This is a genomic window from Clostridium sp. DJ247, from assembly GCF_014231265.1.
The window spans coordinates 1-57,671 of the sequence record NZ_JABAIW010000024.1; the positions used below are offsets into that span (position 1 = coordinate 1).

A 57,671-nucleotide genomic window follows, 5' to 3' on the forward strand; every position below is an offset into this window, starting at 1 on the left:
CTGTAAAGTTTTTTAAAGAATTTTCTAACAAAATAGGTTCAAAACTTCTATATTCATAAGAGAAACTTATAAGCTGATCATTTAAATTTTCTAGTATAACATTATATTTATTAAATGTATTTTTTATATCAGTTTTAAATCTATCTACAAAATCAATATGATATACGTTTCTAGCTACGTCTTTTGTAATTTTTCCTTTTTCCTGTATATAAATTAATGTTGTTTTCAAATTATTATCATTTAATAAGTTAGCAATTTTTTTAGTACAAACGTATTTATCATTTTTGTTATCATTGTAAAATTCTTTGCATTTCTTATATCGATAACTAAAATCATCAATGTAGGTTTGAAAACTTTTCAATCTATCATTATTTATTTTACCATTAATATATGAGTTATAAATTTTTCTACCTTGCTTTAATATATTATTAAAATCATCATCATAAGATTTTGGAAATATAATATTAAATTCGTTGTATTTATTTTTCCAATAATTAAATAGATCTATCGCACTACCGTATAATTCATTAAATTTAACAATTCTTTTAAGTTTTCCTGGGTTAGTTTTATGTAATTTTGCAACTTGCGTTATTGGTACACCATGCAACTTAGTGTCCATTTTAGGGAATTTAAATATACATCTTGAACCTACTGATAATTTATTGCCATTAATCCGATTAGTTATAATGAATTTTTCCTCTGACCTTCTATTTCCACATAATTGACAAGGTTCTTTTACATTTCCTTGATAACTGTGCTGCAACCACTCCAGGGATGCAGTATCTCTCATTTCTTCAACAGCATCTCTAGTTTTAATTAGCTTATATACTTCACTATCCAATTCTAATATTTTATCTAAGTCCTTATTTTCTATACGATCTTTAAACAAACTTAATACTTCTTTTAGTTTTCCATCAATGTCGCAAATACTACTTTTCATTATTAAATTTTTCTCTTCTTTAGTCATTAATGCTTTTACTTTTCTATTTGATAGTCCTATAATATCATCTCCCATAATTTTCTTACAGGAATATGATACCACAACATGCAGTATAAGAACAAGTGTTTCATACTGCATATATGCCTAAATTGCACATTTTTAACTAATCACAATTTTATTATGTAAAATAAGCACCCAATAATTAAATACTATTTCTTTCTTACAATATTTATTATAGGAATAATATTTAATATCCATCCCATCCCTCTATTATTCCTTTTACTAACAATATCTTTTTCTATAACTTCATCCCTAGTAGCTGCAACTTCATCGAATGATGAATTACTTTTTGATTGGTTTTGCTTTTCCATATCATCTAAAACTTCAAGTGATAAAAGTATCATCAATTCTCTCGGATTAACTTTATCTGATTCTCTCATAAACATAAAAACTAGAACAAATATCATAATAATTACACCTATAATGCCAATAAACTTATAATTAGATTTAAAATTTTCTAATGATTCCTGTACTATTAATACAACTAGTGGACATAATATAGCAATATAAAATGCAATATTATAATTTGTTGCTATACCTACCTGTTTACCAAAATTTCTTTCAAGCCTTAATTTCTCAATTTTAATATCAAAATCTTTATCTTCTTTAATTCTGTTATTATAATATTCAGCAATATCTTTATATATTTTTCTAATATTTTCATACTGCACTTTATTATAATTTTTATCTTTTAAGAACTCACTGGCTACTCTCTTATAATATTTATCAGTTACTTTATTCACATCCAATAAAAACACCTCCCATCAAATACCATTAATATTCGATAGAAGGTGTCATATTTCCTGCTAAAAATGTATAATTAAGTAATCTTACCTACGTTTATTGATTATTTTATTATTTGTGATGCCAATCACCTACTTTTAATCAAAATAAGAGAACCTCAAATACATGCAAACATACTTGAATTTCCTTTATTTTATCTATACTATTTAATCAATTTAACATTTGAATATAATTTTATTTATCAAAAGACTGTTCAATCATTATCATATCTTTTAATTTACCATCTTTATTCACTGTTATATTTCTATAAGCATTCCCATAAACAGTATTTTTACTACCACTACTGATTTCTGTTTCTTGTTTATATAACATTGCTTTTATCAATTTATCATTATAAGTTGTTAAATCATTAGTATTATGTTCAGCTCCAATAAGAATATCATTCATCATGAATAACTTATATTTATCTGGAAAAGCATTTAAAGCATCCGATGCTACTTTAGCTCTAACATTTTTATCATACATACTAACATTACCTAATAATAAAGTTAAACTGTTTGTTGCTTTATTATACACAAAACCTATATCTCCATTGGCTTGAATACCAACTGCATTTTTTACAAAGTAAACTTCTGCATCTGTATCATGTACTTGAAAATACACAGAATCAATATTATCTTTTAATTCACTATACATTGTTTTAAGTGTATTTTGTAAGGTATCATTCTGAGTAAATTTATAAAAATTATCAAAATTATCTTCTATGGCTTGTTCATCACTTATTTTTACAAGAGTATCAGTAACTTGTTTATATGAATTACTATCACTCACATTAGAACTTGGTGTAGTTGTTGGTGTTACAGGCATTGTAGGACTTGTATTAGTAACATTAGTGGCAGTACCATTAATAATTCCACTTACTAAATTATCAGGCATAACCCCACTTCCACCTAAAGCTGTAATAATATTTACATTAATAGTTCCATTATTCACAAAATTATTAACCGTTCCTTGATTACTATCACCAACTAAAATTATTGGATTTCCATTTAATCCTGCCAAAGCACTTCCACTTAATGCATCAGCAAATCCTTTATCACTAGCCATATATACATTACTTAAATCTAATTTATCTTTGTAATTATTTATCAATGCTAAATTTCTATCATATTTGGTTGATTGATTGAACACTTTTGTAGGATTTAATTCACTGACTACATTACTATTTATTGTATCTGTTCCACCTACAACATTAACTTCTCCATTGTTAGCTTTTACTTGGTTATTAACAAAATTTATAACTGTATCAGATACTTGATTGGAACCTGTAAGAATAATAGGATAAGACAATTTATCAGCAATTGGTGCAACACTCAATGCATCTTCCCAAGTTTGTCCTGAAACAACAAATACTCCTTTGGAAGTACCTAATTCTTTAGCAACATTAACTGAAGTCTCATACCTATCTTGTCCCCATATACGTTTTGTGCTAATACCCATACCTTCAAGAGTATTTCCAACATCATTAGACACAACTCCTGTTCCACCGATGATAAATACATTTTTAACACCTAATTGTTGTAATTTTTGTTTAGTAGAATCGGTCAAAGCATTAGGATCAGTTAAAAGAATTGGTGCATTATATTTCTTAGCTAAAGGAGAACTAGTTATAGCATCAGGAAAGTTTTGACTATTAACCAAAATAGCATAATCAGATTGAGTCCAACCTTTAGTAACGATAGCACTAGAAGTATCATATCTATTAGACCCTGACAATCTAATTAAATTTATGTTGTTTTTAGCAAATACATTAGTTGAAAATAATAAGCTTGTACCTAAAATAACTGACATAACCAATAGTTTAGTCTTTTTCATTCAAAAACACCCTCTCAATTAAAAATAGTTAATTAAAATAATTTATCCTTATTATGCTTTATTATATATGTAAAACTTCTTATAAATTATCAATTTTTCTACATATGAGAATATATTACCATTACACCTATTTTAAAGCAATAATGTTATTTTTATTAACATTATCGTTAATTTAACTTGTAAATAGTTTTTAATATTTATCATTAGTAATTCTAAAAGCATAATTATTTAATTTAGCATTTAAAAAGAAGGTAAATTTCCTTTTAAGCCATGTAAAAATATAAAAATATTACACAAAATTTTATCTTTTAATTCTAACATAGGGTATTCTTACTCTTGATTTATTTCCTATAGGTCTAATATTTCTATTATTATCTAAATTTATTACTGATCTCATCTAGTAATACAACATGTTTTTAAATAACCTTGCTGCAGTAAATATAACTATATAATTACTCACTATACCCTTATCGCAAACATTATAAATTATCATAAATACTCACAATTTAATAAACAATATTAAATATGCACCAAAGTAATTTAAAGAAAACAGAAGTATACAGGAGTTATTCGAGAAAAATATCGACTTAATCGTCAGTTATTGTTTATTATTTAAAAATTTCACCCAAATTCAACTTTTGTGTCGTATCGTAAATTATAACAGTGGTATGGAACTTGATGTATTACAAACACACCATAAGCTCTGCTACAATACTCTTTTCATAGTTCACCGTAATGGCTAATGTAGGTTTCAACTCTTAACCTCAACTAAATACTGTACTCTATAAATAAGTTATCTCTAATTATTTATCTAAACCAGATTATATTTCTCACTTAACTCATTAAAACTTTTTTCAAGAAGTTTATTTGTTTCCTCTAATTGCTTCTTTTCTTTAATTGCTTGCTGCAATTCCCTAGTAGTCATTTCATTTACTGGATTTTCTTTTATGAAAGTTTCTCTTTCTTCATATGGTAAGTCTAGTAATGCATATACTTTTGTTATACCCAAATCCGAAATCGCTTTCGTATTTGAAAACTCATTTGCTACTCTCATAAAATTTTGTGCAGTTAACGTGTTAATATCACTTGTTTTTATTATTTGTTTCATGAATACCTTATCGCCAGAGTTGGCGATTTCTAAATTCAGTAACTACCTTCTTTTTAATGTGTTCTAGGTCTACCCACGTGAAGCTTACAAGCCTATAGAGGGCATATTAAACATAAAAGTTTACAGTAGGATCATAAGTTAACCGAGTTAAAATTAGCTTGAATGTTCAAGGGGATTGCTATGAACAAACTAAAAAGGGTACACAAAATATGTGTATCCTTTAGATGTATGTATTTATGCTGTTAATTTCCAAGACTCAGAATAGATATATTCATCGTAGAACTCATCATATTCAACCAGCTTCTTAATAGCTATTGCCTTTCCTTCTGCAACTAAAATAGTATCTGTATTAAGTTCCTCACTATTGATCTCGGCTATACTATTCGCATCTTCTAATGTAGCTATACTGTAACTAATACCTGCTGTACCTTGTACTTCTTGCAAAGATGTCGTATATCTTAATAGTCGTTCCATCTTACCGTTTCTTACTCTTTCCTCCAGTAGAATCTTATAAATTGTAACCTCATCTTCTTTTACTCTTAATAAATCTCCATTTTTTATCATCATATATTCCTCCACTACTTAATAAAATTTTAATTTAAAATCCTGCTGCTTCATAAGCCGCTGCTAATTCTTCTGCCCACGATGCATTAGCGTATTTTTCGTCATGTTCTAAAGCTGCCCTGTCCCAAAGCATTATGTACTCATTTGTAATATTGCTGAATTGAGCGACACCATCCTCTATTTCTACGAAGCAATCTCTAAATAGTTCAAACCCAAAACGTATTGAATCTACGAGATCAAGATAACTGGCCAATCTATATTTTACACCTAATCTTTTTGCTTCCTCAAAATTTGTAGTCAATCCCCAGATGTTAACTCCCCATTTGTCAAGAATATTTGTTTCGTAATAATATACTTTCTCCATTTATAAATTCCCCCACTTCCATTGCTAGATTGTTTGTTTAAGTTATCATACATTAATACTCTTACAGCATTGTTTGTATTTTTTTAGATTATAAAAGTTGATGTCTATCCTAAAAACTGTAGCAAACACTATAAATTGTTTTAAAATCTTTATATCCATATCTTAATCACCTACCTTAAATCTTTATTGCTTCCCATACCTGAAAGTGATATACTTTAATTGCGAGTTAGAGTATTCAATCTTTATGGGTTGGGTACTTTTTTTATTCAAGTAATTCTCTTACCGCTAATTTAATTATATTACTCCTACCGTAACAAATCAAGTAATTTTATTACTCTAGAAGTAATTTTTTTACGAAAACTATTGACTTATTACCAATATATAGTATAATATAACTTATAAAATCGTATTATTAATTGTTTATAGGAGATTGTATACTATGATTAAAATTTATATAAGTGATCTATTAGGAAAATATAAGAAAAATCAAGCATGGCTAGCATCTGTATCAGGTATCAGACCCGCTACTATAAGTAGTTTGTATTATGAAAAAGTTAAAAGAATAGAATTAGATCAACTAGAAGCTATATATAAAGCCTTCAAGCAATTAGATAATAGTATTAAATTTAGTGATATTGTTGATATTATTGATTCAGATAATGAAGAAAAGGCAGAGGACTGATATTATAATCCTGCTGCCTTTTATTTTTAGCTATAAATTCATAAAAAACTATACTTAATAATGAACTATTTCTTATAGCTTAGTAATTAGGTGATATCTTCTATCACCGCATTTATTGCTTATATCTTCAATCTTTTTTGTAATAACATCATAACTTTCTAAAGAACTTACACTTTTTAAATAGTTAAATATATCCATAAGTTTATATGGTTTAGTATTCACATATCCTTGAATTGGGTCTAAATCAGTTTTTTTATAATATTTTAATATAGCATAATTTAAACCTAATAATGGTTCCCAGAACCCGCTATGCCTTTTATACATCACATTTATACCAAAATTGTTTTTAAACCTAAATCTAAAAACAACTGTATGTTCATCTCGTATTATGCAACTTTTTGAACATTTTACGTCTATATTACATTGACCTAAGATTAATGCCCCTGTTAACTCAATGGGAAGTCCTTTTATTTTTCTTTTAGTATCATGTAACCGATGCGCTAAACTTCTATCTAGTACAGCATCTTCAATTATCTTTATACGCATGTTCTCTTCGCCTTGTATCACTTCTTTCATTTTCGAACTTATAAACGTTGATACAACTATTCCTATCACTTTTTTGTGACATTTTAGGTTATTTACTGCCATCTTGAACTTTTCAAAATCCCTATAGTTCATATCGTAAGACTTTACCTCAATAATATAAATATATTCACTATCCATACCAACTAAATCTGCCCATAGCTTGTCTGTTTTTTTCGTAGGTTCTAATTCTTTAAGTCTTTTCAAATCTTTATAGTTAACAATTGTAATTGGAACTTCTTGGCCTATTATCTTAAAACCGAAGTGTTCTTCGCCTTTATCTATTAGATAGTTCTGAAATTCGGGTTCATGCTTAAACTTAAAAATTAACATAAAATCAACCTCCATTAAAGATTATTGACTTTATGCAATATCTTAATCATATTTTTATACCGAATTTTCCACATATTTCTTTAAAGTCTTGTTGTAACTCCTCTTTCTCCTGCTTAAGAGTGGTATAAGCCTTATTAATACTTATTCTACCTTCATCAAGTTGCCCGATTAGTTCTTTCGAGGCATTTTCATATATGTACTTTGCCTGACGGTATGTTTCTTTACTTCCAAAACCGGATTTTTTAGCCGTTATAGCCGCTGCTTCTCCTTTTTCTTCTGATACAATATTTTTACTCTGTTTTTGCCTTTCCCTAGCCTTAGCTTTTTCAATCCTCTCAAGCCTCTTAGCCCAATCAATCCTTTCAGAAAAAGTAAACTCCTTCCTATTCTCATTTTCTGAGATTTCCATCTTAAGTTGATGTTCATTATCCTTGACAGACATAACCCTAACTTCAATTTGATTATAACCTGCATATTCACAGGCTCGTACCCTTCTTTCTCCTGCAATAAGCACATTGTCAGGCGTTACTACTGGAGGGTTAATTAAACCATTTTCTTTAATGTCCTCTTGTTGAGAGAAACTTTCGTTGGAAATACCTTGAGTATTTATTTTATCACTATCTTGTTGATTTAGATGATTAACTTTTGTAACCTCTTTCTTTTTGCCAAATAATTCATTATAAGCTGTATTAATTTTAAGCTCCCCATTTATAACCTTCTGTTTAACATCTTCATTGTCACTTTCAAGAATTTTTTTACCTTTACTATATGTATCATTAGAAACACCTGCTATACGAGCTAATTCAGAACGAGTATTGATTGCATCTTCGGGCTTTGTCAATTTTGGCAAAGGCTGAGGATTATCTCCTCCATTTTGAGATTTGTTTTCCTTAGCTTTCTTTACAAATATAGGTCTATATTTTTCAGCTATAGCTATTCTTTGAATAGGTGTTAAATTTCTTCTCCCTAATTGTGTATCAACCATCCATTGAATTATGTCATCTTTATCTTCGTAAGCTAAAGCAATTTCTTTGAATTCTATATTATGTTTAGTACCAGTAATAATAAGGGAGGATTTAATTGAAGAAGAGGAAAAACTAAAGAAACTCTTGGCTACTAACTTTGGCAGACTTAAGAATAATCCAGTTAAGCAGGGTAAAGTCTTTGTGGAGTATGAAAAGTTATGTGGTATTAGACAAGGAAGTGCAGGTACTTCCCAACCGAAAAATTCGGTTCGGATTACACAAGAAGACATAGCTAAAGAATTGGGAGTAGATGTTAGGACTATTCAAAGACTAAAAAAACTTCAAACCTTATCACCAGAACTTCAGGAGCTTATAGAAAATGGTTCAGTTAAATATACCACAGCATTAAATGTGTAGGGAAAATACCGAAAGGAAAAAGTTAATTTTACTGACAGAACAGCAAGGAAATTTATGAGGGCAGCTAACGAATTTTCAAATACGACAGCGATGTCGGATTTGCCACCAACGAAAATATTTGCACTTTTAGATTTATCATCTGAAGAAGGAGAAACTTTCATAAAAGAAAATCCAGTAAGTCTTTATTAGATAAATCTTCACCAATAGATAAATCAATATGTTCAGGCGACTCTCCAATTTTGGTGAATCCTGCTTCCTGAGTTTATCAATTTCTTTTACTGCAGACCTGGCTCTTCTATAAGTTGAACCACTGCTTATGCCTACTTTCTTAGCTACTATATTATATGTTTCGCCTTTTTCTTGCGGCTCCGACCAATTGACAGTAGCCGTATTTTTCCCAAATTGTGTGAGTTCCATTCTCTTTTTAGCCTTAGCCTTTTCAATCTCTTCCCAAATTTCAGCTTCTTTGACTTTTTGATATAGAGTTTTTTCTCTATATTCATTTTCATTGTCAAAATGCACTGAAAAGCAACTATTTTCTAGAATACTATGGTATAATTTATTTTATAGTTAGGTGGAATTTGTAACTTGTTACGACACAACAGTAAAATATTGTTTAGTAAAAATAATTTCTTTTAAGGGGCATTGGTTTAAATACTAATGTCCTTTTTCACATATACTAAAGCATATGTGAGTTGAAAGGAAGCCAGATTATAGTATGAAAAAACTTAAATGCTTTAAAAGTTTATTTTTAATTATTATTTTAGTTCAAGCTACCATGCTAAACAGTTTTGAAAAGGTTTATGCAAATGTTTCTTCTAATACTTTTAAATTAATTGAGACAATAGAAAAAGACACCACAGGAGATGGTGTTAACGATAAAATAAAAATATTGGCAGATGAAAAAAATCAAGGATACATAGTGGATATAACTCAACATAATGGAAAAACATATGCCCTAAAATCAAGTAGAAAGAATTTTAACTACATATCTCCTTATGCTACATTTATGAAGTTAAATATTATTATTGCAGATGTAAATAGCGATAATATACCTGAAATAGTAACTTGGGGAAGTCTAACACATGAAAATGATATACATATTTTTCAATGGGACGGTTTTAAATATAAAACTATATTTTATGGCTTTTACAGTGGATTTTATTTTAAAGATATAACTGGTGATAAAGTGCCTGAATTAGTTATAGATAATAGGTTATATGGTAGCGGCGATGAAAGTATTTATTTTCAATGGCAGAAGGATAAATATAAAAAGATTTATTATGATTTGGTTGCTGGAAGAGGATTTGACAAAATAAAAGATTTGATTGGCTTCATAAGTAACCCAGGAACAAATGATTATGTATTTGAACATCCAGAGTCCTTAAATGATATATTTACTGAAGAATGGATTAACAATAAAAGCAATATTAATTATTTAAAAGAAATTAAATCGAAAGTATTATCTATTCAATTATTAGATTATGTTGATGAAAAAATAAAATGGAGTGCCGGTGAAAATGCTTCTGCAATAGAAGATAATTGGAGGATTAAAGTTCTCATTTTTAAAATTGATGGAGTAAAAGTATATCCTCAAGAAAAGATTATGGAAATCCAAACAAAGCTTACGGATGGTAAGAAAGAAGAATATAAGATAAATAATATTAAAATTAGGTAGATAAAGGATATATATAACTTGATGTCTTTTTAAATTGATAAACAATATTCTTATATTGTTTATCAATTTAAAGGCAGTAATGCTTTTTTTACTTTATATAGATGTTGCTATTACTCTTGGAAGTAAGATATTTAAATCTTTTACCGCTCAAGAAACTAAATATAATATAACCTATTCTATATTTTTATAGCAATAGGAGTCTACTAAAATAAAACTAAAAATTTATTCAAAAATAAAGGTGTCCCGAATCAGGACACCATATAAAAAGATTGTCTAGTTACTATAAGTTTACAAGAGCTAGAACATATTTTTATATTACGCAATAAAAAATATTGCAAATTCACTTCTTCTGAATAGTGCGATATCTAAATCTTTTATTAATTTTTTTAGGCTACTAATAATATAATAGTGGCTTATAACCTCACCATTAAATTGGAATTTGTCTGTTTGTTTCTCATTCTTATGTCTCTTATCATATCTTTATTGGCTATTTATTTCTAAATGATTGTTCATTTTAGTATTTCACTATTAATAACTTACCTTCCTTCTTCGTTTGGTTTCATGGAATTTAAATACAATTCTAAAAACTTTTCTTGGTTTTCTCTTGACATACTAAAAAATTCATCATCTGATATAGTAAAATTATCTTTTATTAGATATTGATTTAATTGCCTGTATTTTTCAGTTGCATATTCAGCCATTTCTTTTTTATCTTTAGCTTGTGCTATCCACAATGGATATAAAATAAGACTATATCTTCTTTCATCAATTTTTTTTAATGGGTTTTCTATCCTAAAGTTATTATTTAATTTATTTTGATTAATGTAAAAATTATAACTAAAAGCATCTACATATTTATATCCTAATGCTGCATATTCCTTTACCTTTTCCATAATTATATCTTTATACATATGTGTATTATCCATCTTAGATTGAATATACTGAAATTCTTGTCCATATATTTTATATCTTATATCTTGTTCATAATTTTCACTTAATCTAACATAATACTGAAATGTATTAAACAGGTCAATATAGCACCAAAGCTCGTTTCCATGTCCAAATAGAATTAGATTATGAAATAAGGTAAATTTTGTATGTAATTCTATAAAATTATCAAATTCATTTCCTGGAACAAATGGTACTACTATTGTATTAAAATGAATACCCAAGAGTTCTTTATCTTTATCATCTAATGTAACATCACATGTGCTAGAAATGTTTTTAGGATTAATCCCTAAATAAATTGCATAATTATATGCGATTTTGGATAGCCCTTGCTTAAAAGCATTACTATTCAAATTAAAATTTTCAAAAACAACCCTCATTTCATTAAGGTAATTTCTTATCCGTCCGTTGAGGCCTTCTGTTCCAACTTCTTTTTCTATTCTAATTAGTTCACTACTCTTCCTTACTTTTGATTTTTTAATTACATCAGCAAATACCATTTTATTTTCATTATCTTTATTATATATTGCATATCCTGAATATTTAGGCTCACTATTGGGATTATTAGTCTTTTTAAAATCCTTTATACCTGATATAAATGGAACAAAAATATCACAAAAGTCTTTATCGATTAATTCTTCTATATGAAAGTTACATCTATCACAACAAATTTTTTCTGACTCTAACTTGCCTCCAATTGCATTCTGAATGATATGTTCACTACTCCTATATACTTTTGAATAATCAGTATCTCCATGTGGTCTTTTGTCATTAATGATTTCTTTATTACAATAAATACAATGCATTCTTTTTTCCTTCTTATTTTAAATTTGTAGAGAGCTTGTTACTTGTTCTTTAAACTACTCACTAAATTACTATTTATATAATACTCGACCTTAAATTGGAATTTGGCTGTTTCTTGCATGCTTTTATTAACTTCATCAAAACATTGAAAAGTTCACTGTCCGCATATGTCAGAAAATTTTAGTATATTTTTGTCTAATGCGTCTGAGTCAATTTTTATCTTTAATGTTTGCTTTTTAATTTCCTCATAATTATTAGCATTTTCTGACATGCATATATTTCCCCAAAATAGTCCATATATATTAATCTCAACATATATTTGGGAATTGCTTGTATATAAAGTTAGTGAAATTTCATTGTTTGGTTGTTTTAAGTAATCTACACAAGCGTTAGTAGGTATTTTAAATGGAATATCCTCATTTTCAATTATCTCCATGAAGGAATTGCTGATGTCAATGGCTATTGGATCATCAAGATATTTTTCGCCAAGTTTAATAAAACTAAATTCGTATGCCATTTTTAGCATAGCTGGAAAAGTAGTTTCAATGTAACTTTTATCAACTTCTTCAGGTAATTCAATGTACTCAATATGAGGTATTTTCGGGTTGCCTAAATCTATTAAATTATTATTAATCTCTTCTTCTGATAGTATTGGATAATGGTTAGCTTTCAACTGGCTTTGTACATACTTAGCAAAATTTTTTTTAGGCCCGCAAATTAGTATACTATTTTTACTTTCAATTCTTTTATGACTCCCACGGAATCCAATAATATCTCCTTGCTTATTTGTTTGCAATTTACCTACAATTGATGTTTCTGCATATTTAACCTCGGAATCAAATGGATTAGGCACACCATTTCGACCTTTAATTTTAAATAGAAACCTCATATATTTCATGATTTCTTTATTGGCTAAAAGTGAATCTACTTTATTTCCCAACATACCATTGCATATAATACATACATTGTAAAATATATTTTCGCTCCCTCTTCCACCAAGGGAATCTAAAATAATATGTTCTTTGTTAAAATCTTCATCATTTTTATCTTTTCTGCAAAAAATACACTTCTTCATTCTTTATTTCTTCTCCTTTGTCAAATTACTATTTATCTTTCAATTAATTGTAACATATTTTGTAAATATCACACTATTCAATTCTCAAAGATTCATGATTTGATTCACAGCCGTCAATGAAAATAGGAAAATAATATGATTTATCACTTGACCGCTGGTAGTTATTCAAATCGCTCTTTTCCAACGTGTTTAGGCCATTTCAAAATCCTTATTGCTAACTCATATACCTCATAAATAAAATTGGAATTTTATCTCACATAAAAAGAAGGCTGTTAACCTTCTTAAACTAATTTTATTAATTCTTTTCACACTATTTTTTGTTTAGTAAATCTTTAAGTTCTTTAAGCCTTTTATTATAATCTGCGCCATAACTTTCACCAATAAGTTTATTATGGGCATCTGAAATATAGCTTATACTTAACTCTAATAGCCCTTTTCTGATAGCTAATTCTTCAGGAGTGCTACTTGCATTGTTTTTTATTAAATCACAAAATTCAAGCATATTCTTATTTTCTTCATCTGTAGGCACTGACCAGTTATCCTTTTTATGTTTTTCAAAGTTATCAATATATAATAAAGTAGCTTTGTAAACTACTTCCTTTACATTCTTAGGCGGTAAACTTGAATAATAATTATAACCACCAATTGATATTAAAATTAAAATTACTATAATACCTGTAATTATTTTAGGTTTCCTTGTTCTTAATGGGCTTATTGTTTTTATTTTTTGTCCACATTTGTTGCAGTACATACTGTTATCTGATATTTCATTTTCACATTTACTACAAATCATTTTTACCCCCCCTAATTATTATGTATTTTACCATGTATTCCAAAATTCTTCAACAAATTACATAGTGGGAATTTCATTTTAGACTAATAGTATACGTTGTTTTATCTTGACTTGGATTTAAATCAATATAGTAGACACAAGTAGTCTACCCTAGACAGATATCTTTTTTCATCACTCTAGCAATCTAACTTACTGTACACATTCTTAGTATAAATTAAAAAATTAGCCTAAATTAATAGGCTAATACAATATAATCAAATCCACTTGTTGCACAACCAGAATTATATACAGTAAACCCATTAGTGTTCTTAATATACCAGTATTCCCCTATGTATCCACCTGAATTACTGTTTGGCGTAATACTTACTACATAGTTAGTATTACCTAAGTCTTTTCCTAAATTTATAACCTCTCCTAACATCCCACTAAAACTTGCATTTCCGTATGCTGCAATACAAGGAATATTAAAATCAATTGCATTTTGAATCGTTCCATTGTCACCTACCACGCCCTGAGTTATTTTAAATTTACTCCTATTATCTAGTAAAAAGTGTGCACCTCCATTAGACAAGCTTATATTACTCTTATTTCTATGATTTATAATAACCGCGTCTATATGATTATTTATTTCAAAAGCAGAATCCCTATCATCGTACATTCCAAAGTTATTCTCATTATTTATTGTTATAAAACCATTAGTTGAGTTATCATAACTCGCAAGTTGAATAAAACCACCTGTTTTTCTATCGCCTGACACAAGTTCTGACATATTATCATTATCACTTTTAGCTTTTAAAGTTAATTTAATATTGTTGTCTTCACCATATAATTGAATAATTCCTTGATTAACACCCGTATCATCCATCGATGAAATATGTATTTGAGTTTTTTGATTGGCATTTTTTAGATTAATTGTTCCACCATTGTTATTACCATTAATCTCAACAATAGGCTTACTGTTATTATTTTTTATATTGATAACTCCCATATCGTTTGAAGCATATGTACCAATTTCTACTCTTTCTTTTGATGTAGAACCATTATATAACTTTAAAAATCCACCTGTATAGCTTGTGTCTGGGGCTGAACCTAGAAAAGCATTTATATTACCATTCCAGTCATTTAGCATTATTTTTCCACCCTTGGAATCATCCTTATACATATCCGCTAGTGTAACTTTACTTGTTCCACTGTATCTGAATACTCTAAACCTACCAAAAGCATCTGATTCTCCGTTGTTGTTTACATTAAACACTATATCACTATTAGCGTCTGCACCGTTATATACAGTAATATTACCATTAAATATCTTTAAGCCTGTATCATCTAAGATAGAATTTGTATTTATAACATGAAATGCTTTAGCCCATATTTCTCCTGAATTATCAAGATAAAGTGCATCCTTCCACTCATCTCCAATAGTAGGTCGTTTCTGTATTTTTATTCCTACGTCTGGATTTAGATATAATCTATTTAAATGAGTCTTATTCTCTAGCGATAAATCCATATTTATAGCCTTCATATGTTCACCATCTACAAGAAATGAGGATTCCCCTTGATCATTCATATTGGTGATAACAAGCTTATTAGAACCAATGATTTTACCGTAAATTTCCTGACCTACAATACCTTTTGGAGTAATAGCAAGACTACAGCTCTGCCAACCATCTTGAGTGAAAGCTATTACATTATTAAGCATACGCAACTGTTCTTGGTCACTATCCATATCCTTGAGGATAATTCCTCTTTCATCAATAGAAGTATTTTGTTTTCTTCCACCTAATACCCTATTTTTAGCAGAATCCAAAGCATTATTCATTATATTAGATATTAAATCTTGATTACTACTACTTAAATCCCACTCATGCTTAAATATATCTAATGTAGCTGCTGTTTGTTGCGTCATACTCATAATATCAGACAAATATTTCTGAGTGTTGTCTGTTTCATCCTTATTGCTAACAGTAATACTTAATGTATTATCATCTATTTTATGTTCAATTTTCATTATTCTAAGTTCAATTGAAACATTAAATTTAGAGTAGTCTACATTTATTATATCTCCTATGTTTAATTTATCCCAATCGTGCTGACACTCAACAATATTAAGCAAATCTACTAACTCAATATCAAATTCAATAATTGGTTGTGATATTTTATCTAAAGCACTCTCTCCTGCTGCCATTAAATCTCTTGGATCGGTATAATTTTCATTCGACCAAGTTTTTTCTTTAACAAACTCATCTAATAATTCTAATTGCTGATGTGTAAAATTATTTTCTTTAGCTAAAATATTAGCTAAATCTTGAATTTCTTGATTTTTAGAATTTAAAGCATTGGTGTTATTAGTTATTTCTTGATTCTTAGTATCTATTTGTGCTTGTATTTGTGCTTTAGCATCATTTAAACTAGTTAAATCTGTAGGTTGTATATCATCAAAATTTACTGTCAACTCTGCTGTAACATCAAACCCCTGTTGTCCAGTACCAGTTACTACAGTTGGAGTGGTTTCATTTCCTTGGGGAGAAGCTTGTATTGCTGCATCTATAGCATCTTGAGCTCTTGTTAATTGAAATTGTAAATCTACTAATTGGTTATTTAATTGAATACTCATGTTAAATAAATTATTTTGTTGTTGAAGTAAATTGTAGAATATAGGTGTATTATTTGCTATTAAAGTATCATAATTATCCAAAGCATCTAATAAATCCTGTGGCATATAATCAAGAGTCCTATAGCGAATAAAATTTTCTACATACACCTTACCCGTAGGGTTAACGCTTGCTATTGTTAGATTATCTTTTCCATATATACTTAATCTAGTTACAATTTCATCATCTTTAGTATGTTTTTTTATAGATTTTAAATAATTTTCTTCAGATATGTACAATCCTTTGTTTGATGTTAAGGTATCTATACTATAGAAATTGATCAGTTTATTTACAGTATCAAATGTTACAACACAATTAAAACTTTGCTGAATATCCTCTTTAATAAATGCCAGCCATGATTTTTCAGATACACTAAATGTTCTATAGACCCTATGATCTTGTCCAGTTGAACTATCTTCTCTTATAGCATTATCAATGAAACCAACTTTCCAACTTGTTTGCTGTTCGAGAAGATTCATTATACCTTCCCCAGTTTCAGCAATAATCTTCATAGTTACTTGTATTTTTTTATTTACTACATCAGTTGCCTCATATGTTATAAGTACATCTGGTACTTGTAATAATTTATTATTATTCCATACACAAAAACTTATTAAGGTATTTGTACTGTCATATATTTTTACTCCTATGTCTTTATTATCTTCTGTTTCAAATGGGTCAGTATAATCAACATAGTTAACTCCATCTAAAGAATAAGATATTCTGGCAATTGTTCCATCACCAGCACTTTTATATAACTGTCTTGTTCCCTGAAAGTTTCTTAACATTCTTTTTCCAAGTAACCACTCTCTACTACTACAGGTTACAGTTTTAATATCTTTATCATCGCCGTATTCTTCTACTTCAGTAATTATAAACATTTTTTGATTATTTACTTTTACCAAGTATCCATCTTTAATTAAATCCCAATTAGGATTCTTAATTTGTTGATACTGTTGCGATAAATAATATGGTATATTAAATACTATACTATCCATATCTTTAAAAACCATTGAAGTACTAATATTAAATGCTTCATATAATACTACTAACTCAGTACCATCAGGTTTACACAATATTAATTCTAACTTTTCTTGTGCAGTTTTTTTATTTTTATCTATATACCCTAGAGTAAATAAACTTTGATTTATTGAATCATCAGATTGTTTTATACCGTTTAAGTATGTAATTCCTCCAGTCAATTCATATTCACTACCTTTCTCTTTATATTATTCCCTAAAACCACTATACTTTTTGACTAGTGGATGAAGGCTCTTGACTAACTAAGTAAAGTCTGTAATTATAAACATCTACAAACTCACCTTTCTTCTTAAATGGAAACAAAGAAAAGAAGGCTGTAAAATTTAATTACAACCTTCTAAAATATCCTGCCCTATTAAATATTTTTTGGATATCTCCTAATATCTTTTTACTGATACTTTCCAATGACGGTAATACATCTTTATCTACATTACCGTCCACTCTGATTAAATTATCAAATTTAAATATACCTGGTTGTCCAGTTCCTACTAATTGTAAATTATTTGTGTTTGGTAGACTCAAATTAGGAAGAACACTAATATCACTAGAAGATAAATTCTTAATAAAATTATACAATTTACTTGCCTGACTTGAATTAAATACAACTTCAGATTTACTTGGCGAACCATGTACATTTGCCAATCCAGTATAATCTATTACTCCACCATTGTCATAAGAACCTTTTATCTGATTTGCCACAACTTCCATTTGAGATTTTGTTTGTTCTCTAGTACTTTGTGCATTAATTACTGTTACTCCTTTGTCTTTAAATGCTTGTATTTCTGCACCAGTGAATGACATCAACTCAGGACTAACTAAAATATCTCCAGCTTGTAGACTCGAATATACATAATCATGATTTTTACCACGAACATCAACTGCATTGTATCCAACTTGTGAGAATATGCTTGAAGCACTAGTATAATCACTAGGTCTATCTGGTGTTTCACCATCTATAGACAATGCTAAAACTTTATGTGCTTGTTTAACCCCATTACTTGTAGAATTTCCACTAGCATCTGTAAGTTGGTTGCCATCTCCTACGGCAGAATTAGGAACATTATAACTGGTATTATCAATCCTACTTATCTCAGAAGTTATAGAACTAAGATTTTTAGCAGCATCAATAGCTTTATTTATTGAAGCTATAAGATTGTTTTCAACATAGTCTTTCATTATACCAGCAGCGTCACCAAACTCTTCTGCATTCTTAATTAATGCATCCTTTAATGATAAAGAAGTGGTTTGTATTTCTGTGGATATAATACCATTAATATTAGTTGTAATTTCTTTTACATAATCTAATTGGTTATTTTGTATGGCTTTTGATGCTTCAGCATAAAGATTTTCAGATTTTAATAACTCATCGTACTTAGTATTAACTGCATCAACGGTTTTCTTATTAAAATCATCTTCGGCTTGTTGTTTTTCATCCATTCCTTTATTATAATTATCAAGTATGTCACTCCAATTTTGCTTATCTAACTCCTGACCTCTTTGGTATTGAGTCTCCTGAATATCCTCTTGTGCTTTTGCAATCTGTTTAGCTAAATCGGCTTTCCTTGCAACCGCTTCTTGAGAATTATCCATAGCCAATTCATTATACTGTTGCTGCAAATTTGCTAAGTTATCTTGTTTTTCTTTTAAGTCTTTATTAAAATTATGTTCATCTGTTTCTCTGTCAATTGCTGTTTGCTTTTCTTTAACAAAATCCTCAAAAGCTTTTCTCTCTTTTTCCATGTTCTTCATTGCAGCTTCATGGCGTTCAGTTTCCTGATCAAGTTCATATTTTTTGCGTAGTTCATAATTATTTTTTATAATATCTACTACTTTGCTTTGAATATCATTTAAATTATTAATTTTATCTTCATCAATTTTCTTAAGTTCATCATTTTGTGACTTAATGGCTTCAGTAGCACTATTAATCTTATCTTCATACTCAGCTATCTTGTCATTTATTTCATTCCATAAATAAGGAGTATCTTTTACAGCATCTCTATTTTTAATTAACTCATCTCTTTGTTGAATTAGTAAATCAATAATATCTTGATTCTTAGATATCTCTTCATTTACTAAATTAGCTTTGTCAGTAAAATAGCTACCACTATTTTCACTAAGAAGATTTATTTTTGTTTGAATTTGAGATAGCTCCCTATTAGTTTTTTCAAGTGCCTGGTCATTAACTTTAAACTTAATTTCCCACTCTTGCTGTGTTACTTTTACTAACTCCTGCCTAGTTTTCTCCATATCTTGTTTAACCTTGTCTATCTCATTTCCAATGATAAGTCTAGTACTTTCATACTTTTCATTAGCCAATTGATTTACAAGATAACTCATATAGCTTTGCTGTACCGACAATTGATTGGCAGTTTTCTTAACGATCTTATCAGCTACTTGATATTGAATGTCAGAAGTTGCTTTATCTCCCTGAGCTTGCATAAAACTAAAAGTATTTTGTAATTCTTGCAAATCATCCTTAATAGGTTTCATTGTTTGATCATATCTTTGACTATAATAATCTGCAAAGAATTTCTTCATATCTACACTTGTACTTGCTAAAGCTTGTTGTACACTTGTAAGGTCTTTTTGCATTTCTTGTAGCTGTGCATCATTATATTTCCCACTTTGAAGTTCACCAAGTATAAATTGTTGTTTTTGATATAAAACTCCATACTTTTCATTTATAGCCGTACCTTCTTGTGCTAAAGCATCTATATGTTGTTGACTACCAACTACCCACTCTTCAGTTTGACTTTTAATAGTACTCATATGATTTTCAGCAATAGTTACCTTATCATCAAACTCTCCTAAAGAATCTTTGAAAATATCAAGGTTTAATTTATCAAGTTCACTTTGTAATGCTACTGCTTTCTTCTTAGCTTCCTCTGCCTTAGATATAAACTCTTCTGCTGCAGTTGTACCAGAAGTAGTTCCTTCAACACCATCATCATTTATCTTACCATTACTATATTGACTCCAATAACCTTTTACTTTATTTAAATACTCGTCAGTTCCCTCTCCATAGCCTTTTATACCACCGTCTATACTACCAGCTTGATCAATTCTCTGTCTTAAATATTTTGCCAATCCTGGAATCGCTTGAGTAGGATCATATGGATTGAAAATTCCTTGTTCTGCTGCAGTAGACGGTAAAAATTGTGCTATTCCTTTTGCACCAGCAGATGAATCAGGTACGTTAGGATTAAAACTAGATTCTGTTTGAATTATGGCCGCAATTAAATTAGGGTCAAGATTATATTTAGCTCCTGAAGAATTTATTAAATCAGCATAAGCACCTTTCCATGCACCTGAATTACCACTACTAGTAACTGCAGCACCATTTATAGCACCTAAACTTTGAGCTTTCGCATAATCTACATCTATAGATTTTTTAGTCAACTCTATTTCCTGTTTAATGAGTTCCTGCTTCTGTTTTAGACCTTCTCTATAGTCGTTAGTATGTTGTGCTATTGTTTGCTGCCTTGCATCTAAATCAGCTACAGCACTCTCTAATGCCTTAATAGCATTTTCAAAGTCCTTAACCTCATTCTTTGCATCTCTAATAGCTTGTACCATTTTCTTTTGGGCGTCTGTACTATTATTTAATGCGGGGGTATAATTACCATCAATAGTATCAGCAGATGAACCATATATACTGTCAAGATTTTTTAAAGCATCTGTTAATTCAGGCATTTGTGCATATATTGCAGCAGTACTGGTACCCATACCATTCATAAATTCAGGGTTAACACCTAATTCTTTTGCTGCCTTTTGAGTCGCTATTTTTGCTGCAGTAATTTCAGCATTATACATTTCAATTCTTTTCTTTATCTCTTGATAAGTTAGTTTGGTGTTTCCGATTTGCCACTCAGCATGATTTTTCTTTTCATCTAGTTTTACTTTAGCATTGGTTTTAATGGTTTCATTCTCAGTATTAAGCATACCAATTTGATCATTTAACAAATCTGTATTCTTTACTGTAATATTCCCATCTTTATCCTTTTCTATGATTAATCCCTTAATATTTTCCGTTAGCTGATTAGATAGTTGCGACATTCTTTGTTTTTGAGTTGAACTTTTTTCTTCTGCACTACTTAACTTTTGATATTCTTGAATCTGAGACACTATTTGATTATTATGTTTAACTTGTGTATCTGTCTGTTTTTTAATATCATCTACAATTTTATTGTTTTCTAATTGTTTTTGAGCTGCAGATAAAGAATATACCTCTCCTGTGGTTTCATTAAACGCTACACCATTATCTTTTAGTATTTTGGTTTGTTCTTCGATAGTTTTATTTGCATTTCTTAAGTTAACAGTGTCAACTTTAACATCCCAACTCATCGGGTTTTCCATTTTTTCTTCTAGTTCTTTTTTCTTATTAATGGCATCTTGTAGCATCTTTTGTGTTTTTTCCAAGTTTACTGAATTACTCTTTATAGCTTCAACATTATTAGCCTTCATTGCTTCTGTAAGACCTTCATACGAAGTTTTTAACTCATCTGTTTGCTTCTTTAATTCTGCCTGATGTTTTGTATTTTCAGTTACAGCGTAAGTTATTCCTGCAATTACAGCAACTATCCCTAAAGTTGTAATGCCGGCAGTCGTTGTAAATAATGCTACCATAGTATCTTTTAAACCGATCAGTGCGACTTTTAAGGCTTCAACCACTCCTCCTGCCGTTACACTGGTTCCTAAAAACAATTTAAATATAGCATCCAATGCGGTCAACTCTTTTGATGTTTTAGTTATATCCATAGCAACACTAACAAAGTTTTTTCCAATTAATAGAATAGATGCTGCTAATGCGGCCATTCCTATTTTTCCTGCAGTAGAGTAACTTGAAATAGCTTGTAATGTATTTACAAACTTGGTCATCATGACTATAGCTCCATTAATAGTATCACTCTTAACTAATCCCATCCACATTTGTTCAGTTGCATTTTTAAGATCGTTTATTTTAGCTTCTGTACTTTCCGCATATGCCTGGTAACGCTCCATTGCACTTCCTGAAGAATTTAATTGTTTCTCTTGTAGGTCTAAAGCTTCATTATAATGACTCATCAAAACTACAAAATTTTCCCTTTGCCTTACACCTGCAATTGATTTAGAAACATCTGACTGTTGAAGTTCATTCAATGTGCCCCATTTCTTAGCAACGTCATTCATAACATCATTCATACTTCTAAATGAGTTTTGACTATCTCTAAGGCTTATTCCAACTTTTCTTAGACTAGCTTCTACATTAGAAATATCTTGATTTTCTGCATCAAACTTTTTGCCTTGCTTAACATCTTCCAACCTTGCAAATATAGTTTTATAAGATTCTCCAATACTTTGTGCAGATTTTCTAGTAACTGAGCTTACAACACCAATCCAAGATGCTAATTGAGGTAAGTTTACTCCTGCTAACTGTGCACTGGCAGCAGTTCTACTCATAGCCTCAGCAAGTTCTTTTGTACTTGTTGCTGCATTGTTATCTATAGTTGTTAACTTGTCTACTACATCCATAGTTTTTTCTGCACTAATTCCAAATCCATTTGTTATAGCAATAAGTTGTTCAGAAGCATCCTTTTGATCTTCACCAGCTATTTTACTCATTACAGTAGAAGATTTAAGTAATTGTCCTGTTTCTTGTGCATTGTGTCCTGCACGCAAGAACTCCTCTGAACCAGCCATAATTGAACTTGTAGTTTCATGAAGCTGTTCAGCAAGCTTACTATAATCTTGGGTCATGCCTTGAATCTGTTCTCTTGATTGTCCTGTTATCATAGCTATGTTAGTTTCTGCTTTATTTAAGTCATTTATAAAGACTATACCCTCTTCTACCTGGTGCATAGTTCCATAAACTGCATTAGTAGCTACTCCCCATATTCCTATTCCAGCGAAAGCAGTTTTAAGCTTGTCTCCAAAACTCATTTGTCTATTGATAGCATCTTTTAAACCGTTATCAAGTTGACGAATACTTTTTTCACCTGTACCCCCTGCTTCAACTAAAGCAAGTTGATACATATGCCATTGATCAGTACCCTCTTTAACTCTAGCTGTTACAGTTCTTATTTCATCACCATTTTTTAATCTTGGTAAAGAGCTAACTTTCATAATTTCTGCTTCAGTACCAAGAATTGTTTTAGCTAAATCTTCAAAGTCTTTTTGAGTACCTTTAACATTTGTGTTATCTAATTTTATCTTTACTTCTGAACTTAAAGACCCTGTAATATCGCTGCCATATTTATTTAAATTTTGTTCCCTTTTCATCTCATTAGTATAGTTATTAATCTTTGTTTTAATTTGAGATAATTGTTGATCTAATTTTTCTGTATTTAAATCAAGATTTTTTATTTCATTTTCAAATGCTTGAATTACATCTGGATTATAAGTGTCCTTATACTTAACCTTTAACTCTTCAAGAATTGCTAATTGTTTATTTTGGAATGTTTCAATTTCCTTTACAGTTCCATCATTTACTTTAGCTTGAGTAAAATCTAATTTAGTGTCAAGTTTTTCCTGAGTATTTCCTAACTTAATATTGTTATTTAAACTCAATTTAAGCTTTAGTGCTTCTAATTGTGATTCTTGAATTTTAAGTTCTTCTTGTAGTTTTTGTATATAGGTATCATCATCTTGATTTTTAACAATCTTAGTTTTTAAATCATAAATATCCTTAAGTAAGGTTTCTGCTTTTTTGTATTCAGCATTTTCTTGTTGAATAGCTAATGTGTTTACATTGTCTTTTTCTTTATTTTTAATTAAACTATCTTGTTCTACGTCATGAAGATTATATGTATCTAATTTAGATTTATTATTTGTATATTGGCTTGTTATTCTAGTCAGATTTTCATTAAGAAGTTTTGCTTCTTCTACATCTGCTGTAATTAACTGCTTCTTCAATTTTAATTCTGCGTCCAACAAAACATTTAACTGTTTATAAACCATCATTTGTGCATGACTACGATCTTCTGCTTCAATGCTTCTGGTTACTTCCTCTTCTCCATCTTTAATTTTTTTCATTATGGTTAGAGTTTCAGTTAAATTTTTCTTATACATCTCCATCTTACTTGTGGCTTCCATTTCACCAGTTTTGGTATTTGGAGTATAAGTAGTTTCTGAATGAATTAAACCTCCACCATTTTCTAGGGTGTTTTTAATTTTAACTTCTGCTTCTTCCCTATTTAATTCTATCTGTTTTTCTTTTTCAGCAGTTTCTTGTTTTAAAACCACTAAGTTTTCCTTATTGGCAGCTATTTCTTTTTCAATCTGTTCAGAAGAAGGTTCATATCCATTTAAGTTTGTTAAACTTTGCTTAATATTTCTAACCTCTTCAAGCTTTGAAATTAACTCAGTTAACTTCTCAACATTCCATGCCATCTGCTTTGCTTCTTCTTCAGAAGTTAAATTACTACTTACGGTTTTAAGGTCTTTAAGTCTTTTATATTCTTGCACCATGTCTGCTAAATATAAAGCCATTTGGCGAGTATCTGCTAAATCTTTTTCTGGAATTGCTAAAACATTGTTATTTAATAAACTATCACGTAATTCATCTAAATGTTGTGATGTTCCATTACGATCTTTATCAATTTTAATAGTTCCTTTAAATGCCTGTGCAATTCTTTCAAAATCATTCTTTGTGAAGTCAGAAGGGTCTAAATAAAGCGATTTGGCATTTTCTTTTAAATAATCTCTTACCTCTTTAAAAGGTCTTAGCATTTCTTCCTTAGCTTTACTATCAAGCTTAACAGTTTGCATACCTTTTCTCATTTGATTATTTATATTTCCCCAAACTTCTCCTAAGTCACCTATCCCCTTAACTCCATCAACTAAACTCTTACGAAGTTCTTCAGAATAACTAATACCTACACTTTTTGCAAAATCTTCTATTAGTTTCTTTTCACTATTTAAGGATGCCTTAATTCCAGATAAATCAGCACCGTCTTTATTAATAAAGTTAATTTTTATACCTTTTTGCAAATCTTGCATTGATTTAATTAATTCTAGTGCACCCCTTAATTCTCCAAGGTTTATACCACTGAAGCTGCCCTTAATGTTATTACTGATTGTTCCAATTTTCTTATCTATATTATCTAATTGTTTGACCGTACCATCTGCATCGAAATCTATACCTACAGGAACTTTAAAATCATTATGTCCCTTTATATTTCTTTTTAATTCATTTATTGCTGATTTTAACAAATCTTCATTTTGATCCACATTTCCAAAATTTAAATCAACCTTAATCGAAAGATCTCCCATGTTTTATCACTCTCCATTTATTTCTCAAAAAATAAATAGAGAGTATGAGCTTTTCTGCATCATACTCTCTATCTTTTTCACCTTTTATACCTTTTTAGTTTTATCTATTTCTTACCCTTAACCAAATTTACAAGATCTGCTTCAGTTAAATTAGCATATTGTAATAAATCTAAGTTGCCTTTTAAAGTATGTATTGTTGTTTTTGCAATTTCTGCCACAATATCCCTTAACTCTAAGCCTATTTCAGTTAAGATAAAATTAGGGTCTATTAAAACTTCCTCAAGCTCTTCTTTAGTTGTAGGCATTTCTAGATTTGTTAACAACGGAAATAGAAATCCTAAAACTTCTATATCAGCAATTTCAACCGATTTATCTTCTGGATTTGTGTGTCTAGCTATAAAATCCCTAATTAATTCTTGTTTTGTGTCATTAGGGTTATAAACAATTATTTCTTCACCCTCATATTTAAATACTCTTCTTATATCCTGTCTTTTTAAACTTGTTAATTTCATGTTTTAAATCCTCCTAAGATATCATTAATTTACTTATATTTTCAGTATTCTATGCCGCAAGTTCTTTTTTACATAATTTATTTTCAGCAAGAGAATACACTGCAAAATTTTTATTTGTTATAACAAAGTTAAAAAACCTATATCCTTCTGGACATAGGTCTTCTTTATTTCTTATTGGTCTGTAACGTAAGTTTCTAGTATATTTATCATATTTTTCAAACTTTTCAAATACCAAGTCTTTTGGTAATCTCATATCAATACCAAACACTTCTGAAAGCTCATCAAGTCTTATATCTGTTTGTAGCTTTCCCTCTTTTCCTATTCTTATTTTAGCATCTAACTTATACTTATCCTTTACAGCGTTAAACTCATCAAATCCATTTCTGTTAACTGTATATTCCATAAATTCAGCTAACTCATCATAATCCAATAAATGAAGCCATTTACGAGCTACAGGACGAAAATCTATTTTTTGAACTTGAAATGGTATCATAGTGCCATCTAAGTATCCTAAAATTAGCCTTTGTTCGTCAGTCCAGTTATTAATTTTTATACCATAGTAACTCATCATTTGAATAAGAGTACTAAGACATGCTTTATTACTATAAGAATCTCTTGTAATATTATCTATAGAATTTATATTGGCACTTAACTTATTTTTATTTTCTATATCATTATTACTTAGTAAAACAACATGGTTATCCCACGTTCTAAAATCTCCTCCATCTACTGCAAAATCACAGCATACCAATGTCTTATCACTTTGCTGAACTCTATAAGCTTCCTGGTAGTTAGCTTTATTTCCATTTGTATCCACAAAATAGTTAATTTCTCTTCCGAATAATTGTCGCTGCAAGCAAATACTTGCCCAAGAGTCTAAATCATCTGTCCCCAGTAAATCAAATTCTCTTCCTATTTCCTCCGCGCACCATACCGGAAACCTATCTTTTAATTCTTTTAACATAAAAAACGATGTAGTTACTACTACACCTATCTCATTTTGCCATGCCTCTTAAGTTTTACCTATATAATTAAGCATTTTTATCTCCTTCTTTTACTTATTTTGTATGTGTTTGTCATAAGTCTTATGTATGAAGTTCTAGCGATATGTAACTTGTATTTTATACATAATTTTTAGACCAAAATATAATTAAAAACCTTTCCACCAAAAGATGGAAAATTAGTTTTTAAGGCTATTAATCCATTCTTTAGTTTCTTTCATCCTATAAGAATTTCCATTCATATTAACAACATAAGATTTATGAGTTAACCTATCAGTCATTGCTGCTGTCATTACAGGATCACCAAATATTTCACCCCATCTATCAAAAGAAAGATTGGTTGTAATTATTGTTGATTTCTGACCGGCTCTTAATGAGATGTGGGTAAAGAGGAGCTCCGCCCCCTCTTTATCGGCAGAAATGTATCCGAATTCGTCTAATATAACTAGATCATACTTAGAAAGCTTATTCTGATAGCTCCTTAAATTTTTTGTTGACTTTAATTCTTTTAATTGTGTAATAAAAAGGGGCACAGTTGTAAATAATACTTTATATCCATCTAAGCATGCTTTTATCCCTAATGCGATAGCAATATGAGTTTTACCAGTCCCGCAGTTTCCAGAAAGAATTACATTTTGACCATCTTTTATGAACTTTAAACTGCTAAGATGCTTTAATTTTAATTGAGCATCAGCTGGTAAGTCTTCAATGGATAAGTCTTCCAAATACTTTTTATATGGGAAACTAGCAGTTCTAATCCTGCTTTGAGTTAGGTTATAATTTCTTATATCACATTCTTTTTGAAGTAGTCCACATAAGAACTCTTCATAACTAAGGTTATTAGCGTTAGCATCTTCAATTGCTACGTCAATGTCACTCTTTATAACTCCTAGCTTTATAACTTCAGCATATGTTTTTATATCACTAATAAATGAATTCTTAAAATTCATAGTCATTCACTTCCTGTTTCTGTAACAATTTTTTAAGATTTTCTACTTCATCTTCAAGGCTTCGCACCTTATACATTGCATTAATGTATTCATCCTTCAGTGCTTCATATCGCTGCTTTAATCGTAGCTCAGGCCCCTTTAGCGCTACGCTAAGTAGACCTTTATGGTAGTTTATCGCCATCTTCCGAATCTGTTCATACAAATCCTGCTCAGTATATTCATACGGAAAAGGTTCATCACCATATTCCTCCAAAAGAAAAACTTCTAGTTCCTCTGGTATGTTCATATGATATCTTTCACGTAAATATTTAATAAATAGCTTATCTGCTATCATTAATCATTCCTCCTTGCCTCATATAGGCAATTTGATTTTATAGATTTAAAAGCTCATTAAAATCGTTTAGAATATTCAGTGAATTCTTCTTGATTTCATCATTATGATCTTCTAGGTATATAATTTTAGGCTCATGTTTTCTGGCACAAATAAACTCAATTTTATCAATGCTGATATTAGTTGGACATACTTCGTTTAGATTATCTATAGCATTATTAACAGGTACAAGCCCATAATTGCCAACTAATTCAATTAGCTTTACAAAATCTCGCTCATTGTTGTTAAAATATTTAGAGTAGATATCTTTTAGCATAATGTCCATTTGCTTAAAAGCTGTACTGTTGACTAGCGCCTTCGGCTTTCTAAAAAGCGTTTTAGCGTAATGATTAATATCTATATGCCATAGATTCATGCCATAAATCTTATCATGTCTAGCTATTTCTTCCTGATTATAAAATACTAAAATTTTAGTGGTATATATCTTGCATCGTACCATTGTGCCAACGAAATCATCTGGTACAGAGTAATAACAGGAATCTACCATAATGGTGGAATATTTGTTTACTCTTAGGTCTGCGATAGCAGCTGTTTCATATAAAGGCATATCTGGTAATAAGTACTCTCGTTCATTACTCAATAATTGAACCGGTGACTTATTAGAATTGGATAAAGTTCTTGAATTTAATTTATTTAACATTTCATCAAGATAGGTGTTAGCCTCATTTAATGAGGTAAAAGTACGTTCTCCTGAAAATGCTTTCCTTCTTATAAATTCAACACTTCTCTCAACATGACCTTTTTCATTGCCACTATAAGCATTACAAAATCTAAATGCAAATTTGTAGTATATGGAGAGCTTTAAAAGAGCCTCTGTTGCTTCTTTCTCTATATGTCCCACGAATTTTGCTACCGCAACTTTGGTATTATCATAAACAACAGTTCTATGATTACCTTTGATTTGCTTAAAGAACAAAGCGTGAGCTTCTAGGAAGCAGCCTGTATTCTGTTTTGGAAATAATCTAGCCCATCTATAATTACTATAAGCCGCTGTAAATACTGCCAATTGAAATTCTTTTATACTACCATCATTCATCCTTAGTTTTACTACTCCAAAATCAAATTCTACTACATCTCCTGGAGCATATTCTTGGCGTATATACGCTTCGCGTTTTTTCCTTTCAATAGCATTTACAGCATTTACCACAGAGGGATAACTTATATCGTATCCTTCTTCAATTAAAGCTTCATACATATCTATTTTTTTCTTTTGCTGCTTAGATAATCCGCTTAGACGCTTTCGCTCATTCTCCTTTAAAAATTCATTAATTCTTTCAATAACTGCATCAGTTAAAACATTCTTAGTTCTTGGTGACGAGGTATATTTAGGCTTAGATGTTATATCATCAATAATGTTAATTTTTCCAATTTCACCTAAGTCATCTGTTACTTCAATCAGCTTATTTTCATAGCTTTTAACATATTTTCGTATGGTTTCTCTAGAAATACCAGTTTCTTTGCTTATTTGTCGCTGTGATTTTCCCTCCCTAATATGTTTTAATATAACCTCTTGTTTTTCATTCAAACTTATCACCCTCTACACGTCCTTCTATACTCAATATTATTACCAAAATATTGTTTGTATAAAAGGTCTGGAAAATACTAGTGGGCAGGTTTTTAATTATTATTTGGCATAGTTATAGTTTATACAATACATAACTCACTCAAAGCTTTATTTGCGAGTTACTTTAACATAAAGAGTGGTGTCGTTCTATATAACCAACATCTCTTCACTTCCTTTCTTTTTTGTTTTATTTGTATTTTTATTTAATACATAATCTAAATGAATTAGAGGGGTAGTTATTCCCCTCTAAGCTCTTAATTAATCTTAGTATTCAATTCCATATTGATTAATACTACAACAGTCAAAACCATGTTCATCTGCTTTTAAAAACTGTATATTTACTACATTATCTTTTAGGTTCAATATATCAATATTACTAATATCAACTATCTTGCCTGAATTGTTAGATTCGTTGTCCAATAGTACTATTGAGTCATCCTTTAATCCTAAAGAACACCAGTAATTTAGTTTATTCCATATGTCAACTACTCTGTTAATAGAATCCATTGCTATTGATTCCACATTGTTTTCTTCTCTATATGTAATAGTTTCATTTACTAGATCAATTTTAAATTTCTCTTCAATTACTGTTATTTCTATCATCCTTTCAGCTTTATTATATTTTATAGAATCGATATAATCTAAACCTATATCATCGCACTCATTTTTTGTACTGCACAAGCAGCCATCTGAAATGTATAAGTTAGTTACACCTGTAGATTCTAGTACTTCCTGTATGTATTTTTCCTCTGCAGAAGCAGTATGCACATAAAATTCTCCTTGTATTAAAGCATATTTTACTGCCGTAAAATATTCATTAGTTGAAGATATACCTTCTAAATAGTTTAAATAAACCTTTTTGTAATCATATTTATTAGAATAGATATATACTATAAATTCTTTATCACCTTCGTAATCTTCATTGCAATAAGATATTTCTATCCTAGTATTCAAGTCATTTTCTAATTCCCTCCCTAGATCTTGTCCTATTGTTCTCATCTTTAAATTTGTCATAATGTAAATTCCTCCGAATTATTTTTATTTTCACAACGAAGGGGGTGTGGTACACTTTCACTTGCTGAAAACGAGCCTTTAGGCGAAGTTTGAAGCTTAGTGAAAGCTTGCCCCCTATTTACAATTGATTTACATATGTACTTAAAACTTTATATTATATATGTATACTAGGGGAAGGGAAGCAACTTCTTTCGCTTCACTACAGAAGTTTGCTTTTCGCCCTCCCTTCCCCCAGACCCCCAACGGGGCGAATAATATACCTGTACATAAAATAAAAATTGACATTATAAAAAATCCCTACCACTTCTAATATATATATTAAGAGTAGTAGGGAAAATTTTTATATGTAAATCCATTTGCCTTTACCAAAGTCTCTATTAGCCTTTTTTTGTATATTTTTACTTTTCCAAACGTTTTGAAACTGCATTATAGATTTATCAGTAGCAGAGTTGCTAAAAATCTTTTCAAAATATTTTTGGCTGATTCCAAACATCTTTTTAAATTCGCTCACTAATATTGGAGTTCCTTCATATTCCTTAACCCATCTTATCAAATTTCCTATAATACTATCACCATTCCCATAATTAAGCACCTTATCTAGTTCAGGCGGCACTTCTTCTACTTCTATAATATTAGCACCTTTAACTCTAGAGCTTATTTTACCTAATAAACTACTCCAATAATTTTTACCTATTTCTGGTTGATAAACATTTGTTCCAATTTTATTTAGTCCAAATGTATATATATTTATCGGTTCACTACTATTATAATTTCTTATAGCACATCTATAAATATCTTGTTCTAAATCGACTAATATTTTAGTTAATCTAAATAGGTTTAACCTACTTGTACTATATCCTTTTGATGTATAGTTTAGCACTTCTGTGAGAGTTTCAGCATTAGCTTCTTTAAAAATTTCTAAAAAGTAATAACTAACTGCCATAGATGTGTAGATATCTTCAGTTTGAGAATATATACCTAACAATATTGCAGTATTACATTTCCCCCATAAGTTTTGGCCTTTTGTTCCTCCATAATGCGGTATCTTCCCATTCTCATCTAGAACAATATGCTTCATTAAATCTGTTTTCTCTAAAGTATTTTTTAGGACTTTAACAGATTCATTAAAAGTAGTTAAGTATATTTTTCCATTTATGTCCTTAAACTTATTGGTTATGAATTTAGAAAAACTCTCAATTTTTTTATTATTTCCAAAGCCTGTAATAAGGCTTGACTTACTAAAATGAATGTTATCATAGTTATATATGTTAACATGATTATATTTCTTATCATCATCAATTTTCAGAAATATATATTTACTTGAATCATGGTATTCTAAATCTATTTCTGCTGTAGCATCAAAAATAATAGTTTTAAAATTATAACTATAATTCATTATTCCTAAAGTTCTAAAAAACTGATGATTATTTCCTAAATGTATTTTATTATACCATAACCCACCTAGGGTAATTACTAATCTTTTAACATGTTCTATCTTAAATACTGTATCATAATCTAGGTACTTATCACTTAAACTAAACAGCAAATCGTCATTACTAGTTAAGCATCTCCCATCTGCTTTATGCACATAGAACTCCTTATCAGCATATTCTTTCGTTAGTTTTATAAACGTTGCATCTAATTCCTGCAATAATCCCTTTAATAATTCTTTATTCGGTAAATCTATATTTTTATCCTTTATTTTAATATTTTCAATGGAGTTTCTAATATCAGATATGAATTTTTGATCTATTCTTTGACTATCTAATAGCTCAGGCTTTTCATCTATTATTAACATTGTTCTATTACAATATTCATCTCTTTCATTTTTATATTCCGAAAAGACCTTAATGTTATCTCCCATCATTTTTAGTCTCTGAGTAGATATTAATAAAATAGGTTTTCTATACTGTTCTGCAAACTGCATTTTAACTGGCAATTCACCTTGACTATCGATTAAGTAACAATATTTCTCACCTATACTTTCCATATAAGTTTTAAGGTTTTTTATTTTATCCGAGGCTATAATTAACCCTTGCTGACTTCCAAATCCTTGGCTTTTATTTATAATATTAAAAGCTGCTATCTTTATAACTGTAGACTTTCCAAATCCAGCCTTAGCCGGTACTATAACAGTTTTACCAGCATCTATTAAATCATTAACTAATATTGCGGCTACATCTTTTGCAAATTTTAATTGTTGTTTAGATGTAATTGCACTATTATAACCTCTCATCTTTTCATCAAATTCATTAGTGATTTTTTCAATAAGTTTATTTGAATCCTCATCAATATTTGCAATTTCTGCAACCTTAACGTTATCTCTACGCATATCACAATATATTTTATCTATTAATTGTCCTTTGTCATTCATATAACGCTTAACCTCTCATATAAATTAATTTAGTTAACTTTTCTGTTTCTCCATGCTTCTTCAGCTTGTCTTAATCTTTCATTCTTGACAAACATATAATACCTATTACCAGTAACTTCATGCTTGTCTGTTAGAACCAGATTACATTGCTGACTAAGATAGAAAGATGCTTGTTTGTAATTATATATATACCTAAACTTACTGTGTTTTTCCATACTAAAATCCTCCTTTCATTTTTTATATTTTCACAACAGAGGGGGCTTTGTAAGCCCCCGAATACTACCCAATGTAATTTAAAACTGCTTGTAGCCTAGTATGATTTCTATCCTTTAAACTAAAGTTTATTTCCTTATCTTCATAGTCAAATAGAGTGATAAAGTCATCTATTTTACAATAATCAGGGAACACATATCCTACTTCTTTATCTCCTGCAAATAGTTTAATTGTCTTTCTTTCCTGATGTGTTTTTACATCTACATAACTATTTACTTTAATAGCTACTTTATTAAAATCAAGTTTATCTAATTTACATCCACCGATGCCAACTTCTTTGGTAAATCCATTCTTGCTTTGATTGCTTAATTTTTTAAATAATTGTTCTCTACTGTCTTCATGTAACTTATCTATAGTTTGTTGGCTACTTCTTTTAACTAATATCCTTTTATACTTTTTATATAAGTATTCAATGGAGCCATTTTCATCAAGTATATGAGTGTAATTTTCTACATCCATAGAATTTTTTTCTATAACTGCCGCTACTGCCTTAAAGAAAAAGTTAAATATAAAGTTTTCCGAACACTTAAGCATTACTAGAGAATGAGATATAAGTTCTCTCTTATAATTTTCTAGTATCCTATCTGCAGCGAATGTACAATCTGCTTCTGCTAATAACTTTATATTAAGATATTTTTCTTTAATGCCTTCCTTATTCTCATCAAAATTATCCTTTAACTCAGAACTTTTTCTTTTGTATGCAGATATAGTTACATACCGTTTTTTATACCTTTCTTTCAGGTCATCAAGTTCTTTATAATACTCAGCTTTAGCTTTTTTCATCTGCAGATTGTATTCTGATTGATGAACCTCTTTTTTATATTTATCATAAAGATTCTGAATTTCAGTCTTACACTTCTCATAATCTTCTTTATAAAAACCTGCAAACTCTGTACAACTCATGTACTTTTCTAAGATATCTAGCCTATCCCTATACTTCTGTTGTTGTATATCTTCCTTTATAAGCTCTCTTGCAACTCTAGTAGCATGTAAATTAAGTGCTGTATGTAGGTTTTCAGTATCTCCCTTTTTTATATAATCTTTGGCATAATAAAGAAATCGTGGCTTTTTCAATCCTTTATAGTATTCTGGAACTTTAGGTGGATTTAAAGTTTTTGGGGTATCTATTGCTAACATTTGTAAGTTCCTTAACTCGTAGGAGTAATTTCTGCAGTAATAAAATCCCTGTTTTATCTGTTCTTTTAGTTGTTCTTCAGTATAATAATCCGGTATATATTCATAGCTTTCCTCTAACATCTTTTCAAATTTAGAATATGTATTTTCCTTATATTCATCTTTAAACTTTTCCTTATATCCTTCCCATAGTGTTCTATAATCATAAATTTCACCGTAATATTTATAATTATCTTTATCTATGTACTTATAGTTTCTATACATGGCTTGTTGCGAATGATTACATACACTCATACCATACATTGCTAAACTACCTATAAGGTTTCCACTTGCTAGTAATGTAGCTTCAATTCTATTTTCTTTACTATATACCATTGGTACTTTATCACCCTCCATTGGGTTAACTAATGGTAAGTCTATAACCACACTATTTTTAATTATCTCCTCATCAACTACAAAGGCTATATCTAGATCAAAATCACATCCACTTAATATTTGTGGTGTAAGATCAAAACAATTAAACACTAAGATTTCCTTACTAAAGTGACCCGTATACTTATTCATTATTTCATTTTTAGTAAACGTAACATTTTGAATCTCACTGAAACTATTTAAAGGGCAGCGACTTATAGTTCTAACTTCATCAGCATTTATATTAGTACAATAGAAATTGTGTGCTTCTAGCCCATTTATAGGCCTATTCATCAATTCATTATTACCTCTGTACATTATCCAATCTAAAAAACTTATAGGGTCTTGTGTTAATGTCTTATAATCTCCCTTGATATAAAATTTTCCTGAAGCTAGTAAATTAATTTTTTTATTAATCATTCTAGCTATAGTCCTTCTAACGTAAGAGCTATCTATAAACGCATTATTCAATTTTAATAACTTTTCTGCCTTAGTAGTTATAGAATCATCACTTTCTAGGATTATATTTCCTTCTATATCGGTTTCTACGTTAGTTATAATATCTCCTAAGAATAGTCTTGTAACATCCTCGTTTCCTTTTAAAATCTCCTTAAATATTCTTTCAGTCTCCTGCGATAGAGTATTTATTTCCCTTTCCGTAATGGCTAGATTACTAAGTAATTGGTAATTTGTAAGGGTATAGTCTTTTAGTTTATCCGGTTCTTTATTTGTCTTAGTTATGTACAAGTGACTTAATAGATCTCCATATTCATCAAATTCATTAGAGTTTAATAATTTATAGACTTCTTCCATACTCTCAAAATTTTTAGCCCATTTGCATTGGGTCTCGTTTAAGATCATATCTGCATCATCAAGGCATTGTTCTTGTCCAAAATAATCTATACAGTAAAACTTACCATCTTCTTTTTTATAAAATAAATCTGTATCGTTTCTATAAAACTCTTCAAAATACCCTATAAAATCTACACTTGTTACAAGTCCCTTAACTGCTAAACCATTATACATTCTAATACCTGCAAAGCTTACCTGATGCTTTAAACCCATTTCATCCCTTATCTTATCTGCAAATTCTAAACTCATAATTCCGCAGCCATCAAAACAGGTAGTGTTAACTTGTCTATACTTTTTAAGTTCATCACTACTATCTTCCGTTATTTCCGTGGCAACTCCATCTATCAAAGCTATTACATCAGAAATAACTTTATTGCTACATTCAGGAAGTATTATTATATTAGGTATTAAATTTGTTTCAAAACTCGATGAGGTTGCTAAAGCTATTCTTGCTATTATATCTTTATTAATGTAAGCCTCTTGTCCATAATAATCTTCTATCTTTCCTAGGCTAATAATATATTCAAACCAATCAGCAAAAGGCTCTAGTTCCTTTTTTATAAAGTACCATTCACATTTACTATGTGTATCTTTATCTTCTACTTTCATCTGCGAAGGGGTAGAAAACCAAGCAACATACTCTATGTCATTGAATATAATCCCCTTTACTTGCCTTCTAGCTGTATCATCCCAATCTGAAAGTATAACTTTTATAATATCTGTAGTTAACATACCGTCATTAAAGTCTTGTTTAGTATATCTGCAGTACGCTTTAATCAATATATTTTCTGTTAGCCTTGCTTCTTTGATCTTCAATTCCCTTTCATTTTTGGTGATACTATATTTGTACGTTTTTTCTTTACCACTACAAGTTATCTCCTCTACGATATCAGCATTATTAAAGCTGTACATTTTAAAATCTTTCTTTTTCATATAGTTCCCCTGTTCACATAAACATATTTTTTAACTGTAGTAAGAGTTAAAAAATACTCTTACTACAACTTGTTTTGTGAGATACACTCGCTTGAGTTTTTCTCGATAAATTTATCGATTTGTAATTTCTACACTTCGCTTAAACCCATCATAGTTTGGTTCTAAACCTTTCAAATAACAATTAATAGCTAATTATTTTGCTTTTCCTCTCATACCTGGTCTTACTATAATTTCAACAGCATCATTAACGTCATTGATACTGAAATGCTTAATTAAATACTGATTTCTAGTAATTATCTCTTTCCCAGTCATTATGTAACTTTTCTCCCTATATTCATAAAATTTATCATTCATATATAAGATTGTGGACAGGATAACTCATCTCCTTGTCCAAATATGTTTAATTTAAAATGGAAGTTCTGTACCAGCTTTCTGATTCTCTGTCTTACCGTTGGACAACGATATTGGGCATATAGCATAATCAATATTTTCTTTATATAGTTGTTTCGTAATAGAAAGTACATCGCATTGTTCCCCCCAAAACATCCAATCATCAATTTTTATAAACCCTGCTTTTAGAAATAATTTTTCCAGCTTCTTTCTAGCTATTTCTCCATCAGGAGTGTAAGCCGAAAATCTCTTTTTCATAATAAAAATCCTCCTTAAGGTCTTTTTTAATATTTTTCTTAATAAAATTTCAGTTTACAAACTATTTATTTTTGTATATGTTAATAACAAAGATTTTTTAGCTGCAGTGAGAGTTAAAAAATACTCTCACTACAGCTTGTTATTTAAAATTCATTATGACTTGTAAGATATTTTTAGAATAAATTATGCAACTTTCTCCTTTAATCTTTCTAAACTTCTTTTCAATATTCCTATAACCATCTTATTAACCCTGTTTCTATCTTTTAGCTCCCATATGTTATCTTGTATTTTTCTTATGTTTCTAACTAATTCTTCCACTATGTATAGGTTTAAATAATCCTTTGTTTCTTCTTTAATTTCATTTTTTAATTTCTTAACCTTGTCTTCTTCAAGCCTTATATTCTCTTCCACTTTTGCAATATTCTTTTCTTCATCACATATTATTAAGCTTAAAACATTATCTATTTTTGTAGTTTTAGCTAATGAGTCTGTAATGTAATCAAAAACAACATCATCTTTATCAAAGATGAATATGCTTAACTTTCTGTTTTTATCTTTATCAAATCCAACGCAGGATTCAAGTTCCAAATCTTTTAACACCACATCATTATTAATTAATCCTTCTAAATTAAATATTTGTTCATTTGTTATCATAAAAATTCCTCCTTAAAATTGATCAATAATATATTTGTTTATAGTCATTACTTCTACTGTCATAAAATAGCTTAAATCCATCTCCTTTCATTAGATTTTATTAATTCAAACAATTTTCATCTGTTGATTTTAAGACTACATAATGTTATAATAAATGTGCGAAATTTCTTATAATACTATGTATAAAATAGCTTGAAATAGGTATATTTTAGTAAAATTATATTGTAAAGGGTTTAATCCCTAATACACGTTTTAAATGTTTTGTACAATTTAAGGTATGGCTATACTGAGCCTGTTATAAAACAGACAAATATATAGTCTGTTTTTATTTTTTGTAAAATTTAAAATATTTAATGTTTAACAATGATCATTTTAACTTTTGCTAATATTTGATTCTTCAATGTAATTCTTTCTTGCTTCCTCAAATTCATCAATGAGTTTATCAAACTTTTTAAGAATTGAATCTCGTTTTTCTATATACCTTGATGCTTCTGGGCGATTATCCAAACTTTGAACTTCGCTTTTTACAAAAGCCGACTCCCCTTCGTAATGCATTATTACACAACTTAACAAATCATTAATAAATCCAGTTGGCATTTCTTTATTTTGTGCAATTCTTATTACTCTATCTATAATATCAGCTATACTTTTTTTCTCTAAAGTAGTCTTATCTTCAGTTTTAAATAGATTATTTAAACTTTCAATTGTATCTGCTATTTCAATATTAAGTTCTAATCTAACTAGTTCCATACAGATATCATTTTGTCGCTGTATATCGGCTGTATAATATTCTTTATCAAGTTTATTCCAAAGTATTCTAAGTTTGTCTGATTCGGTTAATTCTTTTTGAAAATAGTTTTGCGGTATATTAAAAATATTTTCTAATGCCTGAAGATACTTTTCAGGTATCTTCCTTTCACCCGAAAACCATCTACTAATATTTGAGGTTTTAATCCCAAATTTTTCAGCAAGTTTAATATTACTCATATCATGTAGTTCTAGTATGTATTCTAGTCCAGTCATTATCATCACCTCCTGGTTAATATTTAACTTACAATCAAATAATATCACATACATTTCGTTAAGTCAATAGTATATTGGTTATTTTTTAACCAATTTTATTTTAAGGAAGTCCTTATATTAAATAAACTCAAAAGGACTTCCTACTGACTTTATTCAGTTTGTATTTCTATTTACTTAAAATACTCATCTAAAAAATTTGCTTCACTATGCTTTTTCACCAAATCATTCGTATCTATCTGAACATACTGTCTAGTAGTGGTAATCAAGGAGTGCCCTAATAACTTTTGGAGATAGAATACATCTACATTTTTTTTAACCGCATTAACGGCAAAGGTATGTCTATACAGATACATACTTTCACCTCATTTCTAAATTTCCATTTGCTTAAATCTTTTATAACAATATCCAGATTTATTTCACATATTCTCCTATTTTACTTTTTACTCCTTCTCTTAATTTATGTAAAATATTTTATTCACTGTTTTATAATCTATTTGAACTAATTTTGTTAAATAATGTAACTATACGAAGAAAATCTAATATTTACACAGAACATAAATTCGTATATAATGTATATGAATGGTAATAAATAATATAGGGTGATATTTATTATGGATAACAAAAGGCTTATATTTCACATAGATATTAATAGTGCATATCTCTCTTGGGAAGCAACTTATAGACTGCAACATTTAAAGACGTAGTTACTGCTATAAAGGCTAAAAATTTAAAAATAACTACGCCTCATTCAGGTGATGCTTTTAAATTTGGTGATGCTAATTGCGAAATACTAGCCCCTAACGGTTCTAAATATCAAGGTATGAATGATTATAGTATAGTAATTAAATTAACATATGGTAGCAATAAGTTCTTGTTTACTGGTGATGCAGAAACTTTATCTGAAAAAGAAATATTGGCAAAAGGTTTTGATGTGTCTGCTGATGTTTTAAAGTTAGGTCATCATGGATCACGTTCTTCTACAAGCACTGAATTTCTAGATAAAGTTAATCCTAAGTACGCTATAGTTTCATGTGGCAAAGATAATGATTACGGTCACCCGCATGATGTTACAATGAAAAAACTAGAAAAGAAGCATATTCCGCTATATAGAACTGATGAATCTGGAACTATAATATGTACTAGTGATGAAAAAAACATTAGCTTCAATGTTCACCAAGGAGACTATAAGCCAGTAAAGGCTGCTAAAGTAGAAACGACTGATAACTAAAAATTCTTTATATAAATGTAGCCCAAGTAGTTTAACTACTGGGCTATGCTTATATTATAACAGATAACTTTTATGAATTTGGCAGACAATATCTATATGTGTATACAGAATAAATATTAAAAATTTGCAGATAAAATTCTCATTTTATAGTGAATATATAACTATTCTTTGCCTTTTTCTTCTTCGCATTTAGGACAATATTTAATTAATTTTTCCTTAAGTGCGTAATAATATGGAACCCAATAGTTTACTCCATCTATTATAATATCTTCAAACAGTAACCCCTGGTATAAACCTTCTTCATCAATTAGTATTTGTGACAATTCTAGTTTTTCTGGATTATATATTTTTACGTTGCGTGGCTGTTTTGCATATCGTTCTTCATCTAAAGCATCACCATAAGCAATATCTATTGCTTTAAGCCAATTGATGCTTTTTTCATTTTTACATTCAGATACAATTTTCTGTATACTTGAATTACTTATTTTTTTCAAATAGCTACCATGTTTTTTACATTTACCCAATTCACCCAATTCACCATAAGTAAAGTAGTAAGATTTATCTTCAACAGGGTTATTTATAAAAACATAATCCCTAACATTCATAACAGGTAAATTAGCATTATTCAACAAATCCATTAGTATAAGATATAAATTTAACAGATTTCCACTTGTGCTAGGCATTCCCATCAAATTATTATTTCTACTCTCTTCTATTTCATTTGAAGAAAAAACTGCTTTGTCATCATCAGTTTGTAGTATTATCCCTTGATTTAATATACAAATCATATTTGTCCATTCGGTTTTATCATTTTCTTTCTGATATTGCTTCATATAACCAAATATAGTTTTCCATTTTAATGTTGCATCATACGCAAAAATAATACCAAAGCCCCTAGTTGCTGATGATTGTGCTTTAAATCCACCGAGATTTATAACTGAAGTTCTACCGCAAGGTATTTTTTGTAAGGGAATTTCGCATTGCGGATACGGCATTCTACACCACGTTTGTCCATTTCATCAATTTCTAATAGCAATAATTTATGAAGGAATTCCTCATAATCCTGTGATTCTCCCATAACTTCTTCGAAGTGATCGTGCACTCCTTTTAACTTTAAAATATTGCAGTATTCTTTAATCTCGTCGTTTAATTTCATTTTCATTTTTTATACTGCCCCTTTCCATTGTTCCTCTGACTGTAAACCAGCTAATTGGTTATACAACGAAAGGCTTGTCCTTGATTTTTCTGAAAGCATATCTGTATAATCTTTTTTTGTGCTGCATCTTGTTTCTTCAGCATGATCACAAATAGATTTAACTTTTTCCACACTCATGTCTAAGGGGGATATTCGTTCTAATTCTCTAAGGGCATCAGTAACAACATCAACTCCCTTTTCATATATTACGTTTAAAACTTCTAGAAATGTTTTTGCATCTTTGCTATAATAATGTTCGAATATGTTTTTGATTTTGGTGTCCGCTTGAAGCAGTGCTGTGCTTTTGTGTAGGGCACCTGGTTTTTTATATAGAGTTTTTAGGTAATGTTTTAATTGAATACACCAGTCATGATTGAGATAACTCCTTGTATGTACGGCAACAATGCTATTTTCGTGATAAGCAATGATTTTATCGGTATAGGCTTTAACTAATACCATTTTGCCAACCAGGGAATCCGGTACTGAGTAATGATTTTGACTTACTAAAACGGTAGAATATTTATCCACCCTGTATTCCAATGCAACGCAGCTTTCAAACATTGGTAAGTGAGGGTGAAGGTATTCCTTTTCCTTATCAAGGACTTCTAAAGGAACTGTTCCATTTGTAATGGGATTGCCATTTATTCTCATACAGGATTCTAAAAGATACCGATTGGCATCAGTAATGGAATCAAAAGTTTCTTTTGTTTTAAATGCTTTTCTCCTTACAAACTCAACGCTTCGCTCTACATGGCCTTTTTCGTTACCGGATACAATATTGCAAAATCGAAAACGAAAACCATAGTAAACAGACAGCTCTGTAAGTGCTTTTGTTGGCTCTTTTTCATGTAGACCTATAAATTTCTTTACTGCAACTCTCATATTGTCATAAACCATGGTCTTAAATGATCCTGTACAATGCTCAAAGAACTCTGCGTGTGACTGCTGAAACGCCGGAGTGTTCTGTGCCTTAAACAGCATAGCGAAGCGATAATTGCTTTTGGCTGCAGTAAATACGGCCATCTGATACTTCTTAAACCCTTCGTCTCCGATATTAAGATTTACTTCTCCCCAGTCAAACTCACACACATCTCCATAATCATATTCCTGACGAATAAAGGCTTCCCTATGACGATCCTCAATTTCTCTCACTAAACGTTTAACTGTAGCATAGCTAATATTGAATCCTCTATTAAGCAATTCTTCATGGATATCTAATTTCTTAAGTACCTGTTTAGGCCTGCCTCCGGCACGTTTTTGACGATTAAGCTCCAAAAGTTCTTCAATTACATCCATTATCTCAGGCGTTACCTTTGTAGGCTTGCGCCCATCTGAATTATACTTCGGCTTTTCTACAATTGCTTGAATAAGCTCTGAAGGGTCCATTTCTGGATTTGCTTGTAGTAGTTCCGATTTTTGTTGTTGGTATTCATTGATGTATTTATTGACAGTGTCTTTGCTCATGTGTAACTCCCTTGCTATAGCTCGGTTTGTCATGCCGTCAATGTGCTTTAATATAATTTGTTGCTTCTGTAACAATACTATCACTCCGCCTTATCCTCCTATTAGCATGATGCTAATAGGATAACATATTTATTTGAGAAGTGACCTAGTTTTCAATGAGCACTTGACCTAATATTAGATTAGCATAAACACATGTCTTTTAATATATCTTTTATTCTATTTTAGAGCTGTTTTAAGAAGTCTATTTTCACATTTGGTATACTTTTTACATTACTATAACATTCTAACATATTAATAAGCGTAAATTCGTTTTTAAGCTTTTCAGCTAATGGTTCACTTAACAACACAACCTACATATTCACTAAACTTGAGGAAATAGCATTGAACATATCAGCATCTACACTCATATATTTAGTGCTTATTCTTCCTGTAGAATGTAACATTCCCTGATAAATCCTGAAACCATAACTACTAATTTTCACAATAACTACATAAGTTTGAATTTCCAATTTTTCGTTGACTTCATAATTCTCATAAATAACAGGGGCTTTATCATCTGCCATTTCTATAATTTGCTTAACTACTGCTTCTTTTAAAATACCTAGCATTATCCCCTACCCCCTCTCATACTTATATGATTTTTGGGTTTGGCTTGTAGCAATTCCAAGGGGTTGAATTCGTTGAAATCATTACTTAAATCAGCGTTGAATATGTTTACGTAATTTTTAACCATTTCCATACTACTATGTTGTAAAATTTTCTGGAGTTTAAAAATATTCCCTCCAGATAAGACCCACTTTTTTGCAAATGTATGCCTAAATTTATGAACGCCCGTTCTCATAACTCCACGTTTGCGATTATAGGTATTTATACTATCTACTAAAGTTACTCTATTGCACTTCTCTCCAAAAGCAGTAACAAATAAATAATCTTCTTTGTTTTCAGCTTGGCGATACTGTATATACTCCATTAATACATTTTTTAAACTGAGTGACATTGGAACTATGTGTCTTTTTCTATTTTTGGTATGAGTAAACGTTATAAGCTCATTAGTAAAATCTAAATCTTCTATTTTTAAATTAATTAATGAAGATATTCTACAACCACATGCCAAAAGACAGTTTATAATAGTCCAGTTTCTATATGATACAAAACTACAATTTTCTAAGTTAGGTTTTTCTAACAAGATCTTTAATTCTTCGTCTGTATAAGTTTCTATAATATCTCTATCAACCTTTATATTTTTAATATTAAACTTATTCATATAACCCAATTTCATGAAGTAATATAGTACAGTTCTCATTTTTCTTATATTACTCGATATACTAGTATCCTTTTCTTTAGTTTCTTTTTTCAAAAACATAACAAAATCATCAAATACTTCTTTAGTTATATCTTTGATTAAGCTTTCAGGTTTATAAAATTTATACCATATAAATTTAATGCATTCTGAATAAGTATTAATCGTCGCTGGTCTTAGATTTCTAACTTCACAGTATCTTATAAATTCTTTAAATCCTTGTTCAAAAGTTTTTTCATTCTTAAGATTGTTAATTTTTAGCTTCTTTTTCATAAAAATCACCTCAAAAAAATCCAACATATCCTCTATGTTTTTTCTACACTAGGATATGTTGGATTCTCTATAGGGGACTTCTATGCGATGATTGGCTTAAAATCAAGAGTTGAGGGTTAAAATTCACCTAAATACCTCTAAAATATATAGATAGCTCTTTAGGGTCTTTAACCACTATCTTTTTACCTAAAAATTTTATCATACCTTTTTTTTCAAAACTGTTTATACATCTAGATATTGTTTCTCTAGTACTACCTAGCATGTCAGCTAAATAAGTTATGCTAATGTTGAGATTAATTAAAATTCCTTCTTCTGTTTGGACGCCATAGTCTTTAGATAGTTTCCATAACTTGGCTGCTAGTTTTTTATCCATTCTTATTGGTACTGTATTTTTTAGTTGCCTATATAATCTTCTTATCTTTCTAGACATAGAATTAATTATTATTTGATTAAAATTAAAATCCTTTGCCATAAGCTCTAACAAATCATTTCTAGCAAAAGATAAAATATAACTATCTTCGAAAGCTTCACAACTTATTGATGCAGGAAGATTATCAAATATAACTTCATTTATAAATTCTCCACTACTTAGAATATAAATTACTCTTTTTTGGCCTTCTTCAGAATTTCTAAACATAGTAATCTTGCCGCTGTTAACTATGTATATATTATCAACTATATCTCTTTCTGAAAATAGCAGTTCTCCTTTGCATAATTTAAATTTGAAGGCTTTATTTGCAAGAAACTCTAACACATATGTATCTAGATTACTAAAAGTATCTATCTGTCTTATATCTTCTAATGAAGCCTTAATCATTATATGTCCTCCTCTTATATAACAATATTTAATTAATCACTTAGAAATAGCAGAAATTAGTTGTATATTTTACTATGTAACAATATGTTATTTCAATTATATCATACATACAAGTAACTTTTTATTTTATTATAATTAATACTGAATAAAAGCAAAAAGGCCTCATGTATAAACACAAAGCCATTCCATATTTAGCTAGTAGAGCATTCACTATTCATACTTAAATTTATCCATTCTCTGTTATCTTTAGATAACAATAGTTCAGATTCTTTAGGACCATGACTACCTGAAGCATAGTTTGGAAAATTCACTTTTTCTTTTGACCAAACTTCTAGTATACTATCTACAAATTTCCAAGAGTATTCAACTTCATTCCAGCTAGTAAATAATGTTTGATCTCCCTGCATAACATCAGATAACAATCTTTCGTATGCTTCTGGTGTATTGGTTTCAATTTGACAATTTTGACAAAAGTCCATAGCTACAGGTAAAATAGAGCTTTTAGTTCCTGGTTCTTTACCATTAAACTGAAACACTACGCCTTCTAAAGGGTTAACCTTAATAGCTAATATATTAGGCTTTATAGTGGTGGATTCCTTAGAATACAATATATTAGGTAGCTCTTTAAATTGTATTATAATTTCTGTAGACTTTTCATTCATTCTTTTTCCACTTCTTATATAAAAAGGTACTCCTGCCCACCTAAAATTCTGTATATACATTTTTAGAGCTACAAAGGTTTCTACAGTGGAATCAGATGATACATTTTTTTCTTCTCTATAACCAACTACAGGCTTTCCATATATATTACCTGAACCATATTGTCCTCTTACTACATTTTCTTTTATATACTCTGGTGTAAGCTTTTCCAGCGATTGTAATACTTTAATTTTCTCGCTTCTTATACTTTCAGCACTAATACTAGATGGAGGTTCCATAGCTGTCAAAGTAAGCAACTGAAGCATATGATTCTGAATCATATCTTTAAGTGCCCCAGCCTTTTCATAGTACCCTCCTCTATTCTCTACACCAACAATCTCATTTGCTGTTATTTGAATACTATCGATATATTTATTATTCCATAGAGGTTCAAATATAGCATTAGTGAATCTTATAATCATTATATTTTGTATCATTTCTTTTCCAAGATAATGATCAATTCTATATATGTTATCCTCAGTAAATACTTCTGTTATTTTTTTATTTAAATATTCAGCGGATTGCAAATCCTTACCAAAGGGTTTTTCAATAACTATTCTTTTCCACCCATAATGATTTTCAGATAAACCATGTTTGTGTAATTTATCAGCTATTACTTCAAAGTATTCTGGGGATACTGCTAAATAATACACTCTATTACCTTTAGTTTCGTATTTTTCATCAAGATTACCTAAGAATTCTTTAAGATTAGAATAGCCTTCATCATTTCTAAAATTAAACTGGCAATAGTATATTTTATCCTTAATCTTATTCCAAACTGCATCTTGAATTTTAAGTCTTGAAAATTTTTCAATGGACTCTCTTACTTGTTCTCTATATTCTTCATTTGATATTTCACGCCTACCAACAGATACAGCAGCAAAATTGTTTGGAAGCATACCATCATGTAATAGATTGTATATAGCTGGCATTAGTTTTCTATGAACTAAATCACCTGTGCCACCAAACATTATCATTAAACATGATGAATTAATATTTAAATCCAAATTCAATCACCATCTTTCATGCTATAAAAGATTAACTTATACCAACTGTTACTTATTATATTATAGCATTAATTTTCAGTTATATTCAGTTTTATTCTATTAATTTACCATAATTTTCAATATATATTTATGTTTATTTATGCTTTATTATTCCAACAGCTACACCAATGATACTAGTACCCTCTTCAGTTATAGGAATAGGGTCATATTTTTCATTTTCTGGCATGAGCAAAACTTTGCTTTTATTCATAGATAATCTTTTAAGTGTAGCACTTCCATCTAGGTTAACGGCTACTATATCATTGTTTTGAGCTACATGCTGCTTGCGAATTACAACATAATCACCATGATAGATGTTAGCATTTATCATACTGTCCCCTTTAACCTTTAAAATAAAACAATCCTTCATGCCTTTAAGCCAATACCCAGGTATATAGAAACAATCCTCAATGTCTGGATTAATTAATATAGGTTCTCCTGCTGCTATATCGCTATATACAGGTATCTGCATAAGTTCCTCACTAGTATACTCATACTCTTTATCCATATCTTTTACAATAATTTCAGAACTATTGTTTATATCTCTAAGGAAATCATATTCTCTTCTGTGCTTTAAATCATAATATTGAAAATCTTCTATAGATGATAAAGCATTTATGCTTTCACTATCCGTATTTGTGTCCATGTTTATTCCTTCATCCTTCTTATGTAATTCATAATCATTATTTTCTTCATATTTGTATTTTAATAAGTAGTTTCTAGCTCTTGATTCTAACTCTAGAGAGTTAACTTTACGTCCTTTCACAAACCAAGCATTAGCATTTGCATTGCTGCTTCCAATGACAAACATCATACTCCAATAGGTTTTTAAGCTTTTTAATGCTTTTACAAATTCTAGTTGTAGTCTAGTTAAATTTTCGCATCCATCTATAATTACATGAGTATAGTTACTATTAAGCTTTTTTGCTTGTTCAATAGCCATTAAAACTTTATCTTCTTCATCAATATAATTTTTTTCCTTTAATGTACTATTATAGGTTAACAATAATTCAAATATTGCTTCCCTCTGCCTAGAGTTTTTTAAAAGCCTTCTAGGACCTTTTTTATTCTTTACCATCCTACCTAATCTATCCGCATTTTGATATAAATCTAAAGATTTATAGTTACAGTTTTTTATCCATGTTATCTCATCAAATAAAAATTCAATATATTTTTCATCCATTATCTTTACATCAGCATACTGCTTTTGCAATTTTATTAAGCTTTGTGTTACTATCTCTATAGTTTCTTGTTTGCTAACAAGAGTATATTGCTGAAGTGGATTTTCTTTTATAAATTGTATATAGTATTTATTTATTATTGAACTAATGCTTTCTACACATAACTTAGCAGAGTTGCTCATTGAAAATAATGTAACATAGTCTAGCTTTGCTTCAATATCAATTTCATTATGCATTTGCTCAATTAATTTAGTATTTCTATCATCATTTGTTACTATTAATAAATTGTCATTATTATATAAACAATAGTTACTCTTTAAATAAAAACTTCTATATACCGCTGCAGTTGTCTTTCCCGATAAATTATTACCTTTTACTATACTATAACCTAAATGTTTACTATGAACTATCTTCTCTTGCTGTATATTCAACTGCAATAGTTTCACCCCCATAAGAGTATAAAAATTATTTAAATACATTATAACCTAATTCTAATAATTCTGCAGTAACTATATTTAATAAAATATTACATATAGGGTTCCAACCTCTTAACTTTTATTATGAAACTCCTCTTCCTTTGGTCAGAGGAGTATTCACAGAGTAAGCGACCATATCAAAATCACAGATTTTGTATGTCTGCTTAACCGATTCGCACAAAATCATAGATGTTGGCTCTCTGCTTAAATCAGAGCTTTAGACTCATAAAAAAGCATTTACGGTGCCGAAGAACTGGTAACATATCCCGGAGTGTAGATAAAGTTTTGAGCTTGGAACCCTATAGAATTACATGCTGAAAACAGTTTAGTTGAAAAACCTAAGCCTTTTACTATATACTTAATATATGTTAAAATAATACCTTCTTAATAATTTTTATAAAAGCAATGTTATAAGCTAAGAAAGGATAAGTGAATGTTAAATGAATTTAATTACTCTACAGAATATTACCAAGAGTTATGGCGAGAGAACATTATTAGATAATATATCTATTTCAATAAATGAAGGAGAAAAAATAGGTCTTATAGGTGTTAATGGCACTGGTAAATCTACTCTACTTAGAATTATAGCTGGTGTTGAAAATTATGATAGTGGAAATATAATAACCTCAAATAACTTAGTTCTAAACTATCTTCCACAGCTAACTTCTTTTGATGAAGATGCAACAGTGTTAGAGCAAATATTTAAGGAAGACTCACCTTTAATGAACTTAGTTCGTGAATATGAACATGTACTCAATATGTCTGAAAACAACCCAACTGATAGTAGCCTTCAAGAAAAGTTGCTAGCGTTAACTTCAAAGATGGACGAATTAAATGCTTGGCAATTTGAAAGTGACGCAAAAACTATATTAACTAAATTAGGTATTTCTGATTTTGAAGCAAAAATATCTACCCTATCCGGTGGACAAAAAAAGAGAATTGCCTTGGCTGGTGCTTTAATATATCCATCAAATTTACTTATTCTTGATGAGCCTACTAACCATATAGATAGCGATACAGTAACCTGGCTTGAGCAATATCTTAATAACAGAAAGGGCTCTGTTTTAATGATTACCCATGACAGATATTTCTTGGATAGAGTGACAAATAGAATACTGGAGCTTAGTAAAGGAAATATTTATGCTTATACTGGTAATTACAGCATCTTTCTAGAAAAAAAATTAGAAAGAGAAGAATTAGAAAGATCGCAGGAAAATAAAAGACAAAGTCTTCTAAGAAATGAATTAGCATGGATTCAAAGAGGTGCAAAGGCTAGAACAACTAAACAAAAAGCAAGAATCCAAAGATTTGAAGAACTTAATAGTGTTGAATTTGATAATACTAACAATAAAGTTGAAATTTCATCTGCGTCTACAAGACTAGGTAATAAAGTTATAGAAATAGAAAATATAAGTAAAGCATATAATGATAAGCTACTCATAGATTCTTTTAGTTATATATTTTCTAAAAATGATAGAGTTGGAATAATAGGTCAAAATGGAGTTGGTAAGTCTACCCTTCTTAATATGTGTGTAGGTAGAATATTACCTGACTCTGGTACTGTAAATATCGGAGAAACAGTTAAAATAGGTTATCTAAATCAGGAAAATACTGATATGGTTGACAGCATGAGAGTAATAGATTATATCCGTGAAGCTGGAGAATTTGTAAAAACCTCTGATGGTGAACTCATAAGTGCTTCTAAGATGCTTGAAAGATTTTTATTCTCTCCTGAGCTCCAATGGACCTTTATATCTAAACTATCAGGCGGAGAAAGAAGAAGACTAAATCTTTTAAAAGTACTAATGTCCGCACCTAATGTATTAATACTAGATGAGCCTACTAATGATTTAGATATAGAAACTCTGACTATACTAGAAGATTATTTAGATGATTTTCAGGGCGTCGTTATAACTGTATCCCATGATAGATATTTTCTTGATAGAGTTGCTGATAAACTATTGGTTTTAGATGGCACTGGACAGGTAAAGCATCATGTTGGAAACTATACAGAGTATGTGGAAAAATACGGATCAATTACTAAGGAAAAAGTTGACAACACTACTAGTAAAATAGAAAAAAACAGTGAACCTAAAGAAAGGCAAAAAGTCAAAGCTTTAAAATTTACTTATAAGGAACAAAAAGAATTTGATGAAATAGATAATGTTATAGCCTCAGTAGAAGCCCAAATAGCTGATACTGATGAACAAATAAATTCGGCTGGAAGTAATTATGAATTACTTCAAAAGCTTATTGCAGAGAAAGAAGAACTTAGTGAAAAGTTAGATTTTTTATATGAAAGATGGACTTATCTCAACGAATTAGCAGAAAAAATAGCAAACCAAAAGAAATAGATAAAAGTGGACTGATCAGTCCACTTTTATCTATTTATACATATCTTCTAACATTTTTTGAATTTCTTCATTTTCTAAGTACTCGTCATAGGATGTTTGTCTATCAACAATACCTTTTGGAGTAATTTCAATAATTCTATTTGCAACAGTTTGCACAAACTGATGATCGTGTGATGTAAATAGTACTGTTCCTGGGAAATTAATTAATCCATTGTTAACTGCTGTAATGGATTCAAGATCTAAATGGTTAGTTGGTTCATCTAATATTACTACATTAGCACCACTAAGCATCATTTTTGAAAGCATGCAGCGTACCTTTTCTCCTCCGGATAAAACATTAGATTGTTTTAGAGCCTCTTCTCCTGAGAAAAGCATTCTTCCTAAAAATCCTCTTATAAAGCTTTCAGACTTCTCTTCAGAGAATTGACGAAGCCAATCAACTAAGCTAAGGTTAACGCCTTCAAAATACTGGGTATTATCCTTAGGGAAATATGACTGAGAGGTAGTTATTCCCCAGTTATAAGTTCCTGCATCTGCTTCTATTTCTCCCATAAGTATTTGGAATAACGTACTTTTAGCTAATTCGTTTCTGCCTGCAAAGGCTATTTTATCACCTTTATTAACAGTAAAGCTTATGTTATCCAGCACCTTTACGCCATCTATAGTCTTAGTTAAGCCTTCTACTCTTAATAGATCATTTCCAGCTTCTCTTTCTGGTTTAAAAGCTACATATGGGTATTTTCTTGATGATGGTCTTATATCATCTAAAGTTATCTTATCTAATAATTTTTTACGCGATGTAGCCTGTTTTGACTTAGACGCATTAGCACTAAACCTTGCAACGAAGGCTTGTAATTCTTTAATTTTTTCTTCCTTCTTTTTATTTTGTTCTTTAGCCATTTGACTTGCTAACTGACTTGATTCATACCAAAAGTCATAGTTTCCTACGTATAATTGTATCTTACCATAATCTACATCTGCTATACTTGTACAAACTTTATTTAAGAAATGTCTGTCATGGGATACTACTATAACTGTATTTTCAAAGTCCATAAGAAAATCTTCTAACCATTTAATTGATTTTATATCTAAGTGGTTAGTAGGCTCGTCAAGTAGTAATATGTCTGGTTTTCCGAATAAAGCTTGTGCAAGCAGTACTCTTACCTTTTCTGAACCATCTAAATCCTTCATAAGCTTACTATGAAGCTCTACATCAATGCCTAGCCCCATTAGTAGAGTTGCTGCTTCTGATTCTGCTTCCCAACCATTAAGGTCTGCAAATTCACCTTCTAATTCAGATGCTCTAATTCCATCTTCATCACTAAAGTCTGGTTTAGCATATAATTCATCTTTTTCCTTCATAATAGAATATAGTCTGCTGTGTCCCATTATTACAGTTTCAAGAACTGGATGTTCATCAAATTCAAAATGGTTTTGTTTTAATATAGCAAGTCTTTCACCTGGAGTTATTATAACTTCTCCGGTATTAGGTTCTATTTCTCCTGAAAGAATCTTTAAAAAAGTAGATTTACCAGCACCATTAGCACCAATTAATCCATAACAATTTCCCGGTGTAAATTTTATGTTAACATCTTCAAATAATTTACGACCACCGTATCTTAAGCTTACATTACTTGTACTTATCATTTTTATTATTCCTCCAACAACAATTTATAATTTATCCATCGGCTATAAACCGTAAGATTGTCACCTTTATCAGCGGTAGTTAATCACTTATTTACTCTGTATTTGCTCAGATAAACAGCAAATAGGATAAAAATACCATATGATGTAAGTCTGTGTTTATCATATGCCGAAACTACCCGAATATTATAACATAACTATGTAAAGTAAGCTATGCATCTTTTAGAATTTATACCTTATGAAAGTAATTTTCTTATAATAAATTAAGTCCCGGGATATATTCCCGGGACTATTCAAATATACGTCATGATCTGTCTGATGTACTTCATATCATTGCTTATTCTTATGAGGCTCTCAATAAAATGCTTACTTCGGCTTTTAGGAATTAGCTTTTTTTCAACTAATTTAATCATAACCATACAGGTATCATATTTTCTTACATGAGTATGACCATTCTTAAACTCCTTATGTCTATTGTGGACTATATAACCATCTCCAGCCTTATAGATTTTAAAATCTGGGTCTTGATATATTTGTACACTCAACGCACTCACCTCATAATTATAGTAATTCAGTTTTGTTATAAAAATATTAAGAATCGCTTAATATTATGACAAGATGTACATACAAAATTTAGTAATTTTCTATTGATTATTATGTATGAAATTTTATCCCATGACTACCCGCTCTAATACTCTCATCTGATTGAAGTTTCACTTTATTGTATAACAATAAAAGCCAGATAGTAATTTTACTATCTGGCAAAGCTAGCTTTTTATTATTTATGTTAATCCTTTTTCATATGATTCAATCATTTTCTTCACCATGTTTCCACCTATAGAACCCGCTTCCCTTGAAGTAAGATCTCCGTTATATCCTTCTTTTAAGTTAACTCCAACTTCCTTAGCTGATTCCATTTTAAATTTATTAAATGCTGCTCTTGCTTCTGGAACTAATAATCTGTTATTTCTACTTGCCATGATTTAATTCCTCCTTTAGTAGCTTTACAGCTTTTTTATTTTATTTTCTGTTATTGTCCTGTTGTATTATAAGTTTGTGCATTTTTCATATAATTAATCTATAAAATTATTTGCAATATATCTAATACTTGTAATAGTTAACTAACAGCATTAATATAATAAATTATTTCCTGGGTAATTTTTGAAATTTTGTTTGTTTTTTTAATTTTATTTTATAATAAAAAGGTATTGGCATATTAAAATAACCTATACCTTTTTTGTTTATAAAAACAAATTGTACTTAATCTTTGTACTTATTATATGCTGCAATGGCCTCTTTAAAACTTTTAGTTATCTCTCTTTTGTCATGAATAAAAAGTACTACTATACTAGGAGGTATAGCAATAGAAAAAAAAATAAAAAAAATTTCCATGATATTCATTTTGCACCTATTGTAGTTTATCTTGCTTTCTAAGTTACTTGCTTATACATAATGTATAAAATGTAAGCTTTATAATATATACTATGAAACTTAAAAATTAAGTTGCATATATTTACTTCTTTTAAGTTAAAAAATTAAACACTAATTAAATTATATTCATATATTAATAGTAAAAAACAAAGATCATATGGTAGGTGATTTATATAAAAAAATATAATGAATATAGTATAAAAAATCTTGAATTTATAGGAAAAGGAATACATGGAAAGGTGTATAGAATAGACTCATCACGTTGTATTAAAATTTTTAAAAAGAGCAGTTTCTGTGAAAAGGAATTAAAGACTCTTGAAATGGCTCAAGGAAATAATCATTTTCCTAAAATATATGACTTTGGGAAGAACTATATAGTTCGAGATTACATCCATGGTATAGAGTTAGATAAATATTTAGCTGAAAATCCTCTAACCTTAGAGCTATCACAAAAAATTATAGAATTATACAAAGCACTAGCAGAAGTTGGTTTTAAAAGACGAGATACAGTATTGTTTCATATATTTGTCACTGGAACTACTGAGCTTAAGCTTATAGATACGGCCAGGGTAATGAAAGAGAATACTATTTACCCCAAATTATTGTTAAAGGGATTAGATGAACTTGGATATAAGAAAGAGTTTTTAGACCACGTAAAGCTATTAAATCCTCATATATATGAATGTTGGAAAGAAGTTCACAAAATCTAAAAGGAGAATGGCAAATGAAAAAATCTCGTGAAAGGCCTCAATACCTTCATGATTTGAGGCCCTTGAACATGTGTTCTGTTTTCAATATAACTCCCGAAATTTCAGCCTCCCTTGAATATGTAAACTTAAAGCTAAATATTAATGATATATATATGTATGTAGATAATAAAAGAATTTTTCCAAGTATCAAAGGTAAGAAGGTATTTTACATTCCTAATGAACCTCTTAGTTATGGTAAACATACAGTTAAAATTAATATTCATAATAGTGTTGGAAATCTAAGTGAAGCTAGTTGGTATTTTAATATATGTAATCCTAAGGTTAACTATAATTTTTATTACGGTATTCCCCACACTCATACCTGTTATTCGGATGGAATAGGTACTCCTACAGAGGCATTTAAGTATGCTATAAGCAAAGGGCTTAACTTTCTTATAATAACTGATCATTCTAACTTTCTTGATGGTGTTAAAAGACACAATTATGAATATGATAAAAAAACCCACCAATATATAGAAATGAAAAACTCTCAATGGTATAAAACAAGAATAGCAGCAGAAATCATCAATAATAACTATAATAACTTTTTAGCCTTAAGAGGCTTTGAGATGTCCTCTTCCGTTGGCCATATTAATGTTATAAACACTGCAAATTATGTAGAGGGAAAGAAACAAATAAAGACACTGAATAAGCTTTTTTATTGGCTTAGACAACAAGAAGAGCTTATTATTTCAGTTAATCACCCTGATAGGTCTTTTAGAGGTTTATCACGAATACCTGATGCACATACTATGATAAATCTTATGGAGGTGGGGAACGGCTCATTTCCTCGTAAATATAAAAATACAGAGATACATTACTTTGATGCATTAGATATGGGATGGTATATAGGTGCTATAAATAGTCAAGACAATCATAGAAATAACTGGGGAGATAGTGATAACCTAACTGCTGTTTTATGCGAAAGTTTAACAGAAGAAAATTTTATTGATGCTATAAAAAACAGAAGAACATATTCTACAGAAACTCGAAAATTAAAACTTATATTTAAAATTAACGACTATTGGATGGGAAGTATACTTTGTACTAGTCCAGGTGAACTGCTAAATTTTTATATTGCAGTAGAAGATCCTATAGTTCCAATAGAAAAACTCCAAATTATAAGCAATAAAAGAAAGATTCTTGCAGAAAAAAACATTGGGAAAGCTCATAGTGCTGGTTGGACTCTATCGTTAAAAGCTAACAATATTGACAACTGGTATGTAGTTAAAGTCATTCATGAAAATGGTAAACAAGGAATTTCTTCGCCTATATTTGTTAAAACTTTTTAAAAAGTATAAAATGGCTGTCTTAAAATAAGAAAATAATATAATGGATTGTATAATTTTTGTTCAAAACAACAATATATTGTATATGAAATGTATTTTGAGGCAGCTTCTGTATATAATAAATTACTATTTAAGAATAGATAGTATTAAGTGAAAATTATAGTTTTATTGAAATATTTATACCATTAATATAAAATGTATTAGTGGTATAAATATTTTAGTAAATTTATAATATCTTTCAGAGGTGACTTTATGTACGAAATTTCAATTAAATGTTCAATTAAAGATGCAGATATGGCTATAGAAAAATTACAATTAGTAGACATTTATAATGTGTTTTATGAAAGTCCTATAGTAGTTACAACAACAGACTATGGATATGATTATTATGAAAATGAAAATGAGTTAACAACTTTAAAAATAATAGTTGAAGATACTGATGATAGCAATTTAGATTACTATTTGAATACAATTAAGAATAGCCTGAATGTTGATAAAGTAGATGTGAAAAAATTACAGTCAGTAAGTCTAAATAACTCATTTGATCCAATTGATTTAGGTAATGGTTGGATAATTGCAGATACTAACTTTGACTCTGGACTTAGTAATAAAATTAACTTTGTATCTCAAGGAGCTTTTGGGACTGGGTTACACGAAACAACCCAAGATTGTTTAAGATTTATCTTAAATAGTGATTTAAAAGGTAAGGATGTATTAGATTTAGGAACTGGTTCAGGAATTCTTTCCATAGCTGCTTCTATAAATAAAGCAGCTAGTATAACTGCTGTTGATATAAGAGACGTTAAACCTGAAATTGAATTCAATGCCAGCTTAAATGGAATAAATAACATTGAGGTGTTAGTAGGTAATGCTCTTAACAATGAAATAAGTTTGAGCAAAAGCTTCGACTACATAAT

Annotated in this window: 45 protein-coding genes and 1 pseudogene (1 of these 46 running past the window's edge); 8 read left to right on the plus strand and 38 right to left on the minus strand. The window is 29.6% G+C overall.

Annotated features, from left to right (window positions below; all coding sequences use genetic code 11):
• The 6 genes from HGI79_RS11025 to HGI79_RS11050 form a co-directional block, all read right to left on the minus strand.
• The coding region (locus tag HGI79_RS11025) for a hypothetical protein (protein ID WP_185650740.1) at positions 1–1,078 on the minus strand (1,078 nt) is incomplete at its 3' end.
• Between the two features lie 71 nt (positions 1,079–1,149).
• Complete coding sequence (locus HGI79_RS11030) at positions 1,150–1,749, minus strand: hypothetical protein (RefSeq protein WP_185650741.1); 600 nt, start codon at positions 1,747–1,749, stop codon at positions 1,150–1,152.
• Between the two features lie 229 nt (positions 1,750–1,978).
• On the minus strand, positions 1,979–3,619 hold the full coding sequence (locus HGI79_RS11035; protein ID WP_185650742.1) for a cell wall-binding repeat-containing protein: 1,641 nt from the start codon (positions 3,617–3,619) through the stop codon (positions 1,979–1,981).
• Positions 3,620–4,430: 811 nt separating this feature from the next.
• Complete coding sequence (locus HGI79_RS11040) at positions 4,431–4,727, minus strand: DUF3102 domain-containing protein (protein WP_185650743.1); 297 nt, start codon at positions 4,725–4,727, stop codon at positions 4,431–4,433.
• 234 nt (positions 4,728–4,961) lie between these two features.
• Entirely contained in the window at positions 4,962–5,294 is a 333-nt protein-coding gene (locus tag HGI79_RS11045; protein ID WP_185650744.1) for a hypothetical protein, read from the minus strand.
• A gap of 31 nt (positions 5,295–5,325) precedes the next feature.
• Complete coding sequence (locus HGI79_RS11050) at positions 5,326–5,655, minus strand: hypothetical protein (RefSeq protein WP_185650745.1); 330 nt, start codon at positions 5,653–5,655, stop codon at positions 5,326–5,328.
• A gap of 439 nt (positions 5,656–6,094) precedes the next feature.
• On the opposite strand from HGI79_RS11050, the gene HGI79_RS11055 reads away from it, so the two are divergent.
• Positions 6,095–6,337 (plus strand): helix-turn-helix transcriptional regulator, encoded by a 243-nt coding sequence (locus tag HGI79_RS11055; RefSeq protein ID WP_185650746.1) that lies wholly within the window; start codon positions 6,095–6,097, stop codon positions 6,335–6,337.
• Between the two features lie 72 nt (positions 6,338–6,409).
• Here the strand turns inward: HGI79_RS11055 and HGI79_RS11060 are convergent, their stop codons facing one another.
• Both HGI79_RS11060 and HGI79_RS22480 read right to left on the minus strand, forming a co-directional pair.
• Positions 6,410–7,252 carry a hypothetical protein gene (locus HGI79_RS11060; RefSeq protein ID WP_185650747.1) on the minus strand — a complete coding sequence of 281 codons (843 nt, stop codon included), beginning with the start codon at positions 7,250–7,252 and terminating at the stop codon, positions 6,410–6,412.
• 46 nt (positions 7,253–7,298) lie between these two features.
• Positions 7,299–8,237: a ParB/RepB/Spo0J family partition protein gene (locus HGI79_RS22480; protein ID WP_207725765.1), complete on the minus strand. Its 939-nt coding sequence runs from the start codon at positions 8,235–8,237 to the stop codon at positions 7,299–7,301.
• A gap of 46 nt (positions 8,238–8,283) precedes the next feature.
• Between HGI79_RS22480 and HGI79_RS11070 the strand changes: the two genes are divergently transcribed.
• The gene (locus tag HGI79_RS11070; protein ID WP_185650748.1) at positions 8,284–8,634 is read left to right on the plus strand and encodes a hypothetical protein; all 351 of its coding nucleotides are present in this window, start codon (positions 8,284–8,286) and stop codon (positions 8,632–8,634) included.
• A 135-nt stretch (positions 8,635–8,769) separates the two neighbouring features.
• On the opposite strand, the gene HGI79_RS11075 is transcribed toward HGI79_RS11070, so the two are convergent.
• Positions 8,770–9,156: a hypothetical protein gene (locus HGI79_RS11075; RefSeq protein ID WP_185650749.1), complete on the minus strand. Its 387-nt coding sequence runs from the start codon at positions 9,154–9,156 to the stop codon at positions 8,770–8,772.
• Between the two features lie 196 nt (positions 9,157–9,352).
• On the opposite strand from HGI79_RS11075, the gene HGI79_RS11080 reads away from it, so the two are divergent.
• Positions 9,353–10,312 (plus strand): hypothetical protein, encoded by a 960-nt coding sequence (locus HGI79_RS11080; protein WP_185650750.1) that lies wholly within the window; start codon positions 9,353–9,355, stop codon positions 10,310–10,312.
• A 536-nt stretch (positions 10,313–10,848) separates the two neighbouring features.
• On the opposite strand, the gene HGI79_RS11085 is transcribed toward HGI79_RS11080, so the two are convergent.
• The 18 genes from HGI79_RS11085 to HGI79_RS11170 form a co-directional block, all read right to left on the minus strand.
• Positions 10,849–12,066, minus strand: coding sequence for an HNH endonuclease (locus tag HGI79_RS11085; RefSeq protein WP_185650751.1), 1,218 nt, complete (start codon positions 12,064–12,066; stop codon positions 10,849–10,851).
• A 152-nt stretch (positions 12,067–12,218) separates the two neighbouring features.
• Positions 12,219–13,139: an HNH endonuclease gene (locus HGI79_RS11090; protein ID WP_185650752.1), complete on the minus strand. Its 921-nt coding sequence runs from the start codon at positions 13,137–13,139 to the stop codon at positions 12,219–12,221.
• Between the two features lie 310 nt (positions 13,140–13,449).
• Positions 13,450–13,932 (minus strand): zinc-ribbon domain-containing protein, encoded by a 483-nt coding sequence (locus HGI79_RS11095; protein WP_185650753.1) that lies wholly within the window; start codon positions 13,930–13,932, stop codon positions 13,450–13,452.
• A 232-nt stretch (positions 13,933–14,164) separates the two neighbouring features.
• Positions 14,165–17,785: a phage tail protein gene (locus HGI79_RS11100; RefSeq protein ID WP_185650754.1), complete on the minus strand. Its 3,621-nt coding sequence runs from the start codon at positions 17,783–17,785 to the stop codon at positions 14,165–14,167.
• Positions 17,786–17,951: 166 nt separating this feature from the next.
• A complete protein-coding gene (locus tag HGI79_RS11105; RefSeq protein ID WP_185650755.1) occupies positions 17,952–25,874 on the minus strand; it encodes a phage tail tape measure protein in 7,923 nt (2,640 codons plus the stop codon).
• 104 nt (positions 25,875–25,978) lie between these two features.
• The gene (locus HGI79_RS11110) at positions 25,979–26,386 is read right to left on the minus strand and encodes a hypothetical protein (protein ID WP_185650756.1); all 408 of its coding nucleotides are present in this window, start codon (positions 26,384–26,386) and stop codon (positions 25,979–25,981) included.
• A 49-nt stretch (positions 26,387–26,435) separates the two neighbouring features.
• Complete coding sequence (locus tag HGI79_RS11115; RefSeq protein WP_185650757.1) at positions 26,436–27,350, minus strand: hypothetical protein; 915 nt, start codon at positions 27,348–27,350, stop codon at positions 26,436–26,438.
• Between the two features lie 216 nt (positions 27,351–27,566).
• A complete protein-coding gene (gene istB / locus HGI79_RS11120; RefSeq protein ID WP_185650758.1) occupies positions 27,567–28,337 on the minus strand; it encodes an IS21-like element helper ATPase IstB in 771 nt (256 codons plus the stop codon).
• Positions 28,327–28,671: a hypothetical protein gene (locus HGI79_RS11125; protein WP_185650759.1), complete on the minus strand. Its 345-nt coding sequence runs from the start codon at positions 28,669–28,671 to the stop codon at positions 28,327–28,329. The genes istB and HGI79_RS11125 overlap by 11 nt, the downstream gene beginning before the upstream one ends.
• A gap of 37 nt (positions 28,672–28,708) precedes the next feature.
• The gene (istA, locus tag HGI79_RS11130) at positions 28,709–30,262 is read right to left on the minus strand and encodes an IS21 family transposase (protein WP_185650760.1); all 1,554 of its coding nucleotides are present in this window, start codon (positions 30,260–30,262) and stop codon (positions 28,709–28,711) included.
• 294 nt (positions 30,263–30,556) lie between these two features.
• Positions 30,557–31,306, minus strand: coding sequence for a hypothetical protein (locus HGI79_RS11135; RefSeq protein WP_185650761.1), 750 nt, complete (start codon positions 31,304–31,306; stop codon positions 30,557–30,559).
• Between the two features lie 340 nt (positions 31,307–31,646).
• Positions 31,647–33,680 (minus strand): DEAD/DEAH box helicase, encoded by a 2,034-nt coding sequence (locus HGI79_RS11140; RefSeq protein ID WP_185650762.1) that lies wholly within the window; start codon positions 33,678–33,680, stop codon positions 31,647–31,649.
• Positions 33,681–33,709: 29 nt separating this feature from the next.
• Positions 33,710–33,895 carry a hypothetical protein gene (locus HGI79_RS11145; RefSeq protein WP_185650763.1) on the minus strand — a complete coding sequence of 62 codons (186 nt, stop codon included), beginning with the start codon at positions 33,893–33,895 and terminating at the stop codon, positions 33,710–33,712.
• Positions 33,896–33,959: 64 nt separating this feature from the next.
• Positions 33,960–37,283: an RNA dependent RNA polymerase gene (locus HGI79_RS11150; RefSeq protein WP_185650764.1), complete on the minus strand. Its 3,324-nt coding sequence runs from the start codon at positions 37,281–37,283 to the stop codon at positions 33,960–33,962.
• Positions 37,284–37,688: 405 nt separating this feature from the next.
• Positions 37,689–37,931 carry a hypothetical protein gene (locus HGI79_RS11155; RefSeq protein WP_185650765.1) on the minus strand — a complete coding sequence of 81 codons (243 nt, stop codon included), beginning with the start codon at positions 37,929–37,931 and terminating at the stop codon, positions 37,689–37,691.
• Between the two features lie 183 nt (positions 37,932–38,114).
• Complete coding sequence (locus HGI79_RS11160) at positions 38,115–38,585, minus strand: hypothetical protein (RefSeq protein ID WP_185650766.1); 471 nt, start codon at positions 38,583–38,585, stop codon at positions 38,115–38,117.
• A 372-nt stretch (positions 38,586–38,957) separates the two neighbouring features.
• On the minus strand, positions 38,958–39,608 hold the full coding sequence (locus HGI79_RS11165; RefSeq protein ID WP_185650767.1) for a helix-turn-helix transcriptional regulator: 651 nt from the start codon (positions 39,606–39,608) through the stop codon (positions 38,958–38,960).
• Between the two features lie 170 nt (positions 39,609–39,778).
• Positions 39,779–39,961: a tyrosine-type recombinase/integrase gene (locus HGI79_RS11170; protein WP_185650768.1), complete on the minus strand. Its 183-nt coding sequence runs from the start codon at positions 39,959–39,961 to the stop codon at positions 39,779–39,781.
• Between the two features lie 329 nt (positions 39,962–40,290).
• Between HGI79_RS11170 and HGI79_RS11175 the strand changes: the two are divergent.
• Positions 40,291–40,836: pseudogene (locus HGI79_RS11175) on the plus strand (ComEC/Rec2 family competence protein); the annotation flags it as partial.
• 161 nt (positions 40,837–40,997) lie between these two features.
• Here HGI79_RS11175 and HGI79_RS11180 read toward each other — a convergent pair.
• From HGI79_RS11180 to lexA, 8 genes are all read right to left on the minus strand, one after another.
• The gene (locus HGI79_RS11180) at positions 40,998–41,831 is read right to left on the minus strand and encodes a hypothetical protein (RefSeq protein ID WP_185650770.1); all 834 of its coding nucleotides are present in this window, start codon (positions 41,829–41,831) and stop codon (positions 40,998–41,000) included.
• Positions 41,768–41,998 (minus strand): hypothetical protein, encoded by a 231-nt coding sequence (locus tag HGI79_RS11185; protein ID WP_185650771.1) that lies wholly within the window; start codon positions 41,996–41,998, stop codon positions 41,768–41,770. Before HGI79_RS11185 ends, HGI79_RS11180 begins: the two co-directional genes overlap by 64 nt.
• A gap of 3 nt (positions 41,999–42,001) precedes the next feature.
• Positions 42,002–43,570, minus strand: coding sequence for an IS21 family transposase (istA, locus tag HGI79_RS11190; protein ID WP_185650772.1), 1,569 nt, complete (start codon positions 43,568–43,570; stop codon positions 42,002–42,004).
• Between the two features lie 275 nt (positions 43,571–43,845).
• The gene (locus HGI79_RS11195) at positions 43,846–44,103 is read right to left on the minus strand and encodes a hypothetical protein (protein WP_185650773.1); all 258 of its coding nucleotides are present in this window, start codon (positions 44,101–44,103) and stop codon (positions 43,846–43,848) included.
• A complete protein-coding gene (locus HGI79_RS11200; protein WP_185650774.1) occupies positions 44,103–45,068 on the minus strand; it encodes a site-specific integrase in 966 nt (321 codons plus the stop codon). The genes HGI79_RS11195 and HGI79_RS11200 overlap by 1 nt, the downstream gene beginning before the upstream one ends.
• Before the next feature lie 127 nt (positions 45,069–45,195).
• On the minus strand, positions 45,196–45,885 hold the full coding sequence (locus HGI79_RS11205) for a Crp/Fnr family transcriptional regulator (protein ID WP_185650775.1): 690 nt from the start codon (positions 45,883–45,885) through the stop codon (positions 45,196–45,198).
• Between the two features lie 191 nt (positions 45,886–46,076).
• A complete protein-coding gene (gene zwf / locus HGI79_RS11210; RefSeq protein WP_241428195.1) occupies positions 46,077–47,591 on the minus strand; it encodes a glucose-6-phosphate dehydrogenase in 1,515 nt (504 codons plus the stop codon).
• A 133-nt stretch (positions 47,592–47,724) separates the two neighbouring features.
• Complete coding sequence (lexA, locus tag HGI79_RS11215; protein ID WP_185650776.1) at positions 47,725–49,248, minus strand: transcriptional repressor LexA; 1,524 nt, start codon at positions 49,246–49,248, stop codon at positions 47,725–47,727.
• Positions 49,249–49,727: 479 nt separating this feature from the next.
• Here lexA and HGI79_RS11220 point away from each other — a divergent pair, with 479 nt between their 5' ends.
• Positions 49,728–51,641, plus strand: a complete 1,914-nt coding sequence (locus HGI79_RS11220) for an ABC-F family ATP-binding cassette domain-containing protein (RefSeq protein WP_185650777.1) — start codon at positions 49,728–49,730, stop codon at positions 51,639–51,641.
• 30 nt (positions 51,642–51,671) lie between these two features.
• Here the strand turns inward: HGI79_RS11220 and HGI79_RS11225 are convergent, their stop codons facing one another.
• From HGI79_RS11225 to HGI79_RS11235, 3 genes are all read right to left on the minus strand, one after another.
• Positions 51,672–53,288, minus strand: a complete 1,617-nt coding sequence (locus HGI79_RS11225; RefSeq protein WP_185650778.1) for an ABC-F family ATP-binding cassette domain-containing protein — start codon at positions 53,286–53,288, stop codon at positions 51,672–51,674.
• 290 nt (positions 53,289–53,578) lie between these two features.
• Positions 53,579–53,839, minus strand: coding sequence for a hypothetical protein (locus HGI79_RS11230; RefSeq protein WP_395939536.1), 261 nt, complete (start codon positions 53,837–53,839; stop codon positions 53,579–53,581).
• Between the two features lie 228 nt (positions 53,840–54,067).
• Positions 54,068–54,265 carry an alpha/beta-type small acid-soluble spore protein gene (locus HGI79_RS11235; RefSeq protein WP_185650780.1) on the minus strand — a complete coding sequence of 66 codons (198 nt, stop codon included), beginning with the start codon at positions 54,263–54,265 and terminating at the stop codon, positions 54,068–54,070.
• Positions 54,266–54,880: 615 nt separating this feature from the next.
• On the opposite strand from HGI79_RS11235, the gene HGI79_RS11240 reads away from it, so the two are divergent.
• The 3 genes from HGI79_RS11240 to HGI79_RS11250 all read left to right on the plus strand — a co-directional run.
• A complete protein-coding gene (locus HGI79_RS11240) occupies positions 54,881–55,426 on the plus strand; it encodes a hypothetical protein (protein ID WP_185650781.1) in 546 nt (181 codons plus the stop codon).
• 14 nt (positions 55,427–55,440) lie between these two features.
• Entirely contained in the window at positions 55,441–56,757 is a 1,317-nt protein-coding gene (locus HGI79_RS11245) for a CehA/McbA family metallohydrolase (protein WP_185650782.1), read from the plus strand.
• Positions 56,758–57,006: 249 nt separating this feature from the next.
• Positions 57,007–57,671, plus strand: the 5' portion of a protein-coding gene (locus HGI79_RS11250; RefSeq protein ID WP_185650783.1) for a 50S ribosomal protein L11 methyltransferase. 202 nt of this gene lie beyond the right edge of the window; the window shows 665 of its 867 coding nt (coding positions 1–665); the start codon lies at positions 57,007–57,009; its stop codon lies beyond the right edge, outside the window.

Coding starts and splice junctions, on each gene's coding strand:
- HGI79_RS11035 (WP_185650742.1), bottom strand. CDS start 3,619: ATGAAAAAGACTAAACTATTGGTTATGTCAGTTATTTTAGGTACAAGC.
- HGI79_RS11040 (WP_185650743.1), bottom strand. CDS start 4,727: ATGAAACAAATAATAAAAACAAGTGATATTAACACGTTAACTGCACAA.
- HGI79_RS11045 (WP_185650744.1), bottom strand. CDS start 5,294: ATGATGATAAAAAATGGAGATTTATTAAGAGTAAAAGAAGATGAGGTT.
- HGI79_RS11050 (WP_185650745.1), bottom strand. CDS start 5,655: ATGGAGAAAGTATATTATTACGAAACAAATATTCTTGACAAATGGGGA.
- HGI79_RS11055 (WP_185650746.1), top strand. CDS start 6,095: ATGATTAAAATTTATATAAGTGATCTATTAGGAAAATATAAGAAAAAT.
- HGI79_RS11060 (WP_185650747.1), bottom strand. CDS start 7,252: ATGTTAATTTTTAAGTTTAAGCATGAACCCGAATTTCAGAACTATCTA.
- HGI79_RS22480 (WP_207725765.1), bottom strand. CDS start 8,237: ATGGTTGATACACAATTAGGGAGAAGAAATTTAACACCTATTCAAAGA.
- HGI79_RS11080 (WP_185650750.1), top strand. CDS start 9,353: ATGAAAAAACTTAAATGCTTTAAAAGTTTATTTTTAATTATTATTTTA.
- HGI79_RS11085 (WP_185650751.1), bottom strand. CDS start 12,066: ATGCATTGTATTTATTGTAATAAAGAAATCATTAATGACAAAAGACCA.
- HGI79_RS11090 (WP_185650752.1), bottom strand. CDS start 13,139: ATGAAGAAGTGTATTTTTTGCAGAAAAGATAAAAATGATGAAGATTTT.
- HGI79_RS11095 (WP_185650753.1), bottom strand. CDS start 13,932: ATGATTTGTAGTAAATGTGAAAATGAAATATCAGATAACAGTATGTAC.
- HGI79_RS11105 (WP_185650755.1), bottom strand. CDS start 25,874: ATGGGAGATCTTTCGATTAAGGTTGATTTAAATTTTGGAAATGTGGAT.
- HGI79_RS11110 (WP_185650756.1), bottom strand. CDS start 26,386: ATGAAATTAACAAGTTTAAAAAGACAGGATATAAGAAGAGTATTTAAA.
- HGI79_RS11115 (WP_185650757.1), bottom strand. CDS start 27,350: ATGTTAAAAGAATTAAAAGATAGGTTTCCGGTATGGTGCGCGGAGGAA.
- istB (WP_185650758.1), bottom strand. CDS start 28,337: ATGAATTTTAAGAATTCATTTATTAGTGATATAAAAACATATGCTGAA.
- HGI79_RS11125 (WP_185650759.1), bottom strand. CDS start 28,671: ATGATAGCAGATAAGCTATTTATTAAATATTTACGTGAAAGATATCAT.
- HGI79_RS11135 (WP_185650761.1), bottom strand. CDS start 31,306: ATGACAAATTTAAAGATGAGAACAATAGGACAAGATCTAGGGAGGGAA.
- HGI79_RS11140 (WP_185650762.1), bottom strand. CDS start 33,680: ATGAATGACAAAGGACAATTAATAGATAAAATATATTGTGATATGCGT.
- HGI79_RS11145 (WP_185650763.1), bottom strand. CDS start 33,895: ATGGAAAAACACAGTAAGTTTAGGTATATATATAATTACAAACAAGCA.
- HGI79_RS11150 (WP_185650764.1), bottom strand. CDS start 37,283: ATGAAAAAGAAAGATTTTAAAATGTACAGCTTTAATAATGCTGATATC.
- HGI79_RS11155 (WP_185650765.1), bottom strand. CDS start 37,931: ATGAAAAAGAGATTTTCGGCTTACACTCCTGATGGAGAAATAGCTAGA.
- HGI79_RS11160 (WP_185650766.1), bottom strand. CDS start 38,585: ATGATAACAAATGAACAAATATTTAATTTAGAAGGATTAATTAATAAT.
- HGI79_RS11165 (WP_185650767.1), bottom strand. CDS start 39,608: ATGACTGGACTAGAATACATACTAGAACTACATGATATGAGTAATATT.
- HGI79_RS11170 (WP_185650768.1), bottom strand. CDS start 39,961: ATGTATCTGTATAGACATACCTTTGCCGTTAATGCGGTTAAAAAAAAT.
- HGI79_RS11180 (WP_185650770.1), bottom strand. CDS start 41,831: ATGCCGTATCCGCAATGCGAAATTCCCTTACAAAAAATACCTTGCGGT.
- HGI79_RS11185 (WP_185650771.1), bottom strand. CDS start 41,998: ATGAAAATGAAATTAAACGACGAGATTAAAGAATACTGCAATATTTTA.
- HGI79_RS11195 (WP_185650773.1), bottom strand. CDS start 44,103: ATGCTAGGTATTTTAAAAGAAGCAGTAGTTAAGCAAATTATAGAAATG.
- HGI79_RS11200 (WP_185650774.1), bottom strand. CDS start 45,068: ATGAAAAAGAAGCTAAAAATTAACAATCTTAAGAATGAAAAAACTTTT.
- HGI79_RS11205 (WP_185650775.1), bottom strand. CDS start 45,885: ATGATTAAGGCTTCATTAGAAGATATAAGACAGATAGATACTTTTAGT.
- HGI79_RS11220 (WP_185650777.1), top strand. CDS start 49,728: ATGAATTTAATTACTCTACAGAATATTACCAAGAGTTATGGCGAGAGA.
- HGI79_RS11225 (WP_185650778.1), bottom strand. CDS start 53,288: ATGATAAGTACAAGTAATGTAAGCTTAAGATACGGTGGTCGTAAATTA.
- HGI79_RS11235 (WP_185650780.1), bottom strand. CDS start 54,265: ATGGCAAGTAGAAATAACAGATTATTAGTTCCAGAAGCAAGAGCAGCA.
- HGI79_RS11245 (WP_185650782.1), top strand. CDS start 55,441: ATGAAAAAATCTCGTGAAAGGCCTCAATACCTTCATGATTTGAGGCCC.